This is a genomic window from Kitasatospora sp. NPDC059462 (genome assembly GCF_042749955.1).
In the GTDB taxonomy this organism is placed as follows: domain Bacteria; phylum Actinomycetota; class Actinomycetes; order Streptomycetales; family Streptomycetaceae; genus Kitasatospora.
The window spans coordinates 1-42,471 of sequence record NZ_JBHYUU010000055.1; the positions used below are offsets into that span (position 1 = coordinate 1).

Annotated in this window: 41 protein-coding genes and 3 pseudogenes; 20 read left to right on the forward strand and 24 right to left on the reverse strand. The window is 75.2% G+C overall.

Features of this window, described 5'->3' with window-relative positions; genetic code table 11:
* On the forward strand, positions 1 to 249 hold a 249-nt coding region (locus ACFXAM_RS16590; RefSeq protein WP_380291748.1), incomplete at its 5' end, for a hypothetical protein.
* Positions 250 to 813: 564 nt separating this feature from the next.
* On the opposite strand, the gene ACFXAM_RS16595 is transcribed toward ACFXAM_RS16590, so the two are convergent.
* From ACFXAM_RS16595 to ACFXAM_RS16625, 7 genes are all read right to left on the reverse strand, one after another.
* Positions 814 to 2,226 (reverse strand): family 2B encapsulin nanocompartment shell protein, encoded by a 1,413-nt coding sequence (locus ACFXAM_RS16595; RefSeq protein WP_380291750.1) that lies wholly within the window; start codon positions 2,224 to 2,226, stop codon positions 814 to 816.
* 441 nt (positions 2,227 to 2,667) lie between these two features.
* Positions 2,668 to 4,011, reverse strand: a complete 1,344-nt coding sequence (locus tag ACFXAM_RS16600) for a KamA family radical SAM protein (RefSeq protein ID WP_380291752.1) — start codon at positions 4,009 to 4,011, stop codon at positions 2,668 to 2,670.
* Positions 4,012 to 4,081: 70 nt separating this feature from the next.
* On the reverse strand, positions 4,082 to 5,137 hold the full coding sequence (locus tag ACFXAM_RS16605; protein ID WP_380291754.1) for a hypothetical protein: 1,056 nt from the start codon (positions 5,135 to 5,137) through the stop codon (positions 4,082 to 4,084).
* A gap of 82 nt (positions 5,138 to 5,219) precedes the next feature.
* Positions 5,220 to 6,080, reverse strand: coding sequence for a DUF1963 domain-containing protein (locus ACFXAM_RS16610; RefSeq protein WP_380291756.1), 861 nt, complete (start codon positions 6,078 to 6,080; stop codon positions 5,220 to 5,222).
* 147 nt (positions 6,081 to 6,227) lie between these two features.
* Complete coding sequence (locus tag ACFXAM_RS16615) at positions 6,228 to 6,737, reverse strand: hypothetical protein (RefSeq protein WP_380291758.1); 510 nt, start codon at positions 6,735 to 6,737, stop codon at positions 6,228 to 6,230.
* 191 nt (positions 6,738 to 6,928) lie between these two features.
* Positions 6,929 to 8,281 (reverse strand): PLP-dependent aminotransferase family protein, encoded by a 1,353-nt coding sequence (locus tag ACFXAM_RS16620; RefSeq protein ID WP_380291821.1) that lies wholly within the window; start codon positions 8,279 to 8,281, stop codon positions 6,929 to 6,931.
* 270 nt (positions 8,282 to 8,551) lie between these two features.
* Positions 8,552 to 8,839 (reverse strand): hypothetical protein, encoded by a 288-nt coding sequence (locus tag ACFXAM_RS16625; RefSeq protein ID WP_380291760.1) that lies wholly within the window; start codon positions 8,837 to 8,839, stop codon positions 8,552 to 8,554.
* 328 nt (positions 8,840 to 9,167) lie between these two features.
* Here ACFXAM_RS16625 and ACFXAM_RS16630 point away from each other — a divergent pair, with 328 nt between their 5' ends.
* A complete protein-coding gene (locus ACFXAM_RS16630; RefSeq protein WP_380291762.1) occupies positions 9,168 to 9,455 on the forward strand; it encodes a chaplin family protein in 288 nt (95 codons plus the stop codon).
* A gap of 124 nt (positions 9,456 to 9,579) precedes the next feature.
* Here ACFXAM_RS16630 and ACFXAM_RS16635 read toward each other — a convergent pair whose 3' ends face one another.
* Positions 9,580 to 9,993, reverse strand: a complete 414-nt coding sequence (locus tag ACFXAM_RS16635; RefSeq protein WP_380291823.1) for a universal stress protein — start codon at positions 9,991 to 9,993, stop codon at positions 9,580 to 9,582.
* Between the two features lie 590 nt (positions 9,994 to 10,583).
* Between ACFXAM_RS16635 and ACFXAM_RS16640 the strand changes: the two genes are divergently transcribed.
* Positions 10,584 to 10,976: a transglycosylase family protein gene (locus tag ACFXAM_RS16640; RefSeq protein ID WP_380291764.1), complete on the forward strand. Its 393-nt coding sequence runs from the start codon at positions 10,584 to 10,586 to the stop codon at positions 10,974 to 10,976.
* 203 nt (positions 10,977 to 11,179) lie between these two features.
* On the opposite strand, the gene ACFXAM_RS16645 is transcribed toward ACFXAM_RS16640, so the two are convergent.
* Entirely contained in the window at positions 11,180 to 11,773 is a 594-nt protein-coding gene (locus ACFXAM_RS16645) for a pyridoxamine 5'-phosphate oxidase family protein (protein WP_380291766.1), read from the reverse strand.
* Positions 11,774 to 11,971: 198 nt separating this feature from the next.
* Here ACFXAM_RS16645 and ACFXAM_RS16650 point away from each other — a divergent pair, with 198 nt between their 5' ends.
* The 3 genes and pseudogenes from ACFXAM_RS16650 to ACFXAM_RS16660 all read left to right on the forward strand — a co-directional run.
* A complete protein-coding gene (locus ACFXAM_RS16650) occupies positions 11,972 to 12,742 on the forward strand; it encodes a DeoR/GlpR family DNA-binding transcription regulator (RefSeq protein WP_380291824.1) in 771 nt (256 codons plus the stop codon).
* Between the two features lie 119 nt (positions 12,743 to 12,861).
* Positions 12,862 to 13,227 carry a hypothetical protein gene (locus tag ACFXAM_RS16655; protein WP_380291768.1) on the forward strand — a complete coding sequence of 122 codons (366 nt, stop codon included), beginning with the start codon at positions 12,862 to 12,864 and terminating at the stop codon, positions 13,225 to 13,227.
* Between the two features lie 76 nt (positions 13,228 to 13,303).
* Positions 13,304 to 13,696 (forward strand): annotated as a pseudogene (locus ACFXAM_RS16660) (caspase family protein); the annotation flags it as partial.
* 95 nt (positions 13,697 to 13,791) lie between these two features.
* On the opposite strand, the gene ACFXAM_RS16665 reads toward ACFXAM_RS16660, so the two are convergent.
* A complete protein-coding gene (locus ACFXAM_RS16665) occupies positions 13,792 to 14,136 on the reverse strand; it encodes a hypothetical protein (protein ID WP_380291770.1) in 345 nt (114 codons plus the stop codon).
* A 413-nt stretch (positions 14,137 to 14,549) separates the two neighbouring features.
* Between ACFXAM_RS16665 and ACFXAM_RS16670 the strand changes: the two genes are divergently transcribed.
* The gene (locus tag ACFXAM_RS16670) at positions 14,550 to 14,822 is read left to right on the forward strand and encodes a hypothetical protein (RefSeq protein ID WP_380291772.1); all 273 of its coding nucleotides are present in this window, start codon (positions 14,550 to 14,552) and stop codon (positions 14,820 to 14,822) included.
* Positions 14,823 to 14,926: 104 nt separating this feature from the next.
* Here ACFXAM_RS16670 and ACFXAM_RS16675 read toward each other — a convergent pair whose 3' ends face one another.
* Genes ACFXAM_RS16675 through ACFXAM_RS16685 form a run of 3 tightly spaced genes read right to left on the reverse strand, consistent with a single transcriptional unit; the run spans position 14,927 to position 18,622 of the window.
* Complete coding sequence (locus ACFXAM_RS16675; protein WP_380291774.1) at positions 14,927 to 15,997, reverse strand: ABC transporter permease; 1,071 nt, start codon at positions 15,995 to 15,997, stop codon at positions 14,927 to 14,929.
* Entirely contained in the window at positions 15,994 to 17,589 is a 1,596-nt protein-coding gene (locus ACFXAM_RS16680) for a sugar ABC transporter ATP-binding protein (protein ID WP_380291776.1), read from the reverse strand. The genes ACFXAM_RS16675 and ACFXAM_RS16680 overlap by 4 nt, the downstream gene beginning before the upstream one ends.
* Entirely contained in the window at positions 17,582 to 18,622 is a 1,041-nt protein-coding gene (locus ACFXAM_RS16685) for a substrate-binding domain-containing protein (protein ID WP_380291778.1), read from the reverse strand. Before ACFXAM_RS16685 ends, ACFXAM_RS16680 begins: the two co-directional genes overlap by 8 nt.
* A 236-nt stretch (positions 18,623 to 18,858) precedes the next feature.
* Between ACFXAM_RS16685 and ACFXAM_RS16690 the strand changes: the two genes are divergently transcribed.
* From ACFXAM_RS16690 to ACFXAM_RS16700, 3 genes are all read left to right on the forward strand, one after another.
* The gene (locus tag ACFXAM_RS16690) at positions 18,859 to 20,985 is read left to right on the forward strand and encodes an RICIN domain-containing protein (protein ID WP_380291780.1); all 2,127 of its coding nucleotides are present in this window, start codon (positions 18,859 to 18,861) and stop codon (positions 20,983 to 20,985) included.
* Between the two features lie 121 nt (positions 20,986 to 21,106).
* Positions 21,107 to 23,233 (forward strand): NPCBM/NEW2 domain-containing protein, encoded by a 2,127-nt coding sequence (locus ACFXAM_RS16695; protein WP_380291782.1) that lies wholly within the window; start codon positions 21,107 to 21,109, stop codon positions 23,231 to 23,233.
* 149 nt (positions 23,234 to 23,382) lie between these two features.
* Positions 23,383 to 23,607, forward strand: coding sequence for a hypothetical protein (locus ACFXAM_RS16700; protein ID WP_380291784.1), 225 nt, complete (start codon positions 23,383 to 23,385; stop codon positions 23,605 to 23,607).
* A gap of 49 nt (positions 23,608 to 23,656) precedes the next feature.
* Here the strand turns inward: ACFXAM_RS16700 and ACFXAM_RS16705 are convergent, their stop codons facing one another.
* Positions 23,657 to 24,808: a sensor histidine kinase gene (locus ACFXAM_RS16705; RefSeq protein ID WP_380291786.1), complete on the reverse strand. Its 1,152-nt coding sequence runs from the start codon at positions 24,806 to 24,808 to the stop codon at positions 23,657 to 23,659.
* Between the two features lie 362 nt (positions 24,809 to 25,170).
* On the reverse strand, positions 25,171 to 25,605 hold the full coding sequence (locus ACFXAM_RS16710; protein WP_380291788.1) for a CBS domain-containing protein: 435 nt from the start codon (positions 25,603 to 25,605) through the stop codon (positions 25,171 to 25,173).
* Between the two features lie 169 nt (positions 25,606 to 25,774).
* Between ACFXAM_RS16710 and ACFXAM_RS16715 the strand changes: the two genes are divergently transcribed.
* The 8 genes and pseudogenes from ACFXAM_RS16715 (at position 25,775) to ACFXAM_RS16750 (ending at position 32,763) form a co-directional block, all read left to right on the forward strand.
* A complete protein-coding gene (locus ACFXAM_RS16715; protein ID WP_380291790.1) occupies positions 25,775 to 26,692 on the forward strand; it encodes a helix-turn-helix domain-containing protein in 918 nt (305 codons plus the stop codon).
* Positions 26,693 to 26,754: 62 nt separating this feature from the next.
* The gene (locus tag ACFXAM_RS16720) at positions 26,755 to 27,204 is read left to right on the forward strand and encodes a VOC family protein (protein ID WP_380291792.1); all 450 of its coding nucleotides are present in this window, start codon (positions 26,755 to 26,757) and stop codon (positions 27,202 to 27,204) included.
* Positions 27,205 to 27,207: 3 nt separating this feature from the next.
* A complete protein-coding gene (locus tag ACFXAM_RS16725) occupies positions 27,208 to 27,687 on the forward strand; it encodes an MmcQ/YjbR family DNA-binding protein (RefSeq protein WP_380291794.1) in 480 nt (159 codons plus the stop codon).
* A 35-nt stretch (positions 27,688 to 27,722) separates the two neighbouring features.
* Positions 27,723 to 28,865 (forward strand): saccharopine dehydrogenase, encoded by a 1,143-nt coding sequence (locus ACFXAM_RS16730; protein ID WP_380291796.1) that lies wholly within the window; start codon positions 27,723 to 27,725, stop codon positions 28,863 to 28,865.
* The gene (locus tag ACFXAM_RS16735; RefSeq protein ID WP_380291798.1) at positions 28,862 to 29,608 is read left to right on the forward strand and encodes a TetR/AcrR family transcriptional regulator; all 747 of its coding nucleotides are present in this window, start codon (positions 28,862 to 28,864) and stop codon (positions 29,606 to 29,608) included. The genes ACFXAM_RS16730 and ACFXAM_RS16735 overlap by 4 nt, the downstream gene beginning before the upstream one ends.
* A 100-nt stretch (positions 29,609 to 29,708) precedes the next feature.
* Positions 29,709 to 30,590: pseudogene (ligD, locus tag ACFXAM_RS16740) on the forward strand (non-homologous end-joining DNA ligase); the annotation flags it as partial.
* A 171-nt stretch (positions 30,591 to 30,761) separates the two neighbouring features.
* On the forward strand, positions 30,762 to 31,616 hold the full coding sequence (locus ACFXAM_RS16745; protein WP_380291826.1) for a hypothetical protein: 855 nt from the start codon (positions 30,762 to 30,764) through the stop codon (positions 31,614 to 31,616).
* A 94-nt stretch (positions 31,617 to 31,710) separates the two neighbouring features.
* Complete coding sequence (locus tag ACFXAM_RS16750) at positions 31,711 to 32,763, forward strand: hypothetical protein (protein WP_380291800.1); 1,053 nt, start codon at positions 31,711 to 31,713, stop codon at positions 32,761 to 32,763.
* 215 nt (positions 32,764 to 32,978) lie between these two features.
* Here the strand turns inward: ACFXAM_RS16750 and ACFXAM_RS16755 are convergent.
* From ACFXAM_RS16755 to ACFXAM_RS16780, 6 genes and pseudogenes are all read right to left on the reverse strand, one after another.
* Positions 32,979 to 33,539: pseudogene (locus ACFXAM_RS16755) on the reverse strand (type 1 glutamine amidotransferase domain-containing protein); the annotation flags it as partial.
* The gene (locus tag ACFXAM_RS16760; RefSeq protein WP_380291801.1) at positions 33,536 to 33,925 is read right to left on the reverse strand and encodes a PRC-barrel domain containing protein; all 390 of its coding nucleotides are present in this window, start codon (positions 33,923 to 33,925) and stop codon (positions 33,536 to 33,538) included. The gene ACFXAM_RS16760 and the pseudogene ACFXAM_RS16755, both read right to left, overlap by 4 nt.
* Positions 33,926 to 33,940: 15 nt before the next feature.
* Positions 33,941 to 34,423: a DUF3040 domain-containing protein gene (locus ACFXAM_RS16765; protein WP_380291803.1), complete on the reverse strand. Its 483-nt coding sequence runs from the start codon at positions 34,421 to 34,423 to the stop codon at positions 33,941 to 33,943.
* 68 nt (positions 34,424 to 34,491) lie between these two features.
* Entirely contained in the window at positions 34,492 to 34,944 is a 453-nt protein-coding gene (locus ACFXAM_RS16770; protein ID WP_380291805.1) for an HAD family hydrolase, read from the reverse strand.
* A 170-nt stretch (positions 34,945 to 35,114) separates the two neighbouring features.
* Positions 35,115 to 35,783 carry a GNAT family N-acetyltransferase gene (locus tag ACFXAM_RS16775; RefSeq protein WP_380291807.1) on the reverse strand — a complete coding sequence of 223 codons (669 nt, stop codon included), beginning with the start codon at positions 35,781 to 35,783 and terminating at the stop codon, positions 35,115 to 35,117.
* Between the two features lie 132 nt (positions 35,784 to 35,915).
* Complete coding sequence (locus ACFXAM_RS16780; protein WP_380291809.1) at positions 35,916 to 36,566, reverse strand: TNT domain-containing protein; 651 nt, start codon at positions 36,564 to 36,566, stop codon at positions 35,916 to 35,918.
* Between the two features lie 360 nt (positions 36,567 to 36,926).
* On the opposite strand from ACFXAM_RS16780, the gene ACFXAM_RS16785 reads away from it, so the two are divergent.
* The gene (locus tag ACFXAM_RS16785) at positions 36,927 to 37,316 is read left to right on the forward strand and encodes a hypothetical protein (protein ID WP_380291811.1); all 390 of its coding nucleotides are present in this window, start codon (positions 36,927 to 36,929) and stop codon (positions 37,314 to 37,316) included.
* Between the two features lie 288 nt (positions 37,317 to 37,604).
* Here ACFXAM_RS16785 and ACFXAM_RS16790 read toward each other — a convergent pair whose 3' ends face one another.
* On the reverse strand, positions 37,605 to 39,020 hold the full coding sequence (locus tag ACFXAM_RS16790; protein ID WP_380291813.1) for a geranylgeranyl reductase family protein: 1,416 nt from the start codon (positions 39,018 to 39,020) through the stop codon (positions 37,605 to 37,607).
* 357 nt (positions 39,021 to 39,377) lie between these two features.
* On the opposite strand from ACFXAM_RS16790, the gene ACFXAM_RS16795 reads away from it, so the two are divergent.
* The gene (locus tag ACFXAM_RS16795; RefSeq protein WP_380291815.1) at positions 39,378 to 40,601 is read left to right on the forward strand and encodes an LPXTG cell wall anchor domain-containing protein; all 1,224 of its coding nucleotides are present in this window, start codon (positions 39,378 to 39,380) and stop codon (positions 40,599 to 40,601) included.
* Positions 40,602 to 40,697: 96 nt separating this feature from the next.
* On the opposite strand, the gene ACFXAM_RS16800 is transcribed toward ACFXAM_RS16795, so the two are convergent.
* Positions 40,698 to 41,798, reverse strand: a complete 1,101-nt coding sequence (locus tag ACFXAM_RS16800; protein ID WP_380291817.1) for a calcium:proton antiporter — start codon at positions 41,796 to 41,798, stop codon at positions 40,698 to 40,700.
* Positions 41,799 to 41,871: 73 nt separating this feature from the next.
* Positions 41,872 to 42,471: transglycosylase SLT domain-containing protein (locus ACFXAM_RS16805; protein WP_380291819.1), on the reverse strand; the 600-nt coding region annotated here is incomplete at its 5' end.

Sequence of the window (42,471 nt, forward strand, 5' to 3'; positions counted from 1 at the left end):
GGCGAAACAGGCGTGGGCGGCGCGGGCGGAGCCGGAGGCACCGGGGCCGGACTCGGCGGCGGGGTCGGCACCGGCGTGGGGGTGGGCGTGACGGTCGGCGTCGGAGCGGGCGTCGGCGTCGGTGTCGGCGTGACGGTGGGCGTCGGGGTGGGACTGGGCGTCGGCCGGGGCGTCGGGGTGGGAGTGGGTGTCGGGGTGGGCGTGGGGGTCGGCTTGGGAGTCGGCGACGGTGACGGGCAGGGGTGGTGATGATGCGGGTGATGTGGGTGGTGCGGGTGGTGCAGGATCCCGGAGAGGTCGACGTCCACGCCGACCTCCACCTCCACGTCCACCCCGACGTCCACGCCGCCCCGGCCGGCCCCCACCGCGACGTCCGCCCCGGCCCGGACGCAGGTCCCGACCACCGGGCCGTGCGGCCCCCCGCCCCCGTGCTGGGCCGCCGTGGGCCGGGCCGCGGCCGAGCCGCTCACCAGCGCGCAGAGCGCGGCCACCCCGGCGGCCGCGCCGGCCAGCCGGATCCGCCGCGCGCGGGGGCCGCCGGGTGCACCGCGTCCGGCGGCGACGGGCGCCGGGCGCGGGTCCGTGGTCACGACGGCCCGTCCATCGGTATCCGGCGGGGCGGCTGGGGCTGCGGCATGGGCTCCGTGCACCTCTCGTGTCGGCGGGAGTCGGCCGCGCCGGGAAGGGGGCCGACACCGGGACGGCCCGCCGCAGGGGCGGGCCGTCCGGTATCCGGTGAAACGATCATGCGGTGGACCGGGTTACGCCCGGCCCCGGGCAGGCCCTCCGGGGACGGCCCGCCCGGGCTGCGCCTCAGCGGCGCCCGTGCGCGATCTCGACGTTCTCCAGCACACCCACCGCGTCCGGAACCAGGATCGCGGCGGAGTAGTAGGCACTCACAAGGTAGGAGATGATCGCCTTCTCGTCGATGCCCATGAAGCGGACCGACAGGCTCGGCTGGTACTCGTCCGGAATACCGGTCTGGTGCAGGCCGATGACGCCCTGGTTGTCCTCACCGGTACGGATCACCAGGATCGAGCTGGTGTTCTCCTTGCTGATCGGGATCTTGTTGCACGGCAGGATGGGGACGCCGCGCCACGCCGGCACCTGCTGCCCGCCGAGGTCGACGTGGTGCGGGTAGAGCCCGCGCGCGTTCAGCTCGCGGCCGATCGCGGCGATGGTCCGCGGGTGGGCGAGCAGGTAGTCGGGGTCGCGGCGGCGGTTGAGCAGCTCGTCCAGGTCGTCCGGGGTGGGCGGGCCGGAGTGGGTCTGGATCCGCTGGTCGAAGTCGGCGTTGTTGAGCAGACCGAACTCCGGGTTGTTGACGAGCTCGTGCTCCTGGCGCTCGCGCAGGGCCTCGATGGTCAGCCGCAGCTGGTGCTCGACCTGGTTCATCGGCTGGTTGTAGAGGTCGGCGACCCTGGTGTGCACCTTGAGGATCGTCTGGGCGACGCTCAGCTCGTACTCGCGCGGCTTGAGCTCGTAGTCCACGAAGGCGCCGGGGAGCTGGTACTCGCCGTGGTGGCCGGCCGACATGGCGATCTCGGCCTCGCCGCGCTCGTTCTGGGCCTGGAGCGGCAGCGCGAGGAAGGCCTCGATGTGCTCCTGCAGCGCGGGCGAGTTGGCGCGGATCTGCTCGAAGTCCCGGCGGGGCAGCGACAGCACGGTGCCGGCGGTCACCGTCTTGGCGGTGAACTCCCAGACGGCGGACGGGTCGAGCACCGCGTGCTCGCCGAAGCGGTCGCCGTCGCCGAGCACGCTGACCACCGTCTCGTCACCGTACTTGCCGGTGCCGATCTGGTTGATCTTGCCGTGGGCGATCAGGTAGATGCGGTCGGCGGCCTCGCCGCGCTCGGCGAGCACCTCGCCCGGGCCGAAGTCGCGCTGCTCGCAGCGGTCGGCCAGTGCGGTGAGCACCTCCTCGTCCTCGAAGCCGCGCAGCAGGGCGAGTTCGCCGAGCTCCTGCGGGATGACCCGGACCTCGGAACCGGTCTTGATGAACTCGACCCGGCCGTCGCCGACGGTGTAGGTCAGGCGGCGGTTGACCCGGTAGGCGCCACCGGCGGCCTGCACCCAGGGCAGCACCTTGAGCAGCCAGCGGGAGGTGATCTCCTGCATCTGCGGTGCGGACTTGGTGGTCGTCGCAAGATTGCGGGCAGCGGCCGTCGTCAGGCTGGACTGCTGGGCCACCTGCGGTGTCTCCGGGGTGGTCGTCTCCACGGACATCGGCAGGTCTCTCCTTCGTGTGATCGGGTCACGCCGACCCGTCGGACGAGCGGCGGCAGCCGGAGGCAGCCGGTGATCGATTCGGACGGATCATCAGATACGCGTATCGGTGGGAGGTTTGGCGGCCTTCGCGATGCGGTGCGCCGCGCTCGGGCGATCCATCCGGAACCCTAGATCACCAAGGGCCCGGCAACCCCGCACCGCAGCCGAGCGCCCCCCGATAGGGTGAATCTCTCCGACCGGAAGGTTTGAATCCGAGCGGCACGAGTCCCCAGGGCCGGATGTTCCTGCGCATGCGAATCGCCCGGACGCGGGAACGATCCACCCCACTCGAACGGAGGAGCGCGCGGGCCCGCCCCCCGACCGGTGGGGCGCAGGCCCGTCGAACATGTGTCCAGGATTCGAACAGACCGCCGGTGAGGCCTGGGTCAGGGGTCCGGATCAGACCAGCGCGGGCTCCTCCGCGAACCACGGCTCGGCGGTGAACCAGGGCCGTCGCTCGAACGACGCGGGCCTCAACTGGTCGAACCAGGTGGCGCGTTCGTCGTACCGGGCGAAGAAGGGCAGGCCCACCCGGTCCGGCTCGCGGGCCTGCAGGAAGCGGCAGACGAAGACCCGCTCGCCGCCGATCTCGGCCACCCCGTCCAGGCAGACCTTCCCCGGTCCGGCCGACATCACCGGCCCGCGCGCCGTCCGCTCCAGCCCGGACACCTGCCGCACGGCGTCCCGGTGGATCCCCACCGCCCGCGCCAGCGGCACCTCGAAGTAGGAACTGGCCCCGGTGTCCCGTTCGACGAACAGGTAGTACGGCACGATGCCCAGGCCCACCATGTCCCGCCAGAGCGCCGCCCACACCGCCGGATCGTCGTTGACGTGCCGGATCAGCGGCGCCTGGGCGCGGATCACCGCCCCCGTCGACCGGATCCGCGCCACGGCCTCCCGCACCGCCCGCCCGGCCAGCTCGCGCGGATGGCTGAGGTGCGCCATCACCGCCACCTGCCGGCCGGCGGCGACCACGCGTTCGAACAGGCGCAGCAGGTCGTCGGCGTCCGGATCGGTGGTGAAGCGGTGCGGCCACCAGGCCAGCGCCTTGGTGCCCAGCCGGATCGTGCGCAGGTGGTCGGTGCCGGGGCCGAGCAGCGGCTCGACGTAGCCGGCCAGCCGGGCGGTGGACATGATCAGCGGATCACCCCCGGTGATCAGCACGTCGGAGACCTCGCGGTGGGCGCGCAGGTACTCCAGCGCCGTCGCCGGGCCCGGCAGGCTCTGCCGCAGGTCCGGCTCGCCGACGAACTGCGCCCAGCGGAAGCAGTAGCCGCAGTAGGCGTGGCAGCTCTGGCCCTGCGCGGGGAACAGCAGCACCGTCTCCCGGTACTTGTGCTGGAGGCCCGGGACCGGGCGGCCGTCGAGCCGGGGGATGTTCTCCTCCAGCTGCCCGCCCGGGTGCGGGTTGAGCGCCCGCCGGGCGGCGGCGACCGCCTCCGCCAGCCGTTCGCGCGGGGCACCGGCGGTCAGCAGCGCGGAGATCCGGTCGAACACCTCCGGCGGGAGCATGTCCCGGTGCGGGAAGGTCAGCCGGTACATCGGGTCGTCGGGGACGCGGCCCCAGTCGATCAGCTCCTCCAGGACGTGGTTGTTCACCTTGAACGGCAGGACGGCCGCGACCACCGCGATCTCGTGCCGCAGCCGTTCGCCCGCCCCGGCGAGCTGCGGCAGGCCGGCCAGCCGGTGGCCGGGGACCGCGCGCAGCTTCGGCCGCCGGCCGCCCGCGGGGTCGTCGTTCACGCCCTCGTCTTGTACGGTTCGCACCCGTGTCACCCTTCTCCCGGCCGTCTCCTGCGGCCCTCCGGGCAGCCTAACTTCCGTTCCCCGACGGCCAGTCGGGGGGAGTCGGCGGCGGGCCTGGCGGGCCCGTCCGGCCGCTCTCGGGGCGGTCCCCGGGCGGGTGCAGTTCGTGCCGGTGGGCGATCCACCACAGCCCGCTCACCACGACCGCGAGGCCGATCAGCACCAGGGCCAGGACGGGCCAGCGGCTGTCGGCGAGCCGGATGTCGGCGATCAGCAGGACCCCGACCGCCGCGACCGGGACCAGCAGCGCCAGCAGGACCCGGCCGGCGGCGGCCGCCATCCCGGCGTCGGTCCGGCCCCGGCCGGGGCCGGGCCAGTCGGCCGGCTCCCCGCCGAAGTGGAAGGCCAGCGCACGGGCGGCCAGCCGGTCGGTGGCCCGGTTGTAGGAGAACGCCATGTAGGGGAGCCAGATCAGCGGGGCGACGGTGCCCATCAGGAGCACCAGGGCGAGCAGCGCCCACTCCCCCGCGCTCCGCCAGCGGGACGGCGGCGGCACGACGTCCTCGCTGGTCAGGCCGAGCAGCCGGGCCATCCGCCAGACCAGCGTGCCGAACCCCCGCAGCCGGCCGGTCCGCCCGCTCCGGGGCGGCGGCCCGGCGGCGAGGGCCCGGTCGGCGGCGGCGAGGTCCGGATGGGCCCCCTGGAGGACGAGCAGCTCGGGGGCGCGCTCCCGGGCGGTGGGGTCCTTGCCGGTGAGGGCGGCGATCTCCAGCAGCATCTGCCCCTGGGCCAGCAGCGCGGTGCAGAAGGCGAACGGGGCCATCCAGAGGAAGGGGCCGGCGACGAACGCGCCCTCGCTCCGGCTGACCCGCCGCGCGTGGTCGACGACCCGCCGGGCGAGCTCGTTCTCCGGGGCCTCCGGGTGGGCCTCCCGCAGCGCCGCCACCCGGCGGGCGGCGCGCGGCCCGCGGTGACGCACGCCGAAGACGGCGAGCAGCTCCGGCATCCGCGCCGGGTGGTCGCGCATCGAGCGCATCAGCTCGGCCAGCGGGGCGCCGTCACCCGCCCCGTTCGGCGCGGGCTCCGCCCGGCCCCCGGGGTCCGGCTCTGTCGTCGGGGCCACGTCCGTCCCACCGCTCCGCCGTGCGCTCCGGCCGCGCCCGGGCCTGTCTCCACAGTAGGTCCCCGGTCCGGGCCCCCGCCTGTCAGGCGATCTCGAAGCCGTGCCGGACCTCGTCGAAGCGGCCGGCCGCGAGGTCCTCGTCGGTGATCCAGAAGGAGACGTTGACGCACTCGCCCCAGTCGGCGGCCAGCACGCCGCTGTCGATCTGCAGCAGCGGGCGGTGGCCCTCGGGGCGGCCGGTGTCGGTGTCGCACCAGCCGAGCAGCCGGACCGCGGGGCGGGGCAGGTGCTCGGCGAGGTCCTGGGCGAGGTCGAGGGCGACCAGGAAGTCGTCGGGGAACAGCCGCTCCAGCTCGCGGTCCTGGTAGGACGGCGCGGACAGCGCCCGGGCGGCCCGGACCGGCACGGCCGGGACGGCGGGCGTGCCCCGCTCGACGGCCGGCGCGGGGCGCGGCGGCGCACCGGCGGGCACGTGCAGGACGCGGCAGCCGCGTCCGGTGAAGTCGGCGAGCCATTCGTCGTGGAAGAAGAGCAGCAGTCCGTCGGCGGGCAGCGGCCAGCCGCCGCTGTCCGGCCCGCTGTCCGCTCCGGTGGTCCCGTGGGCCTCCGCGAGTGCGGCGCAGTCCAGCTGGGCGAGCAGCTGCATCGGGCGGCCGGAGAACTCCGGCCAGTCCGTGCCCCCGGGCAGTGCGGGCAGCCCGCCGAGCCGTCCGGCGCTCCCGGCGGCCCGGCCGTCCGCGCCCTCCGTGCCGCCCCCAGGGTCCGCGCCGTCCCCGCCGGGCACGGGGTCGAGGACCAGGGAGGAGCGGAACAGCCCGTGCACCAGGGGCGCCAGCTGCTCGCCGGCCCGGGCGCGGATCAGCTCCGCGACCTCGCCGGGTATCGGCGGCACGTCCTCACCGGGGGCGGTCGCACGAGTGTCGGTGGTCACGAGTTCGGCCATGCGCCAAGCCTGACACGAGGGTCCGACAACGCCCGGCCGGCGGCAGCCGCCGCGACGGCGCCGGGAACGGCGAGGGCCCCGTCAGGTGCCGCTACGGGGGCGACCGGCACCTGACGGGGGGTCATGGGCGGGAGGGGGCGTCGGGCGTCAGGAGCAGACGACCTCGTTGCCGGGGACCTGGAAGATGCCGGAGTCGCTGGCCGTGCCGTTCGCGTACTCGTAGTAGAGGTAGGTGTAGAAGTCGATCCGCGCGCCGTTGCCGCAGACCGAGTCGGCGCCGATGGAGTAGGTCAGGGTGACCGTGGTGGTGGCGCCGGCCGCGACCGGCACGGAGTGGTGGACCAGACCGCTGGTGGCCCCCGTGTCACAGCTGGTGACGTTGCCGCCGCAGGCGGAGAAGGCGTACTTCAGGCCGGTGTTCAGGGTGGTGGTGTAGGTCGGCTGGATGGACTCGTAGACGAACTGGGCGGCGGTGTCGTGCGGGTTGGTCAGGGTGAGCGTCAGGGTGACGTCGGAGCCCGGGGTGGCGGTCGCCCGGTCGACGGAGACGGCGAGCACCGGGGTGCCCGCGTGGGCGGGCGTGGCCGACAGCAGCAGGGCGACGAGGAGGGCGAGGACGGCGGAGAGGCCGGAGCGGCTCAGCAGTGATGTGCGCATGACCAGGGAGCGTAGGGGGACCGTCCCGGCGCCGGTGGCGGCCTCCGCACCGGTCCGTACCGGCGGATGACCGGCGAGCGGACGCCGGGGCCATTACCTTCCGGTTCCCCCGCCGCCGGGCGACCGGAGCCCTACCCTCCACGCCGCCCGTCCCGCTTCCGCCCGCATCTCAGCCGGGGGACGGCGGACCGTCAGAGCGGCGGCCGCAGGACCGCGCAGAGCGCCTCCAGCGCCGCCGGGTAGGCGTGGTCGGGCGGGGTCGCGTAGCCGACCACCAGGCCGTCCGTCACCGGCATCGCCTCCGGCGCCAGCTGCGGGTGCCGGAAGTCCGCCAGGCCGTCCACGGCCAGCCCCCGGTGGGCGGCCGCCGCGAGCGCCGAGCGCTCGGTGCCGGGCGCGAGGCGGAGCACCGCGTGCAGTCCGGCCGCGATCCCGGTGACCTCGACGTGCGGGGCCCGCTCGGCCAGGGCGCCGACCAGCCGGTCGCGACGGTCGCGGTAGCGGCGGCGCATCCGCCGCACGTGCCGGTCGTAGCCGCCCGAGTCGATGAACTCCGCCAGGGTCAGCTGGTCCAGCGCACTCGCCCAGCCCTCGCGCTCCCCCTTGACCGCGAGCACCCGGTCCACCAGGTGGTCGGGCAGCACCATCCAGCCGAGCCGCAGCGCCGGGCTGAGGCTCTTGCTGGCCGTCCCGAGGTAGACCACCCGCTCCGGGTCCAGGCCCTGCAGCGCGCCGACCGGCTGCCGGTCGTAGCGGAACTCGCCGTCGTAGTCGTCCTCCAGCACGAGCCCGCCGCGGCCGCGCGCCCAGTCGACCACCGCCGCCCGGCGGCCCGCGTGCAGCGGCCCCCCGGTGGGGAACTGGTGGGCGGGGGTGAGGAGCACCGTGCGAACCTCCCGGTGCTGCGCCAGCGCGCCGACCCGGGCGCCGTGTTCGTCGAGCGGCAGCGGGACCCCGGTGACCCCGGCGGAGGCCAGCAGGCCGCGGTGGAAGGCCAGCCCGTAGCCCTCGACGGCGAGCGGGCCGGCGCTCCTGGCGGGGAGCACCGCGCGCGGGCCGTCGAACAGCAGCCGCAGCGCGTGGGCGAAGCCGGAGCAGATCACGATCCGCTCCGGGTCGGTGCGCACCCCGCGGGCCCGGGCGAGGTAGTCGGCGAGGGCCCGGCGCAGTTCGCCCCGGCCCTGCGGGTCACCGGGCCCGAACGCCTCGCCGGGCGCGGCGGTGAGCGCCCGGCGCCCGGCGGCGAGCCAGGCGGTGCGCGGGAAGGCGGCCGCGTCGGGCCGGCCCTGCCGCAGGTCGTGGACGGGGCTCGGCGGCCGGGAGGAGCGCCGGGCGCGGCCGGCGGGCGCGGGTTCGGCCCGGTCGGCGACGGCGGTGCCCGAGCCCTGGCGGGCGGTGAGCCAGCCTTCGGCGACCAGTTCGGCGTAGGCGTCGGCCGCGGTGTTGCGGGCGATGCCGAGGTCGGCGGCGAGGGTGCGGTAGGGCGGCAGCCGGGTGCCGGGGGCGAGCCGGCCGCTGCGGATCGCCTCGCGCAGGGCGGCCATCAGGGCGGAGCGGCGGCTGCCGGCGGCGGGCAGGTCGAGGTGCAGATCGGTGCCGGACGGGTCCGCGCCGGAGCGGGTGGCGGCGGTGGCGCTCCCGCCGGCCGGTCCGTCCGCCGGCCCGGCGGGGCGGCGGGGTGTCCGGGGTGTCCGGGGCGGATCGACCGGGGTGTCCGTCATGGTCATGCACCCTATCGCCGGGTCCGTACGGGGCCCCGGGCCGGGTCCGCCGGCCCGGGACCTCCGGTTCGTGCGCCGCCACCGGCCGCCCGCTCAGTCGATGCGGACCGATTCGACGATGAACGACCGCACGTCGTTGCGGGTGCGTTCGGCGAGCGCCGAGTCGGTGGAGTAGGCGCTGACGCTCAGCCAGATGTTCCCGGCCTGCGGGACGCAGACGACCGTGGCGATGACGTCGGCGGTGCCGCCGATCACCTGGTAGTCGCCATCGGCCGCGCCGTCCCAGATCTGGAAGCCCTGGCGCAGGAGCGCGCTCTGGGCCAGGCCGAGGCAGTCGGAGAGGGTGTCGTTCTTGGTGAAGGTGCCCCAGTGTGCGTACATGCGGGTCTCCCGTTCGCGCGGTGGTGGCGGCGGGGCGGCCGGGGCCGGGGGACGCGGTCCGGACCGTGCGCCGTGCGCCGTGCATCGAGCGTCGGGGAGCGGCGGTCCCGGGCGCACGGGGCCGGGGTCCCGCCCCTGCCCCGGATCCCGGCCGGGACGGCGGGCCGGGTGACCGGGGGCGGGCGGGGGCGGGCGGGGCGATTGCGCCAGGCGGGTGCGCCGCGCGGGTGGCGGCGTTCCTGCATCGGGGTGCGGCTGCGACTGCGATCGGGTGGTCCTGTGGTCGGATTGTGTCGTCCTCAGCGTGTCGGCTGGCTATTCCTTCGGCATGACCAACACCAGGAAGTACCTGCTCGCCGCCGGTCTCAGCGCCGCGCTGGCCGTCCTGTCCGCCGGCCCCGCCCTCGCGGGCGACTGCGACGAGCCCGGGCACCACGCCCCCGCGCACCAGTCCCCCACGTCCTTCCAGGGCGGTGGCACCACCTGTATCAACGAGGGCGGCGCCTACGCGAGCGGCGTGGTGGCCAACTCGCCGGGGGTGCTGTCCGGCAACCAGATCCAGATCCCGATCAGCATCCCGATCAACGTCTGCGGCAACGGCCTCTCGATCCTCTGACCGACGCCCGCCCGCGTGCCGGCGCCGGACGCCGGCACCCCCTCCGCACCGCACCAGGGCTGCGGTCCCGGGAATCCCCCGGGGCCGCAGCCCTCTCCTCGTCCCGCCGCTCCGCTCCCGGCCGCTACGGGACCACCGTGACCGGCCAGCGGCCCGCCTTGACCAGCCGCACCGCGACCGAGCCGATCACCCGGTGTCCGGCCTGCTCGGAGGCGCCGACCACCACGCCGTCGGCCCGCAGCTCGTCCGCCAACCGCGCCAGCCCGGTGTACGGGTCGCCGCGCACGGTCAGGAACCGCCAGTCCACCCGCCACACGTCGCGCAGCCGGTGCTCGGCCTCGCGAAGCGCGATGAGCAGCTCCTCGACGATCTCCCGGGTGGTCTCCTCGACGGCCGCGCCGGCCAGGGCGGTGGCCGCGCCCAGCACCGGCTGGATGTAGGCGATCGCCAGGGTGGCGTTCTGCCGCCGGGCGAGCCCGGCCGCGAAGGCCGTGGCACGCCAGGAGGAGTCCGAGCCGTCCAGGCCCGCGAGGATCATCCTGGGGCCGTCGGTCCCCAGCTCGAACCCGGCCGGGGCGACCGCCGCACCCGGCTCCCCGGCGTCGAAGGCCGCCTCGTCCCGCTCCGCATCGCTCTCGTTGCTCATGCGCCGAGGCTATGCCGGACACGGTGGGTGACCGCAGGGGCACGACGGGTGAGGCCTGTGGCCGGGGCCACCCGGACCGCGGACGCCGGTCCGCCGGACGGCCGGTTTCGTGCACGGCGCGGCGAGCGGCCGTCACCCGCCGTCGACCGTGTGCGCGGCCTCACAGGGCCCCGAACGTGGCCCAGGCCACTTTCCGCAGAGGTTTGATCTTGAAAATCGGGACATTTGCCTTCAAATCCACCCATTTTCTTGATCCTTACGACCGGTAACCCCGCTCTGACGTGGCTAAACCTGCGATTCCTTGAAACGGCCCCCCAGCCCCCGTAACTTCGAATGCGTTGCACCGAGCAAGCCGCTCACCAGGGCCTCACCGCCCCGGAGCGACCACGGTGCACGACCACGCGAGCGACGTGTCCCCGAAACCGACGGCCTTCCGAGGGCCTGGTTCCGCGCGCTCGCACACCCTCTCCGAAAGGAAACCCATGACCTTCCGTAACGAGACCACCGCTGCCACCACCACCGCCACCAAGCGTCGCAACCGCGTCCGGATGGCTCTGATGGCCGGGGCGCTCACCGCCCTGCCGGTGGCCGGCCTCGTCGCGGCCAACAGCGCCTCCGCCGCCCCGGTCTCCGTGTGGGACAAGGTCGCCGCGTGCGAGGCCACCGGCAACTGGGCCATCAACTCGGGCAACGGCTTCTACGGCGGCCTGCAGTTCACCTCCAGCACCTGGGCCGCCTTCGGTGGCACCGCCTACGCCCCGCAGGCCCACCAGGCCACCAAGGCGCAGCAGATCGCCGTCGGCGAGAAGGTCCTCGCCGCTCAGGGCCCCGGCGCCTGGCCGGTCTGCTCCGTCAAGGCCGGTCTGACCAAGTAAGGACCGCTCCGCCCCCTCCCCGGGGGCAGCACGACGACGCCGCTGCACCCGGCCGGGCCCGCGAAGGGCCGGTCGGAGTCCAGCGGCGTCGTGCGTTGTGCGGGCGCGCGATGTGCGCGGACGCGACGTGCGATGTGCGATGTGCGCGGACGCGACGTGCGCGGATGTCGCGTCCGGTGCGGACGGACGTGGGTCCGGTCCGCTCAGCCGGCGGGTCCGGGGCGGGCGGGGAGCGGCAGCGGGATCGCCGGCAGGCCGTCGAGGCTGGTGGCCACGTCCTCCTTGCGCTCGCAGTAGCTGCTGAACTCCTCCTCCGTCTTCCGCCCGAAGTACTCCGCGTGCAGGCCCCGGTCCTCGCGGTAGTCCATCAGCGGGACCGCGTAGCCGCAGGAGTCGCCGACCCGCTCGGCCTCCACCAGGACGATCGCCCGCAGCGAGGGCCCGTCCACGGCCGGGTCGAAGCGGGCGAGCAGCCCGGGGAAGCGCGGGTCGTCACGGAACACCGCCACCCCCTGCCCGTGCACCCGCAGGATCTTCGGCGGGCCCTCGAAGGCGCACCACATCAGGGTGATCCGCCCGTTCTCCCGCACGTGGGCCACCGTCTCCGCCCCCGAGCCGCCGAAGTCCAGGTAGGCGAGGGTGCGTTCGTCGAGCACGGCGAGCGTCCCGGAACGGCCCTTGGGCGAGACGTTGACGTGCCCGTCGGCGGCGAGCGGTGCGGTCGCGACGAAGAAGACGGGCTGGGCCTCGATGAACGCGCGCAGGCGGTCGTCGATCTTCTCGTAGGTCTTTCCCATGGGGTGATTGTGCCTCCGGGTGGCCGGGCCGGAAATCGGTTTCCAGCATCCGGGACGGCCACCGCGCCTCGGCGGCCGGCCGCGGACGACCGGACAGTATCCTTGACGGACTCGCGGACCGCCCGGTCCTGGGGCGTACCAGTGTGAGGGAGTGGGGCCTTGGCCGACAGCGGGCTGCTGGCCCATCAGCGACAGGCGATGATCGCCGAGATGGTGCGCCGCAGCGGGGCCGTGCGCGTCGCCGAACTGGTCGAGCAGTTGGGCGTCTCCGACATGACGGTGCGCCGAGACCTCGACGCCCTGGAGCGCTCGGGCGTGGTGAAGAAGGTGCACGGCGGAGCCGTCTCCGCCTCGGGCACGGCCGTCGACGAACCGGGGTTCGAGGCGAAGTCGGCGCTGGAGTCGGCCGCCAAGGCCGCCGTGGCGGAGGCCGCGGCCACCCTGGTCGAGCCCGGCAGCGTGGTCGCCGTCGCGGCGGGCACCACGGCGTACGCGGTCGCCGCCCGGCTGCTGCACGTCCCGCGCCTGACCGTCGTCACCAACTCGCTGCCGGTCGCGGACCTGGTCCGTTCGACCGGCGAGCAGACCACCGCGGGCGCGCCCACGCTGCTGCTGACCGGTGGCTCGCCCACCCCGTCGGCGGCGCTGGTCGGCCCGCTGGCCGACCAGGCGATCCGCTCGCTCCACGTCGACCTGCTGATCCTCGGGGCCCACGGGGTCGGCGAGAGGGCCGGTCTGACCACGCCCAACCTCGCGGAGGCGCAGACCAACCGGGCGCTGATCGCCGCCGCGCGCCGGGTCGCCGTGGTGGCCGACCACACCAAGTGGGGCGTGGTCGCGCTCAGCGGGTTCGCCGCGCTCGACGAGATCGACGTCTTCGTCACCGACGCGGGCCTGGACGCCCAGGCCCGCACCACCCTGGCGGAGACCGTCGGGGAGTTGGTCGTCGCACCGGTCCCGACGGACTGAGGCCGGGCGGGCACGACCCTTGTCCGGGCCGGGATTTCGCGGCGAACACCGCTCCCCGAGGGGTGCGGTTCTGCCACACTGTCGGCTGTCCGGCGGGGGCGCCGGCCGTGGGGGGTGCCATGAGTTCCGAATCGTCCGCGACGTCCGAGCACGGTGGGACGGTGCCCGGGAGCATCGACATCGTGCTCTCGGATCCTTCCCAGCTCTCCGCACTGGAGCGGTGGTTGACCCATGGTCCGGCGGAGGTCGAGGTCGCCCGGCGGCCCGGCGTCCCCGGGCCCGGCGAGCAGGGCGTCCTGGACGTGCTGACGGTCCTGGGCGGGGCCTCGGGCATCGTCGCGGCGATCCGGGTGCTCCCCGACTTCATCCGCTCGCGCCGCTCCGGCCTCCGGGTGGAGATCGTCCGGGACGGGCGCACCGTCACCCTGCACGCGGAGAACGTCGACGAGGTCATGCCGCTGCTGGAGCGCCTGCTCGGTGAGTGAACGTCCGACCGGCGAGCCGGTCAGAGGCCCGGTCGGCGAGCCGGGCGCAGGCCCGGTCCGTGACCACGCGCGCTCGATGGCCGTCCTCGTCGGCACCGCCGCCTACCAGCACCTGCGGCCGGTCCCGGCCGCCGCGCACAGCCTCGACCGGATGCGCCGGCTGCTCACCGGCGAGCTGTGCGGCTGGCCGGAGGACCGGGTGGCGGTGCTGGCGGACGTGCCCCCGGGGGTCAACCTGCCCGACCGGCTGGTCGAGCTGTTCCAGGGGGCCGACGACACCGCCCTGTTCTACTACGTCGGGCACGGCCAGGCCGACGACCGGGACGAACTGTGCCTGGCGCTGCCCGGCACCCGGGACGACGCGGACCGGCGGGCCACCACCAGCCTGCCGTACTCCGCCGTCCGCCACGCGCTCCGGGCGAGCCGTGCCACCACCACGATCGTGCTGCTGGACTGCTGCCACGCCGGGCTCGCCGTCTCCCCCGACGGGCGGCTGTCCCCCGGCGACCACCTCATCGGCCTCGCCCGCACCCCGGGCGGCGCGCTGATCGGCGCCGCCGGGCCCTACGAGAGCGCACGGTTCGAGGAGCGCTCCGAGGACGGGCGCCCGCACACCGTGTTCACCCGCTGCCTGGCCGAGATCGTCGAGGAGGGGGTCGCGGGCGGGCCGGAGGTGCTGACCGTCGACCTGCTCCTGCGGCTGCTGCGGGAGCGGCTGCTGCGCGACGAGAAGCCCTCGCCGACCGCCATCATGAGCGGGTCCGCGGGCGAGTTCGTCTTCGCCCGCAACGCCGCCGCGACGGCACCTCCCGCACCGCCCGCGCCGCCCGCCGACCCGGTGCCGCCACGACGGCGCCGTACCCGGCTGGGGTGGCTCGCGGCCCTGGTGGCGGCGACGCTCGTCGCCACCACGGTCTACCTGCAACTGCCGGACGACCCGGGGGGCGGCACGGACACCGCGCTGGTGGCCACGCTGTCCGGCTCGCGCACCTCGATCACCTCCGCCGACGTGGACCTCTCCGCCGAAGGCACCCTGGACTGGGCGCAGTGGGGCTACCTGCCGTCCGACGACACCGCCACCGAACGCTTCCCGCAGAACGCCGTCGCCCGGTGCACCTTCAACCCGTACTGCGTCGTGCGCCGCAGCGACGCTTTCCTGATCGGAAACTTCGCCACCCTCGGCACCGACCCCGCCGTCCGGATCCACGACGCCGAGCAGCCCGTCTCCTTCGCCTGGCACGACGGGAGCCCCGTACGCCTCCGCCCGCGGCGCCCGGTCCGCCGTCTACGAGGGCGGGCCCGGCGCGGGCTTCCAGCTGCTGGTGCCCGGCGGCACGGGCGTCCGGACGCTGCGCCTGTACGCCGGGTACCACCAGGCCGCCCTGCGCTGCACCGTCACCTTCCGCGGCAGCGACCTCCTCTCCTTCACCGACTACGCCGACATCGAGCCGAACCGGCTCAACGCGAACTACTACCTCGTCTACACCCTCGGCTACCGCCCCGGCGACGTGGCCCAGCTCCTCGACATCCGGCTCACCATGGCCCACGAGTACGGCGGCGGCAACGTCGCCCTGCTCGCCGCGACGCTCTCCTGACGGGCGGGCCGCGGACGGCCGGTCTCCCGGTCCCGGGCCGAGCCACCGCTCCGTCCCGAGCCACACGGCACGCCTCGGCCCGGCGCGCCTCGGCCCGGTACGCCTCAGCCCGGCAGGCCGATCGCGCGGTCGCCGGAGCGGGACTGCTGGACGACCACCGCGACCACCAGGAGCGAGCCCTGGGCGACGTTCTGCCAGAAGGCGTTGACCCCCTGGACGGTGAGCCCGTTCTCCAGGGCGCCGAGCAGGGCGACGGCCAGCAGGGTGCCGCCGATGCCGCCCCGGCCGCCCTTGAGCGCGCAGCCGCCGAGGGCCGCGGCGGTGATCGCCTTGAGCTCCAGGCCCTCGCTGCCGGAGACCGGCTGGCCGGAGCCGGTGCGGGCGGTGAGCAGGATGCCGGCGATCGCGGCGACCGCGCCGACGAGGGCGTAGACGGCGACCAGGTACTTGTTGATCGCGATGCCGGCCAGCCGGGCGGCGGTGTCGTTGCCGCCGATCGCGTAGAGGTTGCGGCCGAGGTCGGTGAAGGTGAGCAGGACGTGCACGGCGAGCGCGACGAGGACCAGGATCCAGACCATCACCGGCAGCCCGGCGATCCGGCCGCGTCCGAGGAGGACGAACACCGGGTCGCCGAGGACGTAGCCCTGCGCCCGGCCGTCCGAGAGGAGTTGGGCGATGCCCTTGTAGGCGGCGAGGCCGGCCAGGGTGGCGATGGTCGCGTTGACCCGGCCCCGGACGATGACCAGGCCGTTGACGGTGCCGACGAGGATGCCGACGGCGACCGCCGCGGCCGTCCCGAGCAGGGCGTTCGACCCGGCCGAGGTGAAGGCCATGGCGCTGACCACGGAGGCCAGACCGGCCTGCGAGCCGACCGAGATGTCCAGGCCGCCGCAGATGATCACCACGGTCTGGACGACGGCGAGCAGGCCGGTGATGGTCGCGGCCTCGGCGATCACCCGGATGTTGGTCCAGCCGAGGTAGTGGTCGTCGAGCAGGCCGAAGACGGTGAGGACGAGCGCGAGGGCGCCGAGCAGGCTGAGGTTCTGGCCGCCGATGCCGGTGAGCAGGGCGAGCGGGCGGCCGCGCCCGCGCGGCGCGCGGCCGGTGCCGCCCCCGCCGGTGACCCCGCCGGGACCGGACCGGCCGACGGCGGGCGGGGTGGTGGCGCTGCTCATGAGGGTGCTCCCGGGGTGGTCGGGCGGGCGGTGGCACCGGCCGCGGTGATGTCGTCGGCCATGGCGAGCTGCAGGACGGCCTCCTCGGTGGCGTCGGCGCGGTCGAGCTCGCCGGTGATCCGCCCGTTCTGCAGCACGACGATCCGGTCGGCCAGGCTCAGCAGCTCGGGCAGTTCGGAGGAGATCACCAGCAGGGCGACCCCCTCCTCGGCCAGGTCGGAGATGATCCGGTGGATCTCGGCCTTGGCGCCGACGTCGATGCCGCGGGTCGGTTCGTCGAGGATCAGCAGCTTGGGCCGGCGGGCCAGCCAGCGGGCGAGCACCACCTTCTGCTGGTTGCCGCCGGAGAGCTTGCCGACCTCGTGCTCGATCGACGGGGCGCGCACCCGCAGCCGCCGGGTGTGGGCGCGGACCAGCTCGCGTTCGGCCGCGCGCCGCACGAAGCGCCCGCGGCGCAGCCGTTCCAGGACGGCGATGGAGGTGTTGTCGCGGATCGAGCGCTCCAGGAAGAGGGCCTGGGTGCGCCGCTCCTCGGGGGCGAGGCCGAGGCCGGCCCGGATCACCCGGCCGGGGCTGCCGGCGGGCAGCGGCTGCCCGTCGAGGGTGACGGTGCCGGAGCGGACCGGCAGGTCCCCGGCGAGCGCGAGGGCGAGCTCCGAGCGCCCGGCGCCGATCAGCCCGGCCAGACCGACCACCTCCCCCGCCCGGACGGTGAGGTCGACGTCGCGGACGTGGTCGGTGGTGAGGCCGCGGGCCCGCAGCACGACGCGGTCGGTGGCGACCTCGGCGCGCAGCGCCAGGGCGGAGAGGTCACGGCCGACCATCTGCCGGACGAGCTCGCCCTCGGTGGTGTCGCGCGCGTCCTGGACGCCGGCCAGCTCGCCGTCGCGCAGGACGGCGATCCGGTCGGCGAGGCGGAGGATCTCCCGCATCCGGTGCGAGACGTAGACGACCGCGATGCCCTGGGCGCGCAGCCGGCCGATGAGCGCGAAGAGGGTGTCGGCCTCGTGCTCGGACAGCGAGGAGGTGGGCTCGTCGAAGGCGATCAGCTTGGCCTCGCCGGTCAGCGCCCGCATGATCTCGACGAGTTGGCGCTGGGCGGCGGTGAGCCGGGAGCCGGGGAGGTCGGGGTCGAGCAGGCCGGTGAAGCCGAGCCGGTCCAGGTCGGCGGTGATCCGGGCGCGCAGGGCGGCGCGGTCCAGCCGGCGGCCCCGGCGGGTGGGGAGGGCGCCGGCGTAGACGTTCTCGGCGACCGGGACGTGCGGGACGATCTCGGGTTCCTGCGGGACGAGGCGGATGCCGAGGGCGCGGGCCTGGGCCGGGGAGCGCAGGTCGACGGGGCGGCCGTCGAGCAGGACGCGGCCCTCGGTGGGCCGGTGGTCACCGGTGAGGATCTTCAGCAGGGTGGACTTGCCGGCGCCGTTCTCGCCCATCAGCGCGGTGACCGTGCCGCGGGGGAAGTCGAGGGTGACGCCGCTCAGGGCCCGGACGGCGCCGAAGGACTTGGTGACGGCCAGGACGCCGGTGCCGACCGGCGGTCCCTCGGCGGACGGTCCCTCGGCGGACGGCCCCTCGGCGGCCCGGTCAGCCACAGGTGACTCCCGCGCCCTGCCAGGTGGCGGCGTCGACCATGGTGGCGCGCGCGAACAGCTCGGCCGGGAGCTCCTTGCCGCTCCTGAGCTTGTCGTACATGGCCTGGACGGCGAGCGCGCCGACCTCCCTGCCGTTGATGAACAGCGCGGCCCTCATCCCGGTCGGCTTGCCCGCGCCCCAGTCCTTGCAGGCGAGGTAGGCCCCGAGGCCGACGCCGATCACGTCGTCCGCGCCGACGCCGGCGTTCTGCAGCGCGGTGACGCCGCCGTGCACGTTCTCGTCGTTGCAGCCCCACACCACCCAGTGCTTGACGCCCGCGTTGGCGGTGACGGTCGCGGCGACCTTGTCCTGTGCGCCGGTCGGGGTGTTGTCGGTGGCGACGTCGATGGTCCGGACGCCGGGGGCGGCCGCGTCGAAGGCCTCCTTGGCCGCCTTGACGCGGTCCCCGCAGACGGTGACGTCCTGCTTCCAGGCCGACAGGACCCGGGTGTCGGCCGCGGTCCAGCCGGCCCGGGCGTACTCCTCGGCGGCGCGGCGGCCGACCTCGGCACCCATCTGGGCTCCGCTGAAGCCGATCCGCGGCACCAGGTCGGCCTTGGCGCAGGCGGCCGGGTCGGGTCCGGTGGCGCAGACCTGGTCGTCGGAGGTGAGCAGGGCGATCCCGGCGTCCCGGAGGGTGCGCACGACCTGTGGTCCGACGGCCGGGTCGGGGACGACGACGATCACGCCGCCGGCCTTGCGGGCGACCGCCGCCTGGACCTCGCTGACCGTCTTGTTGGCGTCGTTGCCGAGGTTCACCACCTTGAGGTCGACCCCGAGTTCGGCGGCCTTGGCCCGGGCGCCGGCGGCCTCGCCGATGAAGTACTCCTGGTCCCCCTGCTTCTGCAGGTAGGTGATCGAGATCTTGCCGCCGACGGGCGCCACCGAGGCGTTGCCGGTGATCGTCTCCTGCCCGTCGGAGCACGCCGCGGTCAGGCCGAGCGCCAGCAGGAGGGAGCCTGCCGCGGCGCGGCGGCTGGTGCTTCTGGTCATGGAGGGGACCACTCCTCATCAAGCAGAACCGAACAGATTTCAACGCGATGTGAAATATCACACTCCACCCTGACGGATCGTCAAGCCCCTTGGCAGCGAAAGGCCCTCTTGAGTGTCGACTCCGGCCCTGGCTATGCTGCGTTGCTTTCTGTTTGAAAAAGAGACAGAAAGCACCATCGCGAAACCCCTTCACCAGCGAACCTCATGCGCCCCCACCCGCGCCCCCTGGAGCGCCCATGCGCAGAACCGCGCCCCGCTTCGCGTCCCGCACCCTGCTCGCACTGACCCTTGCCGCGTCCGGTCTCGGCACGCTCGCCCTCGGCCCCGCGGCCGCTCCCGCCACGGCCGCCCCCACGGCCGCCCCGGCGCCCGCCCCCGCGGCCGTCACCGTCGAGAACGGACAGGCCCTCACCCCGCCCATGGGCTGGAACTCCTGGAACACCCTCGGCACCGCCGTCACCCAGGAGCAGGTCGTCCAGACCATCGACTTCATGGTCGCCCGCGGCCTGGTCGCGGCCGGCTACGACACCGTGACCGTCGACGACGGCTGGTCACTGGGCCACCGCGACGACCAGAGCGCCGACTTCGCCAAGACGCCCGAAGGCGCCATGCAGCTCTACGACGCCGACCGCAACCCCGTCAGCGGCACCGACGGCAGCGGCCTCGACCCCACCAGCGGGCACCTGGTGCCCGACCCGGCACGCTTCCCCTCCCGCACCGTCGACGGCCGCACGCTCAACGGCATCGCCTACCTGTCCTGGTACGCGCACAGCAAGGGCATGAGGTTCGGCCTCTACGCCACCACCACCTACACCACCTGCCAGGGGCGCCCCGGCAGCCTGGGCCACGAGAGCACCGACGCCGCCGACTTCGTGGCCTGGGGCGTCGACTACGTCAAGTACGACGACTGCCCCTACGGACCGAGGATCATCGGCCCCGACGGCCACGACTACTACACCCAGGGCACCGGCCGGGAGCTCACCCGCTCCCTCTACGCCCGCGCCCAGGACTTCCGCCGGGCCCTGGACTCCGCCTCCGCCGCGCAGAACCGGCCCCGGGTCACCCTGAGCGTCTCCGCCCAGCCCGTGCACACCGGCGTCCCGTACCTGCTGGCGGCCGACGACCCGGCCCGCACCGACCCGGTCGTCGTCGCCGCCGGCACCCCCGAGCGTGAGGCGCCCGGCTACGCGCCGACCGGGAAGTGGTGCGGCCAGGTCGCCAACCTGTGCCGGATCGGCGGCGACCGCGGCCCCGACCTGGACGGCGTGCTCTACAACGGTCAGCTGCGGACCGCCCTGGCGTACCCGGGCAACGTCCGACCGGGCAGCTGGAACGACATGGACATGCTGTTCGCGGGCTGGCTGTCCCCCTACGGCGTCTACGGCACCACCGACAACTGCCTCTGCCACAAGCCGATGACCGACGACGAGGCGCGCAGCGAGCTGTCGATCGTCGCGATGATGGCCTCCCCGTTCATCCTCGGCGCCGACCTGCGCACCGCGGCCGACTCCCGGCACACCGACCGGGGCGTCACCTGGAGCACCGGTGTCAGTGACACCGCCCTGGCGATGTACAAGAACGCCGACGTCATCGCGGTGAACCAGGACCGCCTCGGCAAGCCGGCCACCCTGGTCGGCGCCCCGCCCGCCGCCGCCACCGCACCGGTCGTGCTCAAGCGCCGGCTCGCCGACGGCGACACCGCCGTCCTGCTGGTCAACCAGGACCCGTCCGGCTGGCAGTACATCACCAGGACGCTCACCGACCTCGGGCTGACGGAGCCCGGCTACACGGTCAAGGACCTCTGGACGGGCGCCACCGGCGTCTTCACCGGCGCCGTCGGCTCCTGGGTGCCGGCGCACGGCGTCGCGTTCTACCGCCTCAGGGCGCTGCCCACCACCGTCCCGTCCGCGGTCGTCGGCGACGGCCGCTACCACGGCATCGCCGCGGGCGGCACCGGCGGGCAGGCCCTGGAGGTACGGGGCATGTGCGCCGCGCCGGACGGCTCGACCACCGACATCAACACCTGGTGGGACTGGCACACCTCGGAGCAGTGGAAGTTCACCCCCAACCCCGACGGCACCGTGCGCATCACCGACAACTGCGACACGCCCACCCAGGTCCACGGCACGCTGACCGGCGGCAACGGGACCGGCTCGGCCGCCTGGGTGCTCAACCGCTGGGACCCCGACAGCCCGCACCAGAAGTGGCGGGTGCTGCAGAACACCGCCACCGGCGCGCTGACCATCACCAACGTCGCCACCGGGCTGGCCCTGGACGCCCCGCAGGCCGCGTCGACCTCGGCGGTCGTGCTGAGCACACCGACCCCGGCCGCCGCGGGCCAGGCCTGGACGCTGCTCAACTGACCGGCCGGGGCCCCGGCCCCGCCCCCGGCCCCCGACTTCCGACTTCCGAACCGGGCCGACTCCCCCGGCCCGCCCTTTCGGTTCCCGCACCCGCCTTTCGGTTCCCTCACCTGGAGGACTCTTGCGCATCCCACCCGCCCGGCCGGGCCGCCGCCTCGCGGCCGCACTGACCGCGCTCACCCTGGCGACCGGCGGCGGCGCCCTCACCGTGGGGCTCCAACTCGCCACCGCACCACCGGCCGCGGCCCTCGACAACGGGCTCAACCTCACCCCGCAGATGGGCTTCAACAACTGGAACTCCACCTACTGCGGGGACCAGTTCAACGAGGCGATGATCAGGGGCATCGCCGACCTCTTCGTCGACAAGGGGCTCAAGGCCGCCGGCTACCAGTACATCAACCTCGACGACTGCTGGGCGCTGCCCCAGCGCGACGGGGCCGGCAACCTGGTGCCCGACCCGGTCCGTTTCCCGCACGGCATCAAGGCGCTCGCCGACTACGTGCACGGCAAGGGGCTGAAGTTCGGCATCTACTCCAGCGCCGGCGACCACACCTGCGACGTCAAGGGCTTCCCCGGTGGTCTCGGCCACGAACAGCAGGACGCGGATCTGTGGGCGTCCTGGGGCGTCGACTACCTGAAGTACGACAACTGCCACAACCAGGGCGCCGATGCGCAGACCCGGTACCGGACCATGGGCGAGGCACTGAAGCGGACCGGACGGCCGATCCTCTACAGCATCTGCGAGTGGGGCAGCACCGGCCCGTGGAACTGGGCGCAGCCGGTGGGCAACTCCTGGCGCACCACCGGTGACATCAGCGACAACTGGCAGAGCATGATCTCCATCGCGCAGGCCAACCAGGGCCTGGCCAACTACGCCAAGCCCGGTGCCTTCAACGACCCGGACATGCTGGAGGTCGGCAACGGCGGCATGACCGGCACCGAGTACCGGACCCACTTCAGCCTCTGGGCGCAGATGGCCGCCCCGCTGATGATCGGCACCGATCTGCGCACCGCGGAGCCGGAGACGCTGGAGATCCTGACCAACAAGGACGTCATCGCGGTGGACCAGGACCCGCTGGGCCGGCAGGGCGCCGTGGTCTCCCGGGAGAACGGGCTGGTGGTGATGAGCAAGCCGCTGGCGGACGGCAGCCGTTCGGTGACCCTCACCAACGAGGGCTCCTACGACGCCACCATCAGCACCACCGCGCAGGCCGTCGGTATCGGCGGCGCCGCGTCGTACACGGTCAAGGACCTGTGGACCAAGCAGAGCACGACCAGTGGCGGGGCGATCAGCGCCGTCGTGCCGGGGCACGGCACGGCGATGTTCCGGGTCACCCCGGGCTCGCCGGTCGCCCCGCCCACCGGGGTGACCCGGCTGAGCGACCTTCCGTTCACCTCCGTCTCCAACTACTGGGGTCCGGTGGAGCGCGACCGCAGCAACGGCGACCACCTGGCCGGCGACGGGACGACCATCACCGTCCGCGGCGTCGCGTACCCCTACGGCCTGGGGGTGCACGCCCCCAGCGAGATCGGCTTCCACCTGGGCGGCACCTGCCGCAACCTGGTCACCGACGTCGGGATCGACGACGACGCGTACGGCAACGGCTCGGTGGCGTTCCAGGTCTACGCCGACGGTGTGAAGGCCGCCGACAGCGGACCGGTCACCGGCCGGGACGCGGCGAAGCGGCTCACCGCCGACCTCACCGGGGCCCAGGAGCTGCGCCTGGTGGTCACCGACGGCGGTGACGGCACCAGTTGGGACCACGCCGACTGGGCGAACGTCCGGATCGCCTGCGGCAGCGGCCCGGCCGCCGGGACGCACCAGCTGTCCGACCTCGCCTGGTCCGCCGCCGGGAACAGCTGGGGCCCGGTCGAGCGGGACATGAGCAACGGGGGCAACCAGGCCCGTGACGGTTCCGCGATCACCATCGGGACCACCACGTACGCCAAGGGCCTGGGCGTGAACGCGTTCAGCGAGATCGTCTACTACCTCGGCGGCTCCTGCTCCGCGCTCAGCACCGATGTGGGCGTGGACGCCGAGGCGCAGGGCCGGGGCTCGGTCTCCTTCCAGATCTACGCCGACGACACCAAGGTCGCCGACAGCGGGCGGATGACCGCCGCCTCCGGGGTGGGGCACCTCACCGGGGCGCTGGCCGGGGCCAACGAGCTGCGGCTGGTGGTGACGGACGGCGGTGACGGCACCAACAGCGACCACGCCGACTGGGCGGCGCCGGTGCTCACCTGCTGACCGGCTGAACGGCCGGCCGGCTGCGGGCGGCCGGGGCGGGCGCGGTGCCGGATGGTCCCCGGCGCCGTGCCCGCCTGCCTTCCTGCCCCGCCCGCCGGGCCGCCGGGCTGCCGGGGCCGCCGGGCCGTGGTCTCGGTGGTGTCAACAGCTTGACGGTCTGGGACGGTCGCGAACAGTTCACGCGGCTCGGGCACGCCGAGCGGGCCGACGAACTGGCCATGCTCGGCGGCGCGGTCCTCGCCCACAACACCTCGCCCGAGGACCTGCACAAGCGCGTCGACGAGGACCCGTTCGTCGCCCAGGACGTCGTCACGCCGGAGATCATCGAGATCGCACCGGGCGTGACGGACGATCGGCTGAGCTTCCTGCTGTGACGTCAGGGCTCCCCGGCCCGCGGGGCGCACCTCCGCACCGTGACCGTTGTCACCGATGACCGCGGTACCGTCGCCTCGCGAGGCCGGCGTCCGCACCGGCCTCCGCACCGGCGTCCGCGCGGCCGCCGAGCCGCGCCAACCGCCGGCGCATCCCGCCTATACCGCGGCCCGGTTCGGCGCCCCGGGCGGACCTCCCCCCGTTGTCGGTGACGGTCAGCCGGGCGGCCGGACCGTCCAGGGTGAGCCGGATCTCCACCCGGGTCGCCCGGCCGTACCGGCGGGCGTCGGCCACGGCCTCCCGGGCGGCCCGGTAGAGGGTGGTGAGCGTCCCGGCATCGTGTCCCGACTCGTCCCCGGTGACGGTCAGTTCCACCGTCAGCCGGTCGTCGTCGAGATTCCGCGCGAGGCCGGTGAGCGAGCGGACCAGCGAGAACGGGCGGTCCTCGTCCGGCGCGCCCGCCGACCCGCGGACCTCCGCGAGCGCCAGCCCGGCCGAGCGGCGCGCCTGCGCGACGGCCCGCGCCGATGCCGCCGGATCCAGCGTCCGCAACGTCTCGGCCTGCTCCAACTGCGTTCCGACGGCCGCGAGATGGCGGCCGAGGCTGTCGTGGACCTCCCGGGCGAGCCGGTAGCGCTCCTCGGCCGCGGACAGCTCGGCGACCCGCTCCGCACAGCGGGCCAGCCGCTCGTGCGACTCGCCCAACCGCGCCCGCACCTCCTGCTCACGGACCGCCGCCCCGGCCGTCGACAGGGCCAGCGCCAGGGCGAGGCCGAACATCAGCACGTCCGACCCGTGGGCCGGCCGCGCCCACCACCCCGGCTCCAGGACGGTCAGGGCGACCGGCAGCAGCGCCGCGCACCCGGCGGCGCAGCCGAACGCCACCCGCCGCCCGAAGGCCGGGTACGCGGTGAACGGCACCAGCACGAACAGCACCCACGACACCCCGGAGCCGTCCACCACCGCGACCGCCGCGAACAGCACCACCCGCACCGCCAGCAGCACTTCCGGGGGCAGCGCCGCGGCCGGCGCGCGGCCCGGTCCCGGCGACTCCAGGGCGAGCAGGGCCAGCAGGCCCGCGGCGAAGACGGCGAGCCGCGCACCGCCGAACTCCCCTGCGGCGAGCGCCTCGTGGGAGAAGCCACCGGCCAGGACCACCGTGTAGAGCACGGGCGGGATCCACCGCACTGCGCGCTGTTCCATCCGCCCTCCCCGCGTGCCGACCGGGCCGGTCCCGACCACCGCCGGGGACTGTACCCGCATTCCCGGCCCCCTCCCCTCCCCGGCCGAAAGACAGGCCGAAGGTCATGGACGGCCCCGGCCCGACCCTCGCGAACATGTGCAATTCGGCACTTCTTGGCCCCCTCGGCCGACCTCTAGCGTCTTGGGTGTCCGGTTCGGCGACCGAGGAGGGACCGCCCATGAGGAACGAATCGACGACGCTCCGCCAGAACGAGCGCCCCTACGTACGCCCCGACGTCCACCACGGTGACAGCGACGGAGGCGGCGGGACCAGCGAGGACTCCCGCGCGGCTCGACGCGGGAGTCCTCCGGGGCGGCCGGCGTCACCGCTTCATGTAGACGCTGTCCATGAAGTCGATGATCTGCTGGTCCGTCAGGTGCTGGCCCTCGCGGTGGCCCGTCGCCAGGTCCGCCTCGCTGATCATGCCGACCAGCCGGTCGCCGTCGATCACCGGGATGCGGCGGATCTGGTGCTGCTCCATCTTCTGGAGCACGGCGTCGATGCCGTCCTCGGCACGGACGCAGTGCAGGTGACCGGCCAGTTCCACGGCCTTCGTGGTGGACGGGTCCTTTCCCTCCGCGATACATCGGACGATGATGTCGCGGTCGGTGATGATGCCCTTCAGCTTCTGGTCGTCACCACAGATCGGGAGGGCGCCGACACCCATGTCGCGCATCATCCGGGCGGCGTCGGCGAGGCTCTGTTCGGCGCCGATGCACTGGGCGCCGGGATGCATGATGTCTCGGGCAGTGGTCACGGGGACTCCTCCTCCGGGTCTTCCCCCGAGCACCGGGTGTTCCGGTGTTCCCACGCTATGCACGCCGCCGACGGTCCGCGAGCGCATCGGGCCCGGGGCTACCCGCGGTCACCGCCCGCCCCGGCTCCGGGCCGGTGCCGGGGCGGCGCGGCGGGCCGATACTGGGGGCGTGACGGAGGAGTCCGCCGGGGCGCCCCCCGGCACGGGGACGGCCGGCCACGACCTGGTCGACGAGGCGGTCCGGGTGCGGCCGGCCACGGCACTGCGCCCGTACGTGGCCTGGTACTCGGGCTACCGCCAGCGCGGTCTGCCGCCTGCCCTGCACCGCGGCCTGCCGTCCCCGTACCTGACCTTCATCCTGACCCTGGACGAGCCGATCACCATGGCCGGCCACCCGGACCCGGAACAGCCGCCCGGCCGGTACGCCACCCTGCTCGGCGGCCTGCACACGGCTCCCGCCCTGATCAGCCACGACGGCCGGCAGTCCGGCATCCAGCTCGCCGTCCACCCGCTGGCGGCCCGAGCCCTGTTCGGGCTGCCGGCCGGGGAGCTGTCCGGGCTGGACGTCCCGGCCGAGGCGGTGCTCGGGTCGGCGGTCGCGCACCTCCAGGAGGCGGTCCAGGAGGCCCGCGGCTGGGCGGAGCGGTTCGCGGCGCTGGACGGCGCGCTGCTGCGGCTCGCGCGACCGTCCGGCCAGGTGCCGTCGGAGGTCGTCCAGGCGTGGCACGCGCTACGGCGCAGCGGCGGGGTGCTGCCGGTGGCGGCGCTCGCCCGGGAGACCGGGTGGAGCGGGCGGCACCTGCTGGACCGGTTCCGCCGGGAGACCGGCCTCAGTCCCAAGGCCGCCGCCCGGGTGATCCGGTTCGACCGGGCCCGCCGGCTGCTGGCCGCACCCGGCCCGGCGCCCCGGCTGGCGGAGCTGGCGGCGAGCTGCGGGTACGCCGACCAGGCCCATCTGGCCCGCGAGTTCCGCGCGCTGGCCGGGTGTGCACCGAGCGTCTGGCTGGCCGAGGAGGGGCCGGGCGCAGCGAAGTTCCGAAACGTTCAAGGCGGGGCCACCGGGCCCGCGCCAGAGTGGGAGGCATGACGGCGGTCCGGCCCGGCGCCCGTCCGGAGCCGGTCACCGCACGACCCGAGGAGACACCCGCCATGGACACCAGCAGCACGGACAACACGGAGAGCGGAACGGCGCCCGCGCCGCAGGTCTGGCCGAGCCTGCGCGCCCGCGACGCCCGCGCGCTGATCCGCTTCCTGTCGGAGGCGTTCGGATTCGAGCAGGTCGTCGCCTACGGCGAGGGCGAGTTCGTGGCCCACGCGGAACTCGCCTGGCCGGAGGGCGGCGGGGTGATGCTGGGCTCCGACCGGCCGACGCCGGAGGGCGGCGAGCCCTGGCCCGGCGGCCCGGGAACGTTCACCGCGTACGTGGTCACGGCGGACCCGGACGCGCTGCACGCGAGGGCCGTCGCCGCCGGGGCGCGGATCACCACCGCACCGTTCGACACCGACTACGGATCGCGCGACTTCGCCGCCGCCGACCCGGAGGGCAACCACTGGTACTTCGGCACCTACCCGGGTGCCCCGCGACACCCGGCGGGCTGAGCCGTGGGCCCTCGCACGACACCCGAGGAGGCGCCGCCCGCAGACGCACCGCCCCGTGGCACCCAGCCCCGGGACACCCGGCCGCAGGGCACCCGGCCCGGCGGCGCTCCGCCGGACGCCCCGCCCGGCGGGCCGGCGGTGACGGTGGAGCGGCTGCGGGCCGTCTGCCTGGCGCTGCCGGAGGTGGAGGAGCGGCTCAGCCACGGCGAACCGACCTGGTTCGCCGGAGCCGGCCGCCGGGCACGGGTGTTCGCGATGCTCGCCGATCACCACCACGACGACCGTCTCGCGTTCTGGTGTCCGGCGGCCGCCGGAGCGCAGGAGTTCCTGGTCGCCGAGGAACCGGAGCGGTTCTTCCGGCCGCCCTACGTCGGCCACCGGGGCTGGGTCGGCGTCCGCCTCGACGTGGCACCGCTCGACTGGGAGCGGATCGAGGACCTGGTCGCCGACGCCCATGCCCTGGTGACCGGCCCAGCACCTTGACAATATTTTTAGGTCGTGAGACCTATTTTTACTCCATGACCTCTTCTCCGGACGCCCGCGTCCTCGCTCCCGCCACCGTCGACACGCTCACCCACGACCCGCAGGGGCCGGTGCTGCTGGTCGGCGGCTACGGGACGGTCGGCGCCGAACTCGCCCGCCTGGTGGCCGCCGACGAGCACCCCGTCCTGCTCACCGGCCGCTCCGTGGAACGGGGAGCGGCGCTCGTCCGCGACCTCGGCGGAGCCCCGCACGCCGAGGCCCGCCGCTGGGACCTCGCCGATCCGGAGCCGTTCGACGCCGCGGTCCGGGCCGTCGTGGGCGTGGTCAACGACCCCGACGACCGGGTGCTGCGGGCGGCGGCGGCCGGCGGCGTGCCGTACGCCGACGTCACCCGCTGGACCACGCGGCTCCAGCGCGCCGCCACCGTGGCCGCGCTGCTGCGCCCCACCGCGCCGGTGCTGCTCTCCTCCGCCTGGATGGGCGGCGTCGTCAGCCTGGTCGCCGCCGCGCTGGCGGAGCGGCTCGGCGGCGCGGACCGGGTCGAGACCGCCATCCGCTGGGACCTCGCCGACCGGGCCGGTGCGGACTCCGTCGAGTTCATGGACCGGCTGGGGCTGGACTTCGAGGTCGTCCGCGCGGGGCACCGCCGCACCGTCGCCCCGCTCGGCGACGTGGGCACCGTCCGGATCGGCGCCCGCCCCACCCGAGTGGCCCGGATCGACACGCCCGAGCAGTTCACCCTGCCGCTCACCCTCGGCGCCGGCACCGCCACCACCCGGATCGGCTTCAGCTCCGGCCTCAGCACCCGTGCCCTGCTGGCCGCCAAGCACACCGGCTTCTTCCGCTGGGGCCGGGGCGAGCGCTGGCAGTCCGCCCGCCGCGCCCTGCTGTACTCCCCCGGCGACGGCGGCACCGCGTTCCTGCGGATCGACGTCACCCGCGGCGACCGCACCCTCGCCGCCGTCGTCGAGGACCGCGCCGGCCAGGCCCACCTCACCGCCGTCGGCGGTCTGCTCGCCCTGCGCCGGGCGCTCGGCACGGACGGCTCGGCACCGGCCCCGGCCGGTGTCTCCTTCCCGGAACAGACGCCCCGCCCCTCGCTGGTCCTGCCCGCCCTCGCCGCCCTCGGCGTCACGGTCGACATCCGCGCCGCCACGGGCTTGAATGCTGCCGCATGAGCACCACACCCGGCGCCGGCACCCCGGCCCACCCCGCCTCGCCCGCCCCCGCCGGAACCGCCGGCCCGCCCCGGGGCCGGGCCCGCGGCCCGAAGGCGGCACGGATACGGGACACCACCCCACCCGACACCCCCGCCCCCGACCCCGACCCCGACCGGGCCCCCTCCCCCGGTCCGGCGCGCGGGCGGAAGGGGGCGGAGCGGCGGGAGGCGCTGCTCGACGCGGCGGAGGGCGTGCTCGTCGCCGAGGGCGGGCCGGAGCTGACGATGCGGGCCGTGGCGGCGGCGGCCGGGGTGCGGCTGGGCCACCTCCAGTACTACTTCCCCACCCACGCCGACCTGGTGGCGGCGGTGCTGGAGCGGGTGCTGCGGCGGTCGGCGGAGCGGTTGGCCCCGCTGCTCGGCACCGACGCCCCCGCCTCGGCGGTGGTGGGGGCACTGCTGGCGGAGCAGGAGGACGCCCGGCTGGTGCGGCTGTTCGCCGAGCTGTGGGCGCTGGCCGCCCGGGACGCGGCCGTGGCCGGTGCCGTCCGGGGGTTCTACGACGACTACCGCGAGCAGGTGGCCGCGTTCCTCGCCCGCCGCCGCCCCGGAATGCCGGAGACCGAGCGGCGGGCCCGGGCCGGGGTGTTCGTGATGCTGGTCGAGGGCGCCTCGCTGTTCCGCTCCGGGGTGGCCGGCGAGCGCGCGCCGGACACCGACGAGACGCTGCTCCGCACCGCGCTGGACCTGATCGGGCCGTGACCCGCGCGGCCCGGAACGGCTCGCGCCACGCCCCCGCCGCGGGCAGACTGGCCGCAACGGACCCGGCCCGGCCGGGACGCGCGCAGCCTCGGAGGCGGCGATGCCGCAGATGGTGGTCGACGGGCGCACCCTCGCGCTCTCGCACCTGGACAAGGTGTACTACCCGCAGACCGGCACCCTCAAGGGCGAGGTGCTGCGCTACTACGCCGCCGTCCACACCGCGTTGCTGCCCCATCTGCACGACCGCCCGGTCTCCTTCCTCCGCACCCCGGACGGCGTGGCGGCCGAGGTCTTCATCGCCAAGAACCCGCCGCCCGGGACACCCCGCTGGGTGCGCACGGTCGAGGTGCCGAGCAGCAGCGGCGAGCTGCACCAGGTGGTGCTGGAGAGCGGCGCGGCCCTGCTCTCGCTGGTGAACCTGGGGTGCCTGGAGCTGCACGTGCCGCAGTGGCACGCCGCCGCGCCCGGGCTGGCGGACCGGCTGGTGCTGGACCTCGACCCGGGGGCCGGAGCGACCGTCCTGACCTGCCGCACGGTGGCCGGGATGCTGCGCGAGCGGCTCGCGGCGGACGGCCTGGAGGCCTGGGTGAAGACCTCCGGGGGCAAGGGCCTGCACCTGCTGGTGCCGTTGGAGCCGACACCGAGCGCGCAGGTCTCCGCCTACGCCAAGCAGCTGGCCGCCGAGCTGGAGACCGCCCACCCCGACCTGGTGGTGCACACCATGGCGAAGGCCCGCCGGACCGGCCGGGTGCTGGTCGACTGGTCGCAGAACGCGGCGAAGAAGACCACCGCCGCCCCGTACACGGTCCGGGCGCAGCAGCGGCCGACGGTGTCGGCCCCGCTCTCCTGGGCGGAGCTGGACGAGGCCGGTTCGGCGGAGGACCTGGTCTTCACGATCGCCGACGTCCCCGGGCGGCTGACCGCGCACGGTGACCTGTTCGCGCCCCTCCTCGACCCGGCACGCGCCCGTCCACTGCCCGCCGCCACCACGGCCGGCCCGGACCGCCCCGTCCGTCGGTCCCGTCCGGCCCGCGAGGTCCCGGCGGCGGACCGGGCCGAGGCTCCCCCGCCGGCGCCGCGCCACGCCGCCGCCCACGCCCCCGCCCCCGTCCCCGCCCGGGACCCGGTGGTCCTGGAACCCCCCGTGGAGGTGATGCGCCCGGCGGCGGTGCCCGCCGTCCCGCCGGCGGACGGCCTCGGCGGCTCCGGAGTGGTCTACGAGCTGAAGCTGGACGGCTTCCGCTGCGTGGCCTTCGCCCGCGGTCCGGAGCGCCCGCCGTTCCTGCAGTCCCGCTCCGGGCGGGACCTCACCGCCGAGTTCCCGCCGATCGCCGCCGCCGTCGCCCGGCTGCCGGCCGGGCTGGTGCTGGACGCGGAGCTGGTCGCCTGGCGCGGCGGGCGGTTCGCCTTCGAGGAACTGCTGCGCACCCGCCGGGCCCGGGCCGCCGACGACGTGGCGCTCGGGCTGGTCGCCTTCGACGTGCTGGCCCTGCCCGGCCGGGACGTCCGGGGGCTGCCGCTGGCCGACCGGCGGCGCCTGCTGCTGGCGGCGCTGGCCGACGTCCCGCCCCCGGTCCAGGCCGTGCTGGCGACCACCGACCGGGCCGAGGCGCTGACCTGGATGGAACGACTGGCGGACACCGGGGTCGAGGGGCTGGTCTGCAAGGCCGCCGGCTCCACGTACCGGGCCCGCGGCGCCGGGCGGGTCTGGGTGAAGTACCGGCGCGGCGACACCGTGGACGCGACCGTGCGCGCCGTCACCGGGCCGCCCGCCCGCCCGAGGGCGGTGGTCCTGGAGCTGGACGACGGCCGGGTCCTGCTCTCCTCGCCCCCGCTGTCGCCGCCCCAGTCCCGGCAGGTCGCGGAGGCGGCGGCCGGGCGGCTCGGCGCGCCCGTCCACGATCCGCAGTACGGCTCCGTCCGCCCGCTCGGCACCCCGTTGCGCGCCGAGGTCACCGTGGCCGGACGGCCCCCGACGGCGCTCTTCGTCCGGCTGCGCGGCGACTGAGCCCCGCCCACGCCCGGGCCGCACGCCGCAGCGGCGCAGCGGCGCAGCGCACCGGAGCCACCCACCGTGACCCGACACCGAGGGAGCGCCACCCATGGAGCCCACCCCCAGCCCCGGAGCCACCGACCCCCACGACGGCGCGGCCGTCCACGACGACGCGCCCGTCCACGTGGTCGGCCGGATCGGCGTCGACTTCCGCTCCGAGGCCCGCCGCGACGGCTTCCGCCGACAGCTCGGCGAGGCGGACCCCGACGGGCCTCCCCCGGACCCCGGGGACGTCCGGCAGCTGTACGACCACCTCGTCCGCAACCCGTGGGCCGCGTCCCGGCTGACCTGGACGCTCTCGCTCGACAGCACCCCGGTCTACGCCCTGGAGGCCGAAGCCGCCGTGGCGATGGACTGGTCCGGCCCGCTCCCCGGCCCCGAACCGGGCGGGAGCGAGGAGGAACGGCTCGCGCTGCTGCGCCGGATCGCCGCCGCCCCGCCGGTGCACCCCGTGCACCGGGCACTGCGCGACACCCTGCTCGGCCAGTCGCTCCCGGCCGGGGACCCGGGCCGCATCGCCCGGCTCACCGTGCCCGGGCGGCTCACCGGCCGCTCCGCGCGGCTGTTCTCGGGCGAGGTCGTACCGGTGGTCCGGGTGAGCTCGGTCGGGCTGGCCCGCTGGACGGAGACCCCGCTCATCGCTGCCGCCGCGGCCGCCGTGCACGCCGCGGAACGGCAACGCCACCACGACCACGACCACGACCTCGACCACGACCGGGTGACCGAGCACCTCCGCGTGCTGCTCGACCGGGTCTACCGCCACCTCCGCAACCCGGGCCGCAGTGCCGCCGAGCGGGCCCTGAACCACGCCGTGACGGAGTCCTTCCTGAGCGGCGGCCTGCTCGGCGAGGGCCCGCTCTCCGCCGCCCTGGTGCCCGGCGGCCCCGAGGAGGGCCCCGCCCCGCCCCGCCTCTACACCCTGGAGGCGATCACCGTCGCCAGGACCCCGCGCTGCCGGGCGGGCTCCGACTGCCAGGACGTGATGATCCGCTTCTCCGACCCGGACGGCGAGCGACGCGCCCCCGTCACCTACGTCCACACCATCGACGTGAGCGACGAGCTGCCGGTCAGCCTGGCACCGGTGCACCGCTTCCTCGGCTGACCTCCCCCGACCCCACCGACCCGCCGATTCCACCGCCCCCCCGACCCCATCGACCCCTCGACCCCGCCACCTCCGCCGCACCACCGGCCTCAGCGTCGCGCTGCCGGTCCACCGCCTCCCCGGCCGGCCTCGTCCGGCGCCGCCACGTGGCGGGAGGGGGCCGCCTCATGCGCGACCGGCCAGGGCGGGTGCGGGCCGCCGAGCGGGTGGGTGTGGGCCAACTCCGTCACCAGTGCCTCGTTGAACGCCGGGAGGTCGGCCGGCCTCCGGCCGGAGACGAGCACCCCTGGCCCGTCCCGGCAGACGTGGACCGGTTCGTCGACCCAGAAGGCACCGGCGTTGACCAGGTCGGTGCGGATGCTCGGCCAGGAGGTGAGGGTGCGGCCGCGCACCGCGTCCGCCTCGATGAGCGTCCACGCACCGTGGCAGATCACCGCGACCGGCCGGCCGGCGGCGGACAGCTCGTGTACGAAGGCGACGGCCGCCCGGTGCAGCCGCAGCGCGTCGGGATTGGCCACACCGCCCGGCAGGACCAGCGCGTCGTAGCCGGCCCGCTCCGCCACGCCGACCACGTCGTCGACCGGGAAGGTGTCCGCGCGGTCCAGGTGCCGGAACGCCTGGACGCGTCCGGGCCGGGTGGACACCAGCCGCGGCGTGCCGCCCGCCTCGGCGACGGCCTGCCACGAGGAGGTCAGTTCGGCCTGCTCGACGCCCTCGGGCGCGACCAGGAAGGCGACCGTCCGGCCGGTGAGGGCGACGAACTCCACCCGGCTCACCCCCGCCGCCGTCCTCCCCGTCCGGCCTCCGCCACCCGCGCGTAGTGCGCGTCCAGCGCGGCCCGGCCCTCCCGCGACAGTCCGTGGACGGCCGGCTCGCGGCCCGCCCGGTCGATGGCGGCGGGCGGCGGCGCCGAGCGCACCCGGGCCCGCGGGCAGTCGAGGTGGACGACCAGCTCCAGGTGGTCGATCCGGGAGACCAGCCCGACCGGCACCAGGACCGGGGCGCCCGGCACCCACGGCCGGGTGTCCACCAGCAGGTGGTCGCCGGCGTCCTGGTCGACGTGGCCCAGCGGGCCGTCGGTCGCCTCGACGTCGTAGCCGACCAGGGTCAGGTCGGCAGCATGGTGGGAGCCCGGGCGGTACTCCCACAGATCGGTGGTCATCACAACTCCGGGTGGTCACATCTCCGGGTGGTCCCACGGCCGTCGCTCGCGGCGGTCCGGACGGTCCCGGCGCTCGTCCCGGCGGCCGTCGCCGTCCGCGGGCTCCCCCGGCCACCCACGGCTCCGCGGCTCCCGGTACCCGCCGTCCAGCAGGTCGTCCGCCGTCTCCGCGCCGCCGCGCCGCCGGTGGTGCAGCAGGGCCGAGAGTCCGGCCGCCAGCGCGACGCTGCCGACCCAGACCACGGCGGCCGCGATCGCCATGGTCGCGGTGGGCTTGCGCACCGCGACGCTGAGGCAGATCGCCGACATCACCAGTGCGGTCATCAGCACCCCGACCGGCACCCGGCGGCCGAGGCCGCACAACGCGCTCCCCAACCGGCTCGGGCGTTTCGCACCCATGGTGCTCAATCGCCGGTCGAGCCGGGTGTCCCGGCGCAGTTCACCCTCGATCTCGGCCAGGAGCCGACGCTCCCGTCCGCTCAGCGCGGGTCCGTCCATCTCGGTCACCTCCGGCACTTCCGGTGACGACGTCCTCCCGTCCGGGCGAGTGCCCGGCGGGGTGCGGGCTAGCCGCTCCGGCCCGCGGAGGCGGTCGAAGCGGTCGGACGGCGGTCACCGAACGCCCGGGGCCGGGCGAGCAGGCTGTCGTCCAACGCGCGCAACAGGGCCGCGGCGTCGCGGTGCACCTCGACGGCGCCCGCCGCCCGCAGCTCGGGTGTGGTGGCACCGGCGCCGAGCACGGCGACGCAGGCCACCCCGGCCCGGCGCGCGGCCCGGACCTCGGACGCGCTCCCGGCGACGAACACCGCGTGCGCGGGCTCGCCGTCCACCAGGTCGAGCGCGGCCCGGACCGGGTCGTGGCCGGGATCGGTCACGACGAGCGCGGGCGCCTCGGCCGGCCCGGGGGCGGTCAGCACCACGGTCCACCCGCGGGCGGCGCACTCGCGCGGCAACTCGGCGGAACCGTGTGACGTTCCACGCCAATCGGCCCCGAAGAGTGCCGCCGAGATGACCGTCATGGCCCACCGTTCCCGTTCCGCACCACGCACCGGGCGCGCCCTTCCAGGTTAGGCCCGCACCCCTCACCCCGCCCCCCGCCCACCCGGGGCGGGGGGCGCGGACACGCCGGGACCGCGCGGCCCCAGCCGCCGGAACTGCCCGCCGGGACTGCCCGCCGGGACCGGTGTGCTCAGGCGTCGGGCCCGGTGGGCCAGGGGTCGGTGGCGAGGCGGGCGTGGAGGTGTTCGTCGTGGTGGAGGCCGTCACCGAAGCGGAAGGAGGCCCGGAGGGTGCCTTCGAGGGGGAAGCCGCAGCGTTCGGCGACACGGCAGGAGGCGGGGTTGTCGACCGCGTGCGCGAGTTCGATCCGGCGGGCACCGGCGGTGTCGAAGCCCCAGCGGGTGATCGCCCGGGTGGCCCGGGTGACGATGCCGCGGCCGCGGGCGGACGGGAGGAGCCAGTAGCCGACCATGGCGAGGCCGTCGGCGCGGTCGGTCCACCGCAGGGCGATGGTGCCGAGCAGTTCGGCGTCGGCGGCGTCCAGGATCGCGAAGTAGCCGAGGCTGCCGTTCTCCCAGCCCGCGGCCCAGCGGTCGATGGACGCCTGCGCCTGGACCAGGTCGGAGGCGCGCAGCGGGTTCCAGAGGGCGATCTCCGGATCGGCGGCCGCCTCGGTGAGCCGTGCCACCGCGCCGCCCCGCACCTCCAGTCCGGGCCCCCACGGACGCAGCACGAAGTCGCCCAGGTCGAGCGTGGCCGGGACGAAGGCGCGGCTGTCGGCGGGCGGTTCGGTGACCGGGGCGGTGACCGGTGTGGTGGCAGGTGCGGTGACCGGGGTGGTGGCAGGTGCGGTGCTCATACGATCTTCCTACCTCCCGCTGTCCTCACCAGCAACGGATTTGTCGTCGCCGGAGGACCGGTGCGGCCGCGGGCCCGGCGCGACGGCGGCACCGAGTGGCCGGGGCCCGGGGCCGCCGCTGCACCGGGGGCGTCAGATCCGGGCGAGGTAGCCGTTGTCCACGAGCCAGAGCACGTTCAGCCGGTCCGGGCCGTTGGGGACGAGGGCGGCGTCCAGCTGGTACTGCAGGCCGTAGCCGGGCTGGCCGAACCAGGGCGCGATCGGGCCCGCGTGCACCCGGAGGGGCTTCAGCACCTTGTAGTCGTGGTAGTTGCAGGTCGCGGCCGGGTTGCTGTCCAGGCTCTGCGGCGGGATCGAGCGGCTGGCGTAGGGCAGGCCCTCGGGGGCGAGGAAGGAGCCGTACTCGCTGCCGTAACGGTCGATCCGCTGGTTCGGGTAGAGGGTGATCTCGAACTCGACCGGGGTGCCGTCGGGCAGGGTGACGTAGCCGTTGGCGGGCGGGTAGATCCAGCCCGGGCTGCCGTTGTTGGCGGTGGGGCTGTGGTAGGTGGCGAGGAACTTGTCCTCGGCGAGGCCACCGGTGCGGTGGTAGCCGATCAGCTCGCGGCCGACCGTGCCGGTGGTCGGCAGGTCGGCGGGGCCGAGGCGGGGGTCGCCGTGGAAGTCCGCCGTCGAGCACTCGCCGGACGGGGTGGCGGCCGCCCCGGCGGCGAGGGCCGGGGTGGTCGGGGCGAGCAGGGCGACGACCGCGGCGACCGGCACGGCGAGCAAGCGAAGGCGCACGTCTTCTCCGTCGTGAGGTGATGGCGATGGGGGCGGGCCGGAGCGCGATCCGTCACCCTCCGCGTCCGGGCCGACACCAGGCAAGCGGATCATCTGACCATGCGTCAACCACAGGAGCCCACAACGGATCCGGATCCCCCGGTTTCGGCCAACCGCGCACGCCAGGCGCCGGGGGCGCGCACACTGGAGGGTCGCGCCCCCAGCCTCGGACCCGGCGCAGCCGCCGCAACCAGCGGCGGACCGTGCCGGAGCCGCCGGACAACGCATCAGTTCCATTGACAGCCGCCCGGGCCGGCCCGATCCTCGCCGATACGGCCCGGCCACCGGCCACGGCCGCTCGACGACCGGGGGTGGTCAGCGATGACGGACCAGTGCGCCGCGCGGCGGATGCCGACGTCGATCCGGCGGGCGGTCGTGTGCGTGTGGATCCACGCCGCGCTCAGCGGCTGCTCGGGCCTGCTGCTGCTCGGGGCCCTCGGCCGGAACCAGGGCGACGAGGTCGCGCTGGTGCGCTTCGTCGCGATGACCTCCGTGCTGCTCGCCCTGCTGCTCGGCACCTGCGCGGGCCTCGCCTCGCGCCGGGCCGCCTGGACCAGGACGACGGTGGCCGTGATCGAGGCGCTGTCCGTCGCCGCCGGGGTGCTCCTGGTGGTGACCGGCTCGTTCGCCGCGCTGGCCGGCATCGCCCTCGGCGGCTTCGTGCTGCGGGCGTTCCTGTCCGCCGACGGACGCGCCTGGTTCAGCGACTAGGGAGAGCCCGACGGTTCGCACCGGACCGGCGTGCGACGGAGACCGCACCGCGGGCCCCCGTTCCGAGACGGGACCTTCCACGCGCCCGAACCGGCCGCGGCCCGGGTGAGGGGTCCGGACTGCTCGGTCAATCCTCCGTCCGAAGCCACTGACGAGCGGCCCCGAGCCGCTGGTCACGGTCGGGCGCGAACAGCGCAGGAAGTGACTCGTGAGCTGAACACCCGGGGGCACCCCCGGCCGGCGGGCGTCGGGCGGGGGTTCGCGGACCGGTCCCCCTGCGGCGCGGGGTCAGCCCCGGCTGCTGGGGGCCAGGCGGCCGAGGAGGTGCAGCAGGCGGTCGAGCGCGTCGCGGGAGTTGGGCTCCGTCAGGTTGACCATCAGCCGGAACGCCGCCCGCAGCAGGGCCGGGCTGCTCAGTCCGGCCGCCCCGGCGGCGCCCACCAGGCGCGGGCGGCTCAGCGCCGCGGCGGCGAGCCGGCCGAGCGCGAAGTAGCCGTCGTAGGCGGCGCGCAGCGCCTGCGGGTAGGCGCGCAGGGCGAGGTCGCGGCCGCGGTCGGTGCGCCGGGCGAGGGCCTGGACGATCGCCTCGGCGGCGTACCGGCCGGACTCCATCGCGTAGGCGATGCCCTCCCCGGTCGCCGGGCTGACCGTGCCGCCGGCGTCCCCGACCAGCAACAGGCCGTCGGCGTAGTGGGGTCGGCGGTTCAGCCCCATCGGGAGGGCCGAGCCGCGGATCGGCTCGGTGACGGCCTCGGGGTGGTAGCCGTACTCGGCCGGCAGGTCCTCGCACCAGCGCCGGAGCAGGTGCCGCCAGTCCACGTCGCGGGGCACCGCGCCGGTGTCCACGACGCCCAGGCCGACGTTGGCGGTGCCGTCGCCCATGCCGAACACCCAGGCGTAGCCGGGCAGCAGCCGGCGGGCCGGATCGGCGAGGTCGCGCAGGTCGAGCCAGGCCTCCAGGTAGCGGTCCTCGTGGCGCGGGGTGGTGAAGTAGGTGCGGTAGGCGACGCCCATCGCACGGTCGGTGCGCCGGTAGCGCTGCATCGCCAGGGAGAGCCGGGTGGAGTTGCCGTCGGCGGCGACCACCAGGGGTGCCCGGTAGACGACGGGCCGGCGTTCCTCGCCGAGCCGGGCGGTGACGCCGGTGATCCGGCCGGTCCGTTCGTCGAGCACCGGGCCCGCGACGTTGGCCCGCTCCACCAGGCGGGCGCCGGCCGCGGCAGCGCGGCGGGCGAGCAGTTCGTCGAAGTCGGCGCGGCGCCGGACCAGCCCGAAGCCCGGGAAGGCGGACAGCTCCGGCCAGTCGAGTTCCACCCGGCGCCCGCCGGCGACGATCCGCAGGCCTCGGTTGTGCAGCCAGCCGGCGGACTCCGAGACGTCGATGCCGAGGTCGATCAGCTGCCGGACGGCGCGGGGGGTCAGGCCGTCGCCGCAGACCTTCTCGCGGGGGAAGGCGGACTTCTCCAGCAGCAGGACGTCCAGGCCGGTGCGGGCCAGGTGGTAGGCGGCGGTGGAACCGGCCGGGCCCGCGCCGACCACGATCACATCGGCCGCCTCCGCACCGTTCCCGGCCGCGTCGGCCGCGCCGGCAGCGTCGGCCGCCTCGGCGACGGCGGCGGCGGGGGCCTCGGCGCTGCCGGGCGCGGCGGCGGCCTCCGGTTGGGCGGGACGGGGGGTGGACGGCTGCTGTGCTGGGCCGGGCATGCGGCGCTCCCACGGGTGTCGGTCCTGCGGCGGACTCGGTGGATTCGGCGGATTCAGCGGACACAGACGATATGGACCGCGAACGCCCCGTCGAACCCGACACGCGGGCATCGGACGCCCCGCCCGGCTCCACCGGCCCGATCCGACGCACCGGTCCCTCATATCCGGGTGACCGAATCGTTGCGTTGGACTTGTCGGACAATCGGCTCCGCTCCGTCGCAATTCGGCCAAACCTTCCTTGCGGGGCCGGACCCGCTGCGGGATTTTGATGCGTCTCGTCCGCCGACCGTCGTCGGCTGAGGGCTCCCACCTCCCCGCGCGGGCCCTCGGGACCGCCGACTCCCGTTGGACACAGCCATGCGCATTCGCTCCACCGCGGCGAGATCCCTCGTCGCCGTCCCCGCCGTCGCCGCCCTGCTGATCGCCGCCCCCACCGCCGAGGCCGCCCCCGGTGGCCAGGCCGCGAAGGGCAACAACGGCACCGTCAAGATCCACGACCCCGCCACGGGCGAGGAGCCCACGAACAACGAGCCCAAGGTCTGCACCTTCTACCTGGACTCGTTCGGCTTCGACCCGGGGCAGGACATCGTCTGGACGATCGCCCGGATGCACGGCGACAAGGAGACCGCCGTCGTCTACGGCGACATCCCGGTGGACGGCAAGGGCCACGTCCGCACCGAGGACATCAACCTGCCGGACGGCCAGTACAAGCTGTACTGGGAGGCGATCGAGCTGGAGCGCGGCAAGCTGCCGGCCACGCCGCCGAAGCTCAACCACCCGAAGCAGAAGGTGTTCAAGGTGGACTGCGGGGGCCGCACCCCCACGCCGACCGCGACGCCGACCCCGACGGCCACGCCCACCAAGCCGGCCCCGGTCCCGCCGCTCCCCACCCCCACCGGCCCGGCCACCACCCCGCCGGTGCCGACGTCGAGCACCACCCCGTCGGCGACCCCGAGCACCACGCCGACCGTGACGCCCACGGTGACGCCGAGCGCCACCCCGACCATCACCCCGTCGGCGACCCCGAGCGCCACCCCGACCGTGACGCCCACGGTGACGCCGAGCGCGACTCCCAGCACCACGCCGACCCAGCCGGCCTCCCCGAGCCCGACGGTCCCGGCGACCGTCCCGCCGACCATCACACCGACGGTCCCGCCGACCGCGGTCCCGCCGGCCACGCCGAGCACCGACCCGTCGCCGTCCGCCACCGGCTCGGCGAGCCCGTCGGCGACGCCGTCCACCACCCCGAACCCGACCGCCACCGGCTCGGCGAGCCCGTCGGCCACGCCGACCGGCCGGGCCACCGCGCCGGCCCCGAGCGGTTCGGCCGCCCGGCCGACCGCGACCGTCCCGGTGCACACCGCCGCGCCCGGCACCGTGATCGACCCGGCCAACCCGCTGATCATGCCGACCGAGGTCAGCGTGCCCACCCCGATCGCCGGAGCCGCCCCGGTCGGCAAGGACCTCGCGTCCACCGGTAGCGACGGCAGCACCCTGCTGATGGCCGGCGCGGGCACCGTCCTGCTGCTCGGCGGCGCCGGCGCCGTCGTGTACACCCGCCGTACCCGCCGCTCCTCCTGATCCGACGCACCCGGACACGCGGACGGGCCGGTGACCCCGGGGGTCACCGGCCCGTTCGCGTGTCCGCCTCCAGCAGCAGAGCAGCGGGGAGGAGTCTCAGGGCGTGATCGCGAGTTCCACGTAGGCGGCCAGAATGGCCAGGTGCACCGCGCCCTGGAGCGGCGTCGCCCGGCGCGGGATGACCGTCAGCGTGCCGACCACGATGGTCAGCGTGAGCAGCACCAGGTGGGAGGAGTCCAGGCCCAGCACCAGCGGCCCGGAGAGCCAGTACGAGGCGACGGCCACGGCCGGGATGGTCAGGCCGATGCTCGCCAGCGCCGAGCCGAGGGCCAGGTTCAGGCTGGTCTGCACCCGGTTGCGCTTGGCCGCGCGCAGAGCGGCGATGGTCTCCGGCAACAGGACGAGCAGTGCGATGACCACACCGACCACCGAGTTCGGCAGCCCGGCCGACTCGACCGCCGACTCGATGGTCGGCGACACGCCCTTGGCCAGGCCGACCACCGACACCAGGGCGACGCCGAGCAGGGCCAGGCTGACGACGGTGGCCCGCCGGGTCGGCGGCTCGGCGTGGTCGTCCTCCTCGACGACCTTGCCCTCCGGGGTGACCGGCAGGAAGTAGTCCCGGTGACGGAAGGCCAGGGTGGACACGAACAGGCCGTAGAGCACCAGCGAGGCGGTGGCCGCGAAGGCCAGCTGGGCGGGCGAGAACTGCGGGCCGGGCGAGCTGGTCGTGAAGGTCGGCAGGACCAGGCTCAGGGTGGCGAGGGTGCCGATGCAGGCCAGCGCCGCCCCCGTCCCCTCCGCGTTGAAGACCGCCACCCGGTACTTGCTGGCGGCCACCACGATGGACAGCCCGAGGATGCCGTTGCAGGTGATCATCACCGCGGCGAACACGGTGTCCCGGGCGAGCGTCGCCGCCTTGTCGCCACCGTCCAGCATCAGGGTGACGATCAGCGCGACCTCGATCACCGTCACCGCGACCGCGAGCACCAGGGAGCCGAACGGCTCCCCCACCTTGTGGGCGATCACCTCCGCGTGGTGCACGGCGGAGAGCACCGCGCCCGCCAGGAACAGCGACACCACGCCCACCACCCAGCCGGGGAGTTCGCGGTGCCAGGTCAGGGCCAGGACGGCGAAGGCCAGCAGCGGCACGACGACGGTCCACTGCGAGACGACTGGTCGGAGCTTGGTGAACATGCCGCCGAGCATCCCATCCGGAAGCACAGGTTCCGTGGCGACGCCACCGGGGAGGCCACGGATGTGGCCGACCTCATGACCCGGCCACCGTACTCCCGCCGTATTCCGCGAGGTAGGTGAGGACCCTTCCGACGTGCGGTTTCACCCGATCGGGTACGCCGCCGGCGTCGGCGACTGTCTTGTCGCTCGTCCGGTAGCCGGCCGTCACCAGGGCGGGCAGGTCGGCGGAGGGGTAGCCGCGCAGCTTGAAGCGCTGGGCGAGCCAGCAGACGTAACCGCCCATCGAGGCGATCGCGTCGTCCGGGTCGAGGTAGTCCTTGACGCCGTCGTGGTCGCCGTCCTGCGCCCAGGCGTTGAAGACCGTGGGCGTCCACATCGCCACGCCGTACTCCCCGCTCCGGGTGTCGGCCGCGGCCGGGTCGAACCCGGACTCCGCCTTGATCATCGCGGCCAGCAGCACCGGGGTCACCTCGGGCTCCGGGCAGCGGCGGGACGCGTCCTCGATCGGACCGCGCAGCGCGGCGGGGACGTCGGCGTCCGGCGGGATCGCCCCGGCCGGTGCCGCGCCGCGCCCCGGCGGGGGCGCCCCGGCCGCCCGCGGCCCGGCGGAGGCGCCGGAGACGGCGGGCACCGGGACGGAGGGCTCCGGCGCGCCGGTCAGCGCGAGCAGGGC

Coding starts and splice junctions, on each gene's coding strand:
- ACFXAM_RS16595 (WP_380291750.1), bottom strand. CDS start 2,226: ATGTCCGTGGAGACGACCACCCCGGAGACACCGCAGGTGGCCCAGCAG.
- ACFXAM_RS16610 (WP_380291756.1), bottom strand. CDS start 6,080: ATGGCCGAACTCGTGACCACCGACACTCGTGCGACCGCCCCCGGTGAG.
- ACFXAM_RS16615 (WP_380291758.1), bottom strand. CDS start 6,737: ATGCGCACATCACTGCTGAGCCGCTCCGGCCTCTCCGCCGTCCTCGCC.
- ACFXAM_RS16620 (WP_380291821.1), bottom strand. CDS start 8,281: ATGGCCGCCCTGCGCGAGGCGATCCGCAGCGGCCGGCTCGCCCCCGGC.
- ACFXAM_RS16625 (WP_380291760.1), bottom strand. CDS start 8,839: ATGTACGCACACTGGGGCACCTTCACCAAGAACGACACCCTCTCCGAC.
- ACFXAM_RS16630 (WP_380291762.1), top strand. CDS start 9,168: ATGACCAACACCAGGAAGTACCTGCTCGCCGCCGGTCTCAGCGCCGCG.
- ACFXAM_RS16635 (WP_380291823.1), bottom strand. CDS start 9,993: ATGATCCTCGCGGGCCTGGACGGCTCGGACTCCTCCTGGCGTGCCACG.
- ACFXAM_RS16640 (WP_380291764.1), top strand. CDS start 10,584: ATGACCTTCCGTAACGAGACCACCGCTGCCACCACCACCGCCACCAAG.
- ACFXAM_RS16645 (WP_380291766.1), bottom strand. CDS start 11,773: ATGGGAAAGACCTACGAGAAGATCGACGACCGCCTGCGCGCGTTCATC.
- ACFXAM_RS16650 (WP_380291824.1), top strand. CDS start 11,972: ATGATCGCCGAGATGGTGCGCCGCAGCGGGGCCGTGCGCGTCGCCGAA.
- ACFXAM_RS16655 (WP_380291768.1), top strand. CDS start 12,862: ATGAGTTCCGAATCGTCCGCGACGTCCGAGCACGGTGGGACGGTGCCC.
- ACFXAM_RS16675 (WP_380291774.1), bottom strand. CDS start 15,997: ATGAGCAGCGCCACCACCCCGCCCGCCGTCGGCCGGTCCGGTCCCGGC.
- ACFXAM_RS16685 (WP_380291778.1), bottom strand. CDS start 18,622: ATGACCAGAAGCACCAGCCGCCGCGCCGCGGCAGGCTCCCTCCTGCTG.
- ACFXAM_RS16690 (WP_380291780.1), top strand. CDS start 18,859: ATGCGCAGAACCGCGCCCCGCTTCGCGTCCCGCACCCTGCTCGCACTG.
- ACFXAM_RS16705 (WP_380291786.1), bottom strand. CDS start 24,808: ATGGAACAGCGCGCAGTGCGGTGGATCCCGCCCGTGCTCTACACGGTG.
- ACFXAM_RS16720 (WP_380291792.1), top strand. CDS start 26,755: ATGGACACCAGCAGCACGGACAACACGGAGAGCGGAACGGCGCCCGCG.
- ACFXAM_RS16730 (WP_380291796.1), top strand. CDS start 27,723: ATGACCTCTTCTCCGGACGCCCGCGTCCTCGCTCCCGCCACCGTCGAC.
- ACFXAM_RS16735 (WP_380291798.1), top strand. CDS start 28,862: ATGAGCACCACACCCGGCGCCGGCACCCCGGCCCACCCCGCCTCGCCC.
- ACFXAM_RS16745 (WP_380291826.1), top strand. CDS start 30,762: ATGCGCCCGGCGGCGGTGCCCGCCGTCCCGCCGGCGGACGGCCTCGGC.
- ACFXAM_RS16750 (WP_380291800.1), top strand. CDS start 31,711: ATGGAGCCCACCCCCAGCCCCGGAGCCACCGACCCCCACGACGGCGCG.
- ACFXAM_RS16760 (WP_380291801.1), bottom strand. CDS start 33,925: ATGACCACCGATCTGTGGGAGTACCGCCCGGGCTCCCACCATGCTGCC.
- ACFXAM_RS16765 (WP_380291803.1), bottom strand. CDS start 34,423: ATGGACGGACCCGCGCTGAGCGGACGGGAGCGTCGGCTCCTGGCCGAG.
- ACFXAM_RS16770 (WP_380291805.1), bottom strand. CDS start 34,944: ATGACGGTCATCTCGGCGGCACTCTTCGGGGCCGATTGGCGTGGAACG.
- ACFXAM_RS16775 (WP_380291807.1), bottom strand. CDS start 35,783: ATGAGCACCGCACCTGCCACCACCCCGGTCACCGCACCTGCCACCACA.
- ACFXAM_RS16785 (WP_380291811.1), top strand. CDS start 36,927: ATGACGGACCAGTGCGCCGCGCGGCGGATGCCGACGTCGATCCGGCGG.
- ACFXAM_RS16790 (WP_380291813.1), bottom strand. CDS start 39,020: ATGCCCGGCCCAGCACAGCAGCCGTCCACCCCCCGTCCCGCCCAACCG.
- ACFXAM_RS16795 (WP_380291815.1), top strand. CDS start 39,378: ATGCGCATTCGCTCCACCGCGGCGAGATCCCTCGTCGCCGTCCCCGCC.
- ACFXAM_RS16800 (WP_380291817.1), bottom strand. CDS start 41,798: ATGTTCACCAAGCTCCGACCAGTCGTCTCGCAGTGGACCGTCGTCGTG.